At 38.0% G+C, this 57,671-nt stretch carries 58 protein-coding genes (2 of these 58 only partly in view); 47 read left to right on the forward strand and 11 right to left on the reverse strand.

Going from position 1 to position 57,671, the window contains the following annotated elements; all coding sequences use genetic code 11:
• The 3 genes in view from V7121_RS13875 to V7121_RS13885 are tightly spaced (at most 22 nt apart) and all read right to left on the reverse strand, a layout consistent with a single transcriptional unit that may run on beyond the window.
• Positions 1-1,168, reverse strand: partial view of a b(o/a)3-type cytochrome-c oxidase subunit 1 gene (locus V7121_RS13875; protein WP_335500413.1) — the 5' portion only. 500 nt of this gene lie to the left of the window's left edge; the window shows 1,168 of its 1,668 coding nt (coding positions 1-1,168); its start codon is at positions 1,166-1,168; its stop codon lies beyond the left edge, outside the window.
• Positions 1,168-1,644: a cytochrome c oxidase subunit II gene (locus tag V7121_RS13880; RefSeq protein WP_335500411.1), complete on the reverse strand. Its 477-nt coding sequence runs from the start codon at positions 1,642-1,644 to the stop codon at positions 1,168-1,170. The genes V7121_RS13875 and V7121_RS13880 overlap by 1 nt, the downstream gene beginning before the upstream one ends.
• A 22-nt stretch (positions 1,645-1,666) precedes the next feature.
• Positions 1,667-1,816 carry a cytochrome c oxidase subunit 2A gene (locus V7121_RS13885; protein WP_335500409.1) on the reverse strand — a complete coding sequence of 50 codons (150 nt, stop codon included), beginning with the start codon at positions 1,814-1,816 and terminating at the stop codon, positions 1,667-1,669.
• 688 nt (positions 1,817-2,504) lie between these two features.
• On the opposite strand from V7121_RS13885, the gene V7121_RS13890 reads away from it, so the two are divergent.
• The 9 genes from V7121_RS13890 to V7121_RS13930 all read left to right on the forward strand — a co-directional run bounded on the left by V7121_RS13890 (position 2,505) and on the right by V7121_RS13930 (position 13,892).
• On the forward strand, positions 2,505-3,593 hold the full coding sequence (locus V7121_RS13890; RefSeq protein WP_335546849.1) for a type III polyketide synthase: 1,089 nt from the start codon (positions 2,505-2,507) through the stop codon (positions 3,591-3,593).
• Positions 3,593-4,162 (forward strand): isoprenylcysteine carboxyl methyltransferase family protein, encoded by a 570-nt coding sequence (locus V7121_RS13895; RefSeq protein WP_335500405.1) that lies wholly within the window; start codon positions 3,593-3,595, stop codon positions 4,160-4,162. Before V7121_RS13890 ends, V7121_RS13895 begins: the two co-directional genes overlap by 1 nt.
• A 29-nt stretch (positions 4,163-4,191) precedes the next feature.
• Positions 4,192-4,350, forward strand: a complete 159-nt coding sequence (locus V7121_RS13900) for a hypothetical protein (protein ID WP_335546850.1) — start codon at positions 4,192-4,194, stop codon at positions 4,348-4,350.
• Positions 4,351-4,506: 156 nt separating this feature from the next.
• Positions 4,507-8,169, forward strand: coding sequence for a dynamin family protein (locus tag V7121_RS13905; protein WP_335546852.1), 3,663 nt, complete (start codon positions 4,507-4,509; stop codon positions 8,167-8,169).
• A 29-nt stretch (positions 8,170-8,198) separates the two neighbouring features.
• Entirely contained in the window at positions 8,199-9,026 is an 828-nt protein-coding gene (locus V7121_RS13910; protein ID WP_335500399.1) for a sulfurtransferase, read from the forward strand.
• 70 nt (positions 9,027-9,096) lie between these two features.
• On the forward strand, positions 9,097-9,990 hold the full coding sequence (locus V7121_RS13915; protein ID WP_335500397.1) for a 5'-3' exonuclease: 894 nt from the start codon (positions 9,097-9,099) through the stop codon (positions 9,988-9,990).
• Positions 9,991-10,028: 38 nt separating this feature from the next.
• Positions 10,029-10,856 carry a serine/threonine-protein kinase gene (locus tag V7121_RS13920; protein WP_335546854.1) on the forward strand — a complete coding sequence of 276 codons (828 nt, stop codon included), beginning with the start codon at positions 10,029-10,031 and terminating at the stop codon, positions 10,854-10,856.
• Positions 10,857-10,920: 64 nt separating this feature from the next.
• Positions 10,921-11,493, forward strand: a complete 573-nt coding sequence (locus V7121_RS13925) for an AarF/UbiB family protein (protein ID WP_335500393.1) — start codon at positions 10,921-10,923, stop codon at positions 11,491-11,493.
• Between the two features lie 89 nt (positions 11,494-11,582).
• Complete coding sequence (locus V7121_RS13930; protein WP_335546856.1) at positions 11,583-13,892, forward strand: YheC/YheD family endospore coat-associated protein; 2,310 nt, start codon at positions 11,583-11,585, stop codon at positions 13,890-13,892.
• Positions 13,893-13,932: 40 nt separating this feature from the next.
• On the opposite strand, the gene V7121_RS13935 is transcribed toward V7121_RS13930, so the two are convergent.
• Complete coding sequence (locus V7121_RS13935) at positions 13,933-15,099, reverse strand: glycosyltransferase family 4 protein (RefSeq protein ID WP_335546857.1); 1,167 nt, start codon at positions 15,097-15,099, stop codon at positions 13,933-13,935.
• A gap of 179 nt (positions 15,100-15,278) precedes the next feature.
• On the opposite strand from V7121_RS13935, the gene V7121_RS13940 reads away from it, so the two are divergent.
• Genes V7121_RS13940 through V7121_RS13950 form a run of 3 tightly spaced genes read left to right on the forward strand, consistent with a single transcriptional unit; the run spans position 15,279 to position 18,643 of the window.
• Complete coding sequence (locus V7121_RS13940) at positions 15,279-16,364, forward strand: YheC/YheD family endospore coat-associated protein (RefSeq protein ID WP_335500387.1); 1,086 nt, start codon at positions 15,279-15,281, stop codon at positions 16,362-16,364.
• Positions 16,365-16,389: 25 nt separating this feature from the next.
• A complete protein-coding gene (locus tag V7121_RS13945; RefSeq protein WP_335500385.1) occupies positions 16,390-17,613 on the forward strand; it encodes an ATP-grasp domain-containing protein in 1,224 nt (407 codons plus the stop codon).
• Between the two features lie 13 nt (positions 17,614-17,626).
• Positions 17,627-18,643: a YheC/YheD family protein gene (locus tag V7121_RS13950; protein WP_335500382.1), complete on the forward strand. Its 1,017-nt coding sequence runs from the start codon at positions 17,627-17,629 to the stop codon at positions 18,641-18,643.
• Between the two features lie 68 nt (positions 18,644-18,711).
• Here V7121_RS13950 and sspL read toward each other — a convergent pair whose 3' ends face one another.
• Positions 18,712-18,849 carry a small, acid-soluble spore protein L gene (sspL, locus tag V7121_RS13955; RefSeq protein WP_144547355.1) on the reverse strand — a complete coding sequence of 46 codons (138 nt, stop codon included), beginning with the start codon at positions 18,847-18,849 and terminating at the stop codon, positions 18,712-18,714.
• Between the two features lie 83 nt (positions 18,850-18,932).
• Here sspL and V7121_RS13960 point away from each other — a divergent pair, with 83 nt between their 5' ends.
• Both V7121_RS13960 and V7121_RS13965 read left to right on the forward strand, forming a co-directional pair.
• Entirely contained in the window at positions 18,933-19,424 is a 492-nt protein-coding gene (locus tag V7121_RS13960) for a divergent PAP2 family protein (RefSeq protein WP_335500379.1), read from the forward strand.
• A gap of 29 nt (positions 19,425-19,453) precedes the next feature.
• Complete coding sequence (locus V7121_RS13965) at positions 19,454-19,735, forward strand: DUF6123 family protein (protein ID WP_335546858.1); 282 nt, start codon at positions 19,454-19,456, stop codon at positions 19,733-19,735.
• Positions 19,736-19,770: 35 nt separating this feature from the next.
• Here the strand turns inward: V7121_RS13965 and V7121_RS13970 are convergent, their stop codons facing one another.
• The gene (locus V7121_RS13970) at positions 19,771-20,700 is read right to left on the reverse strand and encodes a DMT family transporter (RefSeq protein ID WP_335546860.1); all 930 of its coding nucleotides are present in this window, start codon (positions 20,698-20,700) and stop codon (positions 19,771-19,773) included.
• Positions 20,701-20,703: 3 nt separating this feature from the next.
• On the reverse strand, positions 20,704-21,111 hold the full coding sequence (locus V7121_RS13975) for a reverse transcriptase-like protein (protein ID WP_335500374.1): 408 nt from the start codon (positions 21,109-21,111) through the stop codon (positions 20,704-20,706).
• Between the two features lie 198 nt (positions 21,112-21,309).
• On the opposite strand from V7121_RS13975, the gene V7121_RS13980 reads away from it, so the two are divergent.
• On the forward strand, positions 21,310-21,966 hold the full coding sequence (locus tag V7121_RS13980) for a reverse transcriptase-like protein (RefSeq protein ID WP_335546863.1): 657 nt from the start codon (positions 21,310-21,312) through the stop codon (positions 21,964-21,966).
• Between the two features lie 20 nt (positions 21,967-21,986).
• The gene (locus V7121_RS13985; RefSeq protein WP_335546864.1) at positions 21,987-22,172 is read left to right on the forward strand and encodes a zinc-finger domain-containing protein; all 186 of its coding nucleotides are present in this window, start codon (positions 21,987-21,989) and stop codon (positions 22,170-22,172) included.
• Between the two features lie 69 nt (positions 22,173-22,241).
• Here V7121_RS13985 and cspD read toward each other — a convergent pair whose 3' ends face one another.
• On the reverse strand, positions 22,242-22,442 hold the full coding sequence (cspD, locus tag V7121_RS13990) for a cold-shock protein CspD (RefSeq protein WP_026563856.1): 201 nt from the start codon (positions 22,440-22,442) through the stop codon (positions 22,242-22,244).
• A 272-nt stretch (positions 22,443-22,714) separates the two neighbouring features.
• On the opposite strand from cspD, the gene V7121_RS13995 reads away from it, so the two are divergent.
• The 7 genes from V7121_RS13995 to mntR all read left to right on the forward strand — a co-directional run bounded on the left by V7121_RS13995 (position 22,715) and on the right by mntR (position 31,913).
• Positions 22,715-22,984, forward strand: coding sequence for a hypothetical protein (locus tag V7121_RS13995; protein ID WP_335500368.1), 270 nt, complete (start codon positions 22,715-22,717; stop codon positions 22,982-22,984).
• 267 nt (positions 22,985-23,251) lie between these two features.
• Positions 23,252-24,658, forward strand: a complete 1,407-nt coding sequence (locus tag V7121_RS14000) for a cytochrome ubiquinol oxidase subunit I (RefSeq protein ID WP_335546866.1) — start codon at positions 23,252-23,254, stop codon at positions 24,656-24,658.
• A 1-nt stretch (position 24,659) separates the two neighbouring features.
• A complete protein-coding gene (gene cydB, locus V7121_RS14005; RefSeq protein ID WP_335546867.1) occupies positions 24,660-25,673 on the forward strand; it encodes a cytochrome d ubiquinol oxidase subunit II in 1,014 nt (337 codons plus the stop codon).
• Positions 25,673-27,388: a thiol reductant ABC exporter subunit CydD gene (gene cydD / locus V7121_RS14010; protein WP_335546870.1), complete on the forward strand. Its 1,716-nt coding sequence runs from the start codon at positions 25,673-25,675 to the stop codon at positions 27,386-27,388. The genes cydB and cydD overlap by 1 nt, the downstream gene beginning before the upstream one ends.
• A complete protein-coding gene (gene cydC, locus V7121_RS14015; protein WP_335546871.1) occupies positions 27,388-29,121 on the forward strand; it encodes a thiol reductant ABC exporter subunit CydC in 1,734 nt (577 codons plus the stop codon). Before cydD ends, cydC begins: the two co-directional genes overlap by 1 nt.
• A gap of 106 nt (positions 29,122-29,227) precedes the next feature.
• A complete protein-coding gene (locus V7121_RS14020) occupies positions 29,228-31,396 on the forward strand; it encodes a DNA topoisomerase III (RefSeq protein ID WP_335500457.1) in 2,169 nt (722 codons plus the stop codon).
• A gap of 94 nt (positions 31,397-31,490) precedes the next feature.
• Positions 31,491-31,913 (forward strand): transcriptional regulator MntR, encoded by a 423-nt coding sequence (gene mntR / locus V7121_RS14025; protein WP_335500357.1) that lies wholly within the window; start codon positions 31,491-31,493, stop codon positions 31,911-31,913.
• 32 nt (positions 31,914-31,945) lie between these two features.
• Here mntR and V7121_RS14030 read toward each other — a convergent pair whose 3' ends face one another.
• Positions 31,946-32,158 carry a hypothetical protein gene (locus V7121_RS14030; protein WP_335500355.1) on the reverse strand — a complete coding sequence of 71 codons (213 nt, stop codon included), beginning with the start codon at positions 32,156-32,158 and terminating at the stop codon, positions 31,946-31,948.
• 112 nt (positions 32,159-32,270) lie between these two features.
• Positions 32,271-33,179: a homoserine O-acetyltransferase MetA gene (gene metA, locus V7121_RS14035; protein ID WP_335500354.1), complete on the reverse strand. Its 909-nt coding sequence runs from the start codon at positions 33,177-33,179 to the stop codon at positions 32,271-32,273.
• 227 nt (positions 33,180-33,406) lie between these two features.
• On the opposite strand from metA, the gene V7121_RS14040 reads away from it, so the two are divergent.
• The 20 genes from V7121_RS14040 (at position 33,407) to V7121_RS14135 (ending at position 53,869) form a co-directional block, all read left to right on the forward strand.
• On the forward strand, positions 33,407-35,110 hold the full coding sequence (locus V7121_RS14040; RefSeq protein ID WP_420490719.1) for a formate--tetrahydrofolate ligase: 1,704 nt from the start codon (positions 33,407-33,409) through the stop codon (positions 35,108-35,110).
• An 18-nt stretch (positions 35,111-35,128) separates the two neighbouring features.
• Entirely contained in the window at positions 35,129-35,656 is a 528-nt protein-coding gene (locus V7121_RS14045) for a hypothetical protein (protein WP_335500350.1), read from the forward strand.
• A gap of 128 nt (positions 35,657-35,784) precedes the next feature.
• Positions 35,785-36,633: a DegV family protein gene (locus V7121_RS14050; RefSeq protein WP_335500348.1), complete on the forward strand. Its 849-nt coding sequence runs from the start codon at positions 35,785-35,787 to the stop codon at positions 36,631-36,633.
• A 293-nt stretch (positions 36,634-36,926) separates the two neighbouring features.
• Entirely contained in the window at positions 36,927-37,574 is a 648-nt protein-coding gene (locus V7121_RS14055) for an HD domain-containing protein (RefSeq protein ID WP_335500346.1), read from the forward strand.
• A complete protein-coding gene (locus V7121_RS14060; RefSeq protein ID WP_335500344.1) occupies positions 37,571-39,463 on the forward strand; it encodes an ABC-F family ATP-binding cassette domain-containing protein in 1,893 nt (630 codons plus the stop codon). The genes V7121_RS14055 and V7121_RS14060 overlap by 4 nt, the downstream gene beginning before the upstream one ends.
• Positions 39,464-39,500: 37 nt before the next feature.
• Positions 39,501-40,634 (forward strand): conserved virulence factor C family protein, encoded by a 1,134-nt coding sequence (locus V7121_RS14065; RefSeq protein WP_335546873.1) that lies wholly within the window; start codon positions 39,501-39,503, stop codon positions 40,632-40,634.
• Between the two features lie 62 nt (positions 40,635-40,696).
• The gene (locus V7121_RS14070) at positions 40,697-41,131 is read left to right on the forward strand and encodes a BrxA/BrxB family bacilliredoxin (RefSeq protein WP_335500342.1); all 435 of its coding nucleotides are present in this window, start codon (positions 40,697-40,699) and stop codon (positions 41,129-41,131) included.
• Positions 41,132-41,275: 144 nt separating this feature from the next.
• A complete protein-coding gene (locus V7121_RS14075; RefSeq protein WP_335500340.1) occupies positions 41,276-41,869 on the forward strand; it encodes a YpjP family protein in 594 nt (197 codons plus the stop codon).
• Between the two features lie 103 nt (positions 41,870-41,972).
• A complete protein-coding gene (locus tag V7121_RS14080) occupies positions 41,973-42,554 on the forward strand; it encodes a TerD family protein (RefSeq protein WP_335500338.1) in 582 nt (193 codons plus the stop codon).
• A gap of 74 nt (positions 42,555-42,628) precedes the next feature.
• A complete protein-coding gene (locus V7121_RS14085) occupies positions 42,629-43,411 on the forward strand; it encodes a TerC family protein (protein ID WP_335500336.1) in 783 nt (260 codons plus the stop codon).
• Between the two features lie 75 nt (positions 43,412-43,486).
• Complete coding sequence (locus tag V7121_RS14090; RefSeq protein ID WP_335500334.1) at positions 43,487-44,674, forward strand: HpcH/HpaI aldolase/citrate lyase family protein; 1,188 nt, start codon at positions 43,487-43,489, stop codon at positions 44,672-44,674.
• Positions 44,625-46,001, forward strand: a complete 1,377-nt coding sequence (locus V7121_RS14095) for a phosphoribosyltransferase family protein (protein ID WP_335500332.1) — start codon at positions 44,625-44,627, stop codon at positions 45,999-46,001. Before V7121_RS14090 ends, V7121_RS14095 begins: the two co-directional genes overlap by 50 nt.
• Positions 45,982-47,103 carry a cysteine protease StiP family protein gene (locus V7121_RS14100; protein ID WP_335500330.1) on the forward strand — a complete coding sequence of 374 codons (1,122 nt, stop codon included), beginning with the start codon at positions 45,982-45,984 and terminating at the stop codon, positions 47,101-47,103. Before V7121_RS14095 ends, V7121_RS14100 begins: the two co-directional genes overlap by 20 nt.
• Positions 47,100-47,900, forward strand: coding sequence for a hypothetical protein (locus V7121_RS14105; protein ID WP_335500328.1), 801 nt, complete (start codon positions 47,100-47,102; stop codon positions 47,898-47,900). Before V7121_RS14100 ends, V7121_RS14105 begins: the two co-directional genes overlap by 4 nt.
• Before the next feature lie 461 nt (positions 47,901-48,361).
• Complete coding sequence (locus V7121_RS14110; RefSeq protein WP_335500327.1) at positions 48,362-49,999, forward strand: YceG family protein; 1,638 nt, start codon at positions 48,362-48,364, stop codon at positions 49,997-49,999.
• A gap of 3 nt (positions 50,000-50,002) precedes the next feature.
• Complete coding sequence (locus V7121_RS14115; protein ID WP_420490616.1) at positions 50,003-51,106, forward strand: toxic anion resistance protein; 1,104 nt, start codon at positions 50,003-50,005, stop codon at positions 51,104-51,106.
• 48 nt (positions 51,107-51,154) lie between these two features.
• Positions 51,155-51,763 carry a TerD family protein gene (locus V7121_RS14120; protein WP_335500325.1) on the forward strand — a complete coding sequence of 203 codons (609 nt, stop codon included), beginning with the start codon at positions 51,155-51,157 and terminating at the stop codon, positions 51,761-51,763.
• Between the two features lie 32 nt (positions 51,764-51,795).
• Positions 51,796-52,374 carry a TerD family protein gene (locus tag V7121_RS14125; RefSeq protein ID WP_335500324.1) on the forward strand — a complete coding sequence of 193 codons (579 nt, stop codon included), beginning with the start codon at positions 51,796-51,798 and terminating at the stop codon, positions 52,372-52,374.
• Positions 52,375-52,592: 218 nt separating this feature from the next.
• Positions 52,593-53,387: a thymidylate synthase gene (locus V7121_RS14130; protein ID WP_335500321.1), complete on the forward strand. Its 795-nt coding sequence runs from the start codon at positions 52,593-52,595 to the stop codon at positions 53,385-53,387.
• Complete coding sequence (locus tag V7121_RS14135) at positions 53,384-53,869, forward strand: dihydrofolate reductase (RefSeq protein WP_335500319.1); 486 nt, start codon at positions 53,384-53,386, stop codon at positions 53,867-53,869. Before V7121_RS14130 ends, V7121_RS14135 begins: the two co-directional genes overlap by 4 nt.
• 62 nt (positions 53,870-53,931) lie before the next feature.
• On the opposite strand, the gene V7121_RS14140 is transcribed toward V7121_RS14135, so the two are convergent.
• Positions 53,932-54,171: a hypothetical protein gene (locus V7121_RS14140; protein WP_335500318.1), complete on the reverse strand. Its 240-nt coding sequence runs from the start codon at positions 54,169-54,171 to the stop codon at positions 53,932-53,934.
• Positions 54,172-54,492: 321 nt separating this feature from the next.
• Between V7121_RS14140 and V7121_RS14145 the strand changes: the two genes are divergently transcribed.
• From V7121_RS14145 to V7121_RS14160, 4 genes are all read left to right on the forward strand, one after another.
• Positions 54,493-54,687 (forward strand): twin-arginine translocase TatA/TatE family subunit, encoded by a 195-nt coding sequence (locus V7121_RS14145; protein WP_066256906.1) that lies wholly within the window; start codon positions 54,493-54,495, stop codon positions 54,685-54,687.
• Between the two features lie 178 nt (positions 54,688-54,865).
• A complete protein-coding gene (gene tatC / locus V7121_RS14150; protein WP_335500316.1) occupies positions 54,866-55,609 on the forward strand; it encodes a twin-arginine translocase subunit TatC in 744 nt (247 codons plus the stop codon).
• 217 nt (positions 55,610-55,826) lie between these two features.
• Positions 55,827-56,900: a hydrogenase small subunit gene (locus V7121_RS14155; RefSeq protein ID WP_335500314.1), complete on the forward strand. Its 1,074-nt coding sequence runs from the start codon at positions 55,827-55,829 to the stop codon at positions 56,898-56,900.
• Positions 56,900-57,671, forward strand: partial view of a nickel-dependent hydrogenase large subunit gene (locus tag V7121_RS14160; RefSeq protein WP_335500312.1) — the beginning only. 950 nt of this gene lie beyond the right edge of the window; the window shows 772 of its 1,722 coding nt (coding positions 1-772); the start codon lies at positions 56,900-56,902; the stop codon falls past the right edge of the window. Before V7121_RS14155 ends, V7121_RS14160 begins: the two co-directional genes overlap by 1 nt.

Below are 57,671 nucleotides of genomic sequence, written 5' to 3' on the forward strand. Positions count from 1 at the left end.
ATGTTAACACAACTGATGTTGCGGCTGTTAAATGGAAGTGACCTGTAACCCAAATGGTATTATGTACCACTTGGTCCATTTGGTTGGATGCATTGATGATCCCGCCTGCTCCTGCAGGGATAAATGAAGCCATACCGATAAATGGAACAGTAAAGCGGGCATCACCCCATGGCAGTACTTTAAACCAGCCAAAAAGGCCAGTTGCTCCTTTTGATCGGCCATATCTCTCAAAGGTAGCGAATAGAGAGAAGGCAGTCATTAATGATGGAATAATAACCATAAATGTTAAGATAACTTGTAAGAACTTCCAAGCAGGGTCAATCCCTGGTTCTGTTAATTGGTGGTGAAAACCAACCGGAATTGAAAATAACAGGAATAAAATAAATGATAAACGAGCTAATGAATCTGAGAAGATTTTACCACCGATAATTTTCGGAATAATTGCATACCAACACATATAGGCTGGTAACAACCAGAAATAAACAAGTGGATGCCCAAAATACCAGAATAAAGTCCGACTTACTAAAACATCAACTGTATCAACTAACCCTAGTGACCAAGGGAGTAATTGGAATAATACGGTAGCAGCTACTCCAAGTGTAGCAATAATCCACATGACAGTATTAATTACGGCCATAAAGCTTAATAACGGACTAGGTTGGCCAGGATTATTTTTCCGCCATTTTGCATAAGTCATGATTTGAGCGGCACCATCAATCCAGCTTCCGACAATTACAAAGGTTAAACCTAAGTAAAAAATCCAATGAGCTTTAAGTGGTGCATAAAAAGTATAAAGGACCGATGCTTCCTTTAGTAAAACCATAGTTGCAGCCATTAAGGTTCCCACTAGCATAATCCAAAAGCCGATCCAGCCAGTCCGGCGGGCAGCATTTGAATGGCCTCCAGTTGTTCTGCTTACGGCAGCATACTGAAATCCCATAATAAAAAATGTGGTCAAAACTAATCCCATTAACACACCATGGACAGTTAAGATTTGGTAATAATCAATACCCCATGGCAGTTCCCATTTACCTGAACGGACTAGGGTTTGTAAGAGCCCCATTAAACCACCAAGTGCTAGAGCAGAGAAGGCAACAAAAAAGTGTGCCATTGAGAGCTTTGCATCACGTGGGTCAACTTTTACTTTTCCTGCTGTAGAGTTAGCCATTATTTTACCACCTCAATCTTCGAACTCATTAAATGGTGACCAGCACCACAATATTCATTACAAACAATTAAATATTCGCCTTCCTTGTCAAAGGTTGTCGTATATTCGCTTACATAGCCAGGCTCAAGCATCATATTAATATTTGTTCCAGCGACTTCAAAGCCGTGAACAACGTCTTTTGTCGTGGCTATAACTTTGACCTTCGCTCCAAGTGGAACTTCCACTTTTACTGGATTGTAGGAGAAAGCTGATGCAACATAGACTAATTCATAGTCCCAATCTTTACCTTCAACCTTATGTAATCCTGGCTTATCAAATGGTTTAGTTTGATCGACCTTATCGACATTAATGGTAGTTAAACAACTTGGCGGTTTGTTACCAAGGTAGAATGCGCTTACTCCCACAGTTGTTAAAAATACGACCAGAGCACCTATTCCGAAAGCCAGCCAAATCTTCTCAAACTTATGCATATGCATAATTTTTTACCCCCCTCAATCATTAAAAACGTTCAACGAATAGATAATAAACACTTACCCAAGTGACAACAATAAAAGCTCCTAATAAGAAAACGGATGCCAATGTCCCTTTAAGAGAAGAGCTGTCTTCTAATTCTGTTTTTTGATTTGTTTTAAGTTCCGCTTTTGCCATCCCCCTGCACTCCCTTTCGAGTAATGTAAAATAATTATTAGTTCTCTTTCATAATACAAAACAATTGTGAAGAAAAAATAACAAATTTCATAGTTCACAAATTGTTCATTCCTTAGATATCTACTATGTTAATATTATAAAATTGATGTAACAGTGATTTATATCACATGCGCACAGGGGTAATTGTGACTAAAATGTGAACTATCACACTTTCCCTGTGATAAAAGTAATTGAATAATACTTCACAAGAAATAAAGGCAACATTTTTGGGGAAGTGTCACACTTTTAGAGTCTGAAAAATATGATAGTAATAAATCGTATTTTCCTTCAGAAAAGAGTGTGTTTTTGTGGAAAAATATTATTGTGAACGGTGCCGTCTTCTGTATAACAATGTGGAAATTTGTAAAATCTGCGGAAATTTAGTTAGTAATAAAATAAAGATTGAAGTTCAAAAACAACCTGATAAAAAATAGTTCTGCAGTGCGTAATTGGAAATCATTAGTTAATGAACGAAATAAGTTTCCATTATATAATTTAAGAGCACAGCAACAACCTTCAAAACGTTTGCTTCCCTTATGAGAGACTCGGATTCTCTCAAAAAGGGGAGCTTTTTTTGTCTTCAGACATTCTTGAATAATTTCCATTTATATGTAAAAAATAACCTTACCTAGCTTGAAGGAGAAAAAACATGCCTACAATTATTTCAGTTGCCGAGGTAACGCCCCCATTTGAAGTGAACCAAAATCAAGCCATGGAGTTTGCACGTGAGATCTTTTCGAATTCATTCAAGGATATTGAAAGACTTTTACGTGCTTTCCAAAATGGACAAATTGAAAAAAGGCATTTCGTAAAAGATCTTGATTGGTTTAAAGAGGATAAAACCTTTGAAGAAAAAAATACGGCATATATTGAGTCAGCCGTGGAGCTTGGAAAAGAAGCAATCGTGAAGTGTTTACATAATAATGATTTTTTAACAAAAGATATTTCCTATCAAGAAATTGACTGTATTTTCTTCATTTCAACTACAGGACTCGCCACACCTAGTATCGAGGCGAGAATCATGAACTTACTTCCGTTTCAACCTCATACAAAGCGAGTGCCAATCTGGGGCCTTGGCTGTGCTGGAGGTGCAGTCGGTCTATCAAGGGCATATGAATATTGCCTTGCCTTTCCAAAAGCAAAGGTTCTGGTTCTTTCTGTAGAGCTTTGCAGTTTAACGTTTCAGCGCAATGATCTTTCGAAAAGCAATCTCATTGGTACCTCCCTGTTTGCTGATGGTATTGCTTGTGCATTGGTGTGTGGTGATGAATCAAATATAAATGATTACAGAAAAAAGAAAACTTCACCATCCATCATTGCAACCCAGTCAACTCTTATGCCGGACTCTTTAGATGTAATGGGGTGGGAAATAAAGATTAATGGCCTTTATGTGGTATTTTCTCGAGATATCCCGAACATAATCGAAAATTGGTTGAAGCCAAATGTAAGTGAGTTTTTAAAAGAAAATCATTTGGGTCTTGAGACAATTGATTATTTTATTGCCCATCCTGGTGGAAAAAAGGTAATTGATGCGTATGTAAAATCATTAGACATTTCTGTATCTATGACAGATATTTCCCTTGAGGTGTTAAGGCAGTTTGGCAATATGTCTTCAGCGACAATATTTTTTGTACTTAAGCGGTTTATGGAGAAAGATATTCCTCACGGTGCATTGGGGCTCGGAACCGCACTAGGACCGGGTTTTAGTTCAGAACTGCTTTTAATGAGGTGGATGTAATGAATGGATTTAGCCTTTTCCAAATAATTATCAGTTTAATTATTCTTCAAAGGCTCATTGAGCTTGGAATCGCAAACCGCAATGAGAAATGGATGAGGCAGCAGGGGGCTATCGAATTTGGAGTAAAACATTATCGTTTTATGGTGCTGTTACATGTATTGTTTTTTTTAAGTCTTCTTGCTGAAAAAGTTTATTGGAATAAAGGACTTTCACAAAACTGGCCTCTGCTCTTATCAGCGTTCCTATTGGCTCAGCTGATTAGGGTTTGGGTGATTTCAACTCTTGGCAGGTATTGGAACACAAAAATCATTGTCTTAAGAGATGCGCAGGTGATTAAAAAAGGTCCCTACCGCTATATTAAGCATCCGAATTATTTTGTAGTTGCTATTGAACTGCTTGTGATTCCATTATTGTTTAACTTATATATTACAGCTTGTTTATTTACCATCCTTAATGCAGTCATCTTGATGATCCGCATTCCGGAGGAAGAAAAAGCGCTTAAGGAACTTACTGAATATGAGTGTCGATTTCAGGATTGTAATCGTTTTCTTCCCAGACTTGTTAAATAAGTGTGACAATTAGTAAAGAGCTATTGAAAATGATTATCACCTATGCTAAACTTTGGTTATCGATGAAAATCATTCTCAGCGAGAGTTTGATAAGGAAGGTGTTACATTTGACTTTTGCTCTAGTTGGCGGAACGGTTATTATTTATGCATTTGTCATGAAGCACGTTTTAAAGAACGTTACACATTAAAAATTCTATAAACTTTTTGGGGCCAGGGTTGTTAACCTTGGCTTTTTTGTCGTTTTAGGAAAAAATTTGTTTTAGGCAAATGAGGTGTCAAGATAGGAAAAGTTTGAATTATCGTATAAAATAAAAAATATTACAAAGTTGTTAAGGGGAATATTGATGGTGAAAACAACGAGCCAAGAAAATGACATCCAGAAATTAAAAACGAAAATTGTTAGGTTATATGATTATTTAATTGACCAAGCGGATTTAGTTCATGCAAAGAAAATTAAACAATTAGCTAAAAAGCTGGATAACAGAGAATTTCTAATAGCCTTTTGCGGGCATTTTTCTGCCGGTAAATCGACGATGATTAACCAGCTTGTTGGTGAAAAATTACTTCCATCGAGCCCAATTCCGACCAGTGCAAACCTGGTGAAGGTTAAAACAGGTGAAGATTATGCTAAAGTATTTTTCAAAAATGATACACCTCGTATGTATTTAGCGCCTTACGATTATGAACTAGTAAAGAATTATTGTAAGGACGGGGACCAAATCGAAGAAATTGAAATAAGTCACAGTGATACGGGGCTGCCCGATCATACCGTCATAATGGATACTCCGGGGATTGACTCGGCTGATGATGCCCACAGGATTGCAACAGAATCAGCCATCCATCTTGCTGATTTGATTCTCTATGTTATGGATTATAACCATGTCCAAGCAGAGTTAAATTTTTTATTTACCAGGGAACTAACCGAAGCTGGGAAGGAAGTATACTTAGTCATTAACCAAATTGATAAACACAATGAGGAGGAGTTAAGTTTTCAGGAGTTTCAAAACAGCGTGCTCACCTCGTTTGCCTCATGGGGAGTTAAGCCAGCAAGGATTTTTTATACTTCATTGAAACATGAAACTCATCCCTTAAATGAATTTAACCTTCTTCAAGGGTTTATTACTGAAAAATTGGCCGCAAAGGACCAATTATTACTTCCATCTATTAATCATTCATTAGAGAAAATTACACTAGACCATATTAATCAAAGACGGAAGGCCGATCAGGAAGAGTTAGCTCCATTCTTTGCAATTCTAGATGAATTATCTGAGGAAGAGAGAAGTAATTTGGCCGATACTTCAAACGAGGTAGAACATAACCTCCTAACATTAAAAGAAGGCCCAGCTAGAACGGAAAAGGAATTTGAACATCAATTGACGCAGCTGCTTAAAAACGCTTACCTGATGCCATTTCAAACAAGGGAATTAGCTGAGCGTTATTTGGAAGCATGTCAGCCGGAATTCAAAATTGGATTTTTATTCTCTAAACAAAAAACTAGTGATGAGAAAAAGGCTAGGTTGGAACGATTTCAACTGGATATCCTTGATAAAACAAAGTCTCAGCTCGAATGGCATATTCGCGAACTGCTGCTTCTAACATTAAAAGAAACTGGACTGGACGTTGGTGAGCTACATGGCTTGGCTCAATCTTATTCCATCGAAGTACCGACGAGTCTATTAACGGAGACGGTAAAGTCTGGGGCACGGATCTCCGGAGAATATGTATTACATTATACCGAAGATGTTGCCAATGAAATAAAAAAAATCGCGAGACATGAACTAACTATTTTTAAAGAAGAGTTCTTAAAATCATTAAAGGAAAGAACAGCGAAATTAATTTCACAAAATGAACAAGAACTAAACCGAACTGATCGATATGTAAACGCCCTTTCCATCTTAAAAAAATACGAGGATAAAGCTAATCAGTTAGAAACTCGGATTGAAAAGCTTTTATCAACAGATGAACTATTGCCAGAAGATAGTTACCATCTCTTTGAACAGGAAGATGAAGAATATGTAGTTATCAAATCCCAGCCTAATCCAAGTCACAGACCTAATCCCAGCTTTAAATCAAAGCATAATAAGGGTGATGTACTTTACATGAAGGCGACCGAGGCAGCTTCTTCGAATGACCATTTAGTTCAAACTGTTGAACGACTATATCAAACTTCCAATTTAATTAAAGATATTCCTGGGTTCCAAAAGCTTTCAATGGAACTAGCAGAAAAAGCAGACAGACTGGGTAGCAAAGGGTTTACCGTAGCATTATTTGGAGCATTCAGTGCGGGCAAATCTTCCTTTGCAAATGCACTGATGGGTGAAAAGGTTCTTCCTGTATCACCAAATCCAACCACGGCGGCAATTAATAAAATTAAACCAGTAACGGCTGCTCATCCGCATGGTACTGTGCTGGTCAAATTTAAGGAAGCGTCAGCCATGCTCGAAGATGTGAATCGTTCATTGAAAGTATTTGAACGACAAGCTCATGATTTTGATGGGGCAACTAAGAAAATTGACCAAATCTTGCTTCAAGAAGAGCATGTAGGCGGGGTTTTAGAAAAGACTCATTTTGGTTTTTTGCAGGCATTCCAAAAAGGCTACCCGTCCTTTGGAAATTCACTAGGAACTGTTCTCAAAACGGATGTACATGAATTTAGCGAGTTTGTTGCAATGGAGGAAAAATCCTGCTACGTCGAATGGATTGAGCTTTACTATGATTGCGAATTAACTCGTAAAGGCATCACACTTGTTGATACTCCGGGAGCGGATTCTATTAATGCCCGACACACAGGTGTGGCATTTGATTATATTAAAAACTCAGATGCATGTTTTTTTGTTACTTATTACAACCATGCTTTTTCAAAAGCAGACCGAGAGTTTCTAATTCAGCTTGGGCGTGTCAAGGAATCCTTTCAAATGGATAAAATGTTCTTTATTATCAATGCGATTGACTTAGCTGAAAGTGAGGAAGAGAAGGAATCCGTAATTTATTACGTTCAGGAGCAGCTAAGTAAATATGGAATTAGAAATCCTCATCTATTTCCCGTATCAAGCTTGCTTGCTTTAATGGAAAAAAAGGATGCTCATCTAGAAACTGAATCAGGTATGAAGCAGTTTGAACAGGCATTCTATCAATTCATTACTAATGAATTAACCGAGATGACCATTTCGGCGGCAGAAAAGGAAATGAATCGTGTTCAAGAATTTATTGCGAATCTTATTCAGAGTTCTCAGGAAGACCAATCGGTAAAAGAAGCGAAACGTGAGAATATTGCCAACCAACAAGAATTAATCCGCACATTATTGAAAAAACAAACTGTTGAAAATTTACAAAGGCGTTTGCATCAAGAGGCGGATGAGCTTGTTTATTACATTAAGCAAAGGGTATTCTTGCGCTTCGGAGATTTCTTTAGGGAATCCTTTAACCCGAGTGCACTTAGGGATGACGGTCGTAATTTGAAAAAGGTTCTCCAAGGTGCTTTAGATGAATTTCTTGAAAGCCTCGGATTTGATTTTGCTCAAGAAATGAGAGCTACCACCGTACGGATTGAGCGCTTTACAGAAAAACAATTTGCTGATTTCCAAGCAGGTCTTATCCGTCATTTACAAGAAATCAATCCAGACCTCTCTTTTTCACCATTTGAAGTCGAGCATACCGATGCTATTGAATTTCCAATCGCCTTTAACGATGTAAATAAACAGTTATTTACTAAAGCGATGTCGTATTTTAAAAATCCAAAATCCTTCTTTGAAAAAAATGAAAAGAAATTCATGAGTGACGAACTTTATCAGGTACTTAATACCCCTGCAGATAAGTATTTAGCGCAAGAGGCCAAACGTTTAAACGCTCATTATAACGAAGAAATGGCAAAGGAATTCGATCGGCTCTTAGAACTTATGACCGAACAAGTTAGTGATTTTTATTTGAGTTACCTATCGGCTTTAGACGGTGGAATCTCGATTGAATTTCTAACGGATATTCAAAATAAGTTGTTCACATTACAATAATGAAATATTAAAATCGAGGAGGAAGCGGCGTGAAATATGTTAAAGATCAGAAATGGTTATTGGAATGCTTAAACGATCATCATGTCAGGATTGTTGATTGCCGATTCTCATTAAGTGAACCAGAAAAAGGGAACTTGGAATATTTACAAGGTCATCTTCCCGGAGCTGTTTTCTTTGATTTAGAAAAAGATCTATCGAGGCCGAAACAATTCCATGGCGGCCGGCATCCAATGCCGGTCCTAGAGGAATTCCTCGCTAAGCTTGGAAACGCAGGGATTGATGAAAAAACAGTAATCGTTGCTTATGACCATGGTGAAGGTGCTTTTGCTGCACGTTTTTGGTGGCTGTTGCAATACCTTGGTCATGAACATGTTTATGTACTTGATGGAGGATTTAAAGCTTGGTCAGAAGCAAATTACCCGATAACAGTGGAAGTTCCTACCTTTGAAAAAGCCGAATTCCATTATAATATTCAGTCAGAATTATTGGCTACGATCGATGATGTAAAAGGAGTGGCCGAAAATAGGCCAGGTGGCATAATTCTCATCGATTCACGGGAAGAAAAACGGTTTCTAGGGATAGAAGAACCAATCGATAGTAAAGCGGGGCATATTCCTGGGGCAATTAATAAGCCGTGGATGGAAGGATTAAAGGGAAACCGCTATAAGCCTGCTTCGGATCAAAAACAAAGATTTATTAATATTGAACCAGGAAAAGAAATTATTGTATATTGTGGATCAGGTGTTACTGCTGCTCCTAATTTCTTGGCTTTAAAAGAAGCTGGTTTTGAGAGGGTCAAGCTTTACGTCGGAAGCTTTAGTGATTGGATCTCCTATGAGGATAATAAAATAGAATAATGTTTGAGGGCAATTTATGTTATAATGGAAAACGTGTTGTTTTAATAACAACAACAAAGGAGGTCCAATAATGACAAATCAAAAGCCTTCACTTATGCTTGTTGATGGGATGGCCTTGCTATTCCGTGCTTTTTACGCTACCGCAGTTACAGGACAATTTATGATAAATTCAAAAGGAACACCCACCAATGGAATCCATGGCTTTGTTAAGCATTTATTCACAGCGGTAAATTCCTTCAAACCCTCTCATCTTGCCGTTTGTTGGGATATGGGAAGTAAAACCTTCCGAACAGAATTATTTTCTGATTATAAAGGGAATCGCGGCGAAGCACCGGTTGAGCTTATTCCGCAGTTCGATTTAGTTAAAGAGGTTGTCGCCTCTTTTGATATTCCCAATATTGGCTTAGCAGGTTATGAAGCAGATGATTGTATCGGAACAATTGCTAATCAATCAAAAGACTTTGCCCATGTCTCAATACTAACGGGTGATCAAGACATGCTGCAGTTACTTGATCAAAGTATTTCTGTTATATTGTTGAAAAAGGGCTATGGAAATTACCTGGTTCATACTCCAGAAACCTTTTTTGAAGAAAAAGGGATTACACCAAGGCAGATGATTGATTTAAAGGCCCTTATGGGGGACACGAGTGATAATTATCCTGGAGTGAAAGGAATCGGCGAAAAGACCGCTCTTAAGCTTTTGCAGGAGTTTGAACATGTTGAGGGGATTATTTCGAATCTAGATCGCTTGTCCAAATCAAATAAGACTAAAATTGAGCAGGATTTAGAAATGCTCCATTTATCAAGATTGCTTGCAGAAATAAAATGTGATGTTCCCGTTAGTTGTGCATTGGACGTGGCGGGACTTCGAATTGAGAAGGAAAAAGCATTGAATAAATTAATGGAATTAGAGCTCCGTGGATTGCAGCGCCTGTTGCCAATAAACGAAGCGTATGTTTCCTGAAAAAATGAGGTTGTCCATTCGAGACAACCTCATTTTTTATGGTTAAACATACAGGAATTCTTGTCTCATTAATAATAAGATATAAAAAACATGTCTTATCATTTCACTTGAAGGGGGGAACTACTTTAGAAAAGTATCGACTAGAGCAGCATCCATTAGGGAAAGGTGCAACAAGCCTTGTCTTTTTTGGTCTGAACGGAAAGAATGAGAGGGTTGTAATAAAGAAGGTCACCATGGGGAGTGAAGCAGAACAAGAGAACGAAATCTTAAAGAGCTTGCCTGTCCATAAGCATATTATTACTGGGTTAGATTTTTTTGTCGAGGAACAAACAGGGTATATTGTTTTAGAATACCATGAGGGATCGAGGCTTGGTTATTTTAAAAAAGGATCCATTCGTGAACAAAAATTAGCCGTTCAAATTACAATCAATATCCTCGAAGGATTAAAAGTAATCCACCAACATAATATTCTTCATTGCGATATCACACCTCATAACGTCTTAATTTGTAATGAACAACCTCAAACAGTTAAAATCATCGATTTTGGTTCCGCCGTTCAATTAAATGAATCAGGTGTATATATAGGGAGCCATAAAGGAGCAACAAGATATTACCGGCCGCCAGAGTTATGTAAAAAAAATAATTGCTTTACGGCAAACTTAGACACTAGCTCTGATCTATATAGTGTCGCATGTGTATGTTTGTACTTACTAACAGGAGAGGCTCCAGTTAATAAACATCAGGCTTGCGCAAAAGTAGCGCATCGAGGATTGCAGGAAGTTCTAATGAAAGCAACCAATAAAAGGAAATCAAAACGGTATCAATCTGCCCAAGAACTTATTGATGCCCTCTTACCATTTATATAATTGCTAATCTAAATGAATGTATCGACAGAATAGAGACTTAATCCTATAAAGGAGAATAAGAGTGGTGAATGATTTTACCCAAATTGAAGTGATAGCGGGAAAACCTGTTCAGGTTCGATCCAATCCAACTCCCTATCCGCTTATCGGAAAAGGATTACAAGGTGCAGTGTTCAAATTATCCGATGACCGCTGTGTAAAAATATATTCCAAAAAAATATATTGTCGTCGCGAAAACCTAGTTTTACAGGAATTTAGTCAAAAATCAGTGATCTTTCCCGAGGTTTATGAGTCAGGTGAAAAATATATTATCATGGAATATTTAAATGGCCCAACATTACAAGAATATCTTCAGGAATCAGAAACTCTTCCTGAAGATGTGGCAAAGGAAATATTTCATCTAATAACCGAACTAAAAAGATTACGATTTATGCGCATTGACTTTTCTTTGCGCCATACTATTTTTAATAAACATGGAAAGTTAAAAATCATTGACCATGTAAATTCGTTTAAAATTCAACGGTCGTACCCAAAAAGACTATTTAAGGATTTAAAACAATTAGGACTACTAACATCATTTTTAGAGATTGTAAACAAACTAGCCCCTGAAAGCTATGAACAATGGAAGAAACTGTGTTAAAGATGGACTAACCTCGCCGTGTCCACTATTGTTATAAGGTTTCATAGAATGCATTTTGAATCTAAAAATGATTGAAGGAGACATTATTTATGGATGAAACGTCTATTGGTATTATTTTACCAAAGAGGCAATGGAAAGAACTTGCACAAGAGCAGCTGGATGAAGATTACTCTTTTGTGTTTCAGTATGCCGAAACAGGCGAAAGATTAAATTTGGAGGTCTTATTTTTTAATATTGATGAGATACTTGTTACCGAGCGTAAGGGAGAAGCATTAATTATTCACGAAGGTGAGATAGTATTAAAAGGGTTCGTTACAATCCCTTCGATTGTTTATAATCCATTTATTTATCATCAAAAAAAACACAATCGAACCATCTTTGAATTAGCAAGACAAACAGATAGTACAATTATTAATGAACAGAATAATATTAAGAAAACACCCTTCCTCGATTTGATGGAATCATATCCTAAGATAAAAGATCAAGTGAAAATTGCCGATTCAAACCAACCATTATTTAGTCTTTACGTTTTAGGACAAAAGGATTGCCATCATCAATGGACTACCCCTCTAGCCTATGCCAAGATTCATAACGCAATCTATAGCTTAGAGGAAGCCTGTCAACTTGTTACAAAGAGTCAGCAAGTAGAAGAGGGAATAATTGATGAGCTATATGAAATCAGCCATCAAATTTTAGAAATCCTTCATTACTATTATCCTGCCATTTATGAAATCGGTCTTGAATTTGCGATGACGGAAACTACCCAAATAAAAATTCATTCGACTTGTCCGGTCATTAACATGATTAGAGACATAAGTTCTCGTAATCAAAATTTAGCTAAAACTATCCTTGAGTGGCCAATCAAGCTTGGAAAAGATATCAGCAGGATAAAAAATATGGAAATACCGGAATCAAGCATACCCCCACAAGAGGAAAACGACTACCTCGATGATACTGTAGCCGGTTTTATCGGACAATTAAGCCTATTGGATGAGAATGTTTGGGTGAAATTTAAAGTTTTTCACGATCCTGAACTAAAAATGAAATTACCTAACCGGATTACTGAACGATGGAGAGACCAACCTGAAGCTGTGTTATTCGGGGTCATTGAACAGCCATGCCACTTCGATATTTACGAAGACGCTATTCCACTTAGACATAATTCTTACAACAATCCTGTCGATTTGTTTGTTTCCGATTCTTTAGTGGATAAGATGCATCTTCCACTTGACCTTGTTTATCAAATCCAATTTACAGACAGGAAGGCGATAATCGGTCCCACGATTGGTTTGTTATTAGGTGAAAAAAACCAAGTTACTACTCTAAAATATATGGAAAAATTCAAGGATCGTTTTGGTGAATATCATCGCTTTGGAGGTGTCACCATCGCCTTTTCTGCCCGCTCGGTAGATTGGGAAGAGAAGATTGTCTATGGTATGATCTATGACCATGATAAAAAACACTGGCGCTATCAATCCACACCTATCCCTGCTGCCATTTATCGTCGGAACTTCCATCAGAAGAAAGAAAGTATAAAAAAATTAAAGGAATTGACAAATAATAATTTATTTAATTCCTACCACTTTAAAAAATCCGATCTTTATTTATTAAAAGATAATCCAGAACTCAAAAACAACCTGCCAGAAACGTTTCTATTAAAAAATATAGCGGAATTAATTGATTTTTTACAAGTAAATAAGAAGATTATCTTAAAGCCTGTAAGCTCATCGAGAGGGCGAGGTATATTCATCTTAGAAGTAAATAGTGAGCATGAAGGGTTTTGTTTATATGATTATCGAAATAATACTAAGATTACCCACAGAATTAAGGATATCAACGAGTTGGAAACATTATTGGTGGAAGAGGGGATATTTAACCAGGAATATTTATATCAAACCTACATTCCGTTATTAAAGGTAGGTAACCGATCTCTTGATGTCAGGGTAGTTATGCAAAAATACAACAAAATGAAGTGGCAATGTACGGGGATTGAATGCAGGGTAGCTCAAGAAGATGTAGATCTAACCAATATAGCCCGCGGCGGAGATGCCATGACGTTGGAAGCAGTTATTAAAAATGCCAAAGGAAGTCTTAACTATTCTCAGGTGTATCGAAACATATTGAACATTTGTCAAATATTTTGCCGGATTATGGATCAAAAGAATGAGCACTTCGCAGAATTTGGCATCGACATAGCCTTAGATGATGAGGGCTTCCCGTGGATTTTGGAAGCAAATATTTATCCAAGCTTCAAAGGATTTAAAACTTTAGACTATGAAACGTACTTGAAAATTCGTAATCAACCGCTGTTTTATGCCGTGCAAATTCAAGGGTTTCAGATTCTTGACGAAGAGGCATTTGGTCAACCCCTATACTTCGGAAGAAGAGCATATTTATAGTTAGAAACGTCCCTTTTTCTTGTGTGAAAGGGACGTTTTCTTATTTTTCCATTATTGCTTCGTTATACCAATGGTAAACGCGGCTTGCACTTTTCTCCCATGTGAAATTTTCATTGACTCTATTTACAGAGTTTAGACCTAACTCTTTAATCTTTTCCGGGTGGTTTAAGAGTTCAATAACATATTGGGCAAGTTCTTTTTCGATATTTTGTGTATTAATTAAATAGCCTGTTTTACCATGTACGATCACTTCTGGCATACCCCCAATATTTGTTGCGATAACCGGGACTCCACAGGCCATTGCTTCCACATTAACTAATCCAAACGCTTCATTTCCAGTTGATGGAACTAAGACAAGATCTGCTGCCTCAAACCACACGTGAATTTCTGAATGCGGAATAAAGGATAGAAAGCTGACATGATTTGAAAATTTCTTAGCTAACCTATACAAATCATTCACATAGTTTGTTTTTCTGTCTGACCCATAATAAGCACTTCCAGCAATAACCAATAGGGTGTCAGGTACCGCTTGGATAATCGCTGGCATGGCTTGCAATATTTTGTGCACGCCCTTTATTTTTCTTAACCGGCCGACAAATAAGATTATCTTCTTTCCTTCGATGTTTAATTGCGTTTTAACCTGCTCATTCCTATTAAGTCGATTGGTGGACCATTTAGAAACAAACTGATCCGTGTTCACTCCTAAATGATTAACAACGACTTTAGCAGCTTCACAACCTGTTTGTTCAACTAAAAAGTTTTTAAGGAAGTGGCTATTGACTATAACCTTGTCAACTAGATGTAAACAATAAACTAACTCGTCCCTTGCAATATGTGAAGCGGAAATAAACTTAGTTGAATGGAGTGACAGCCATACTGGGGTTTTATTGAATTTTTGTTTGACAAGAGGAATGTATTTTGGGCGATTTTCAATCTGAATAATCTGGGGTTGAAGTTTAGATAGTACTGAAACGACCTTCAATAAATACCCTTGCCAATTTCGATAGATAAACCGGATATAAGAAATATTTCCTAGCTTTTCGGTTCGCAGCAATCCCTTAGTCTTTTTCCCGAATATTGTAAACTCTACTTCGTTTTGTAGAGTATTTGTTAGCCTTTCTACGACTGTTTCAACCGAACTAGAGCGTGAAGAAGGAATGGGGAACGAACCAGGGGTAATGATTGCTACCTTTGGCTTGGCTCTCATTTTCAATACACCTCTTACATAATGGTAAGTTAGTGTATTCATGTAATAATTTAATGTTTCAAGAAAAACTGGGTGTTTGTCTTTCCAAATATTAAATTAGTGCATTTTATAATAAAGAAAGCAAGTAATTAATTATGCGGTTGGAAGGTGAACCCTTTTAATAAGGTGGGGAAAATAATTTGGTACCACAATATATTGGAATTTTATTAAGCTCGCAATTATATCGAGAACTTAGCGATGGAAAGAAGCCTAAGATATTAACTTTTTACGAGGATGCAGGCAAAATTAATGACATCATTCCCATATATCTGCAATTGGAGGATTTACAACCTGGAAATTCTCAGACAAAAGGTTATATTATCGATTCTGAAGGTAATTATAACAAAACGATAATTCCGAAACCTCTGGTCATTCATAATCGTGGGTATCAATGTTCGAGGACTGTGAAGAAGCAAATTAAAAGATTACAAGCGGAAGGTTTACTATTTTTTAATGAGTGGAACCACTATGGGAAATTTAAGATTCATAATCTACTAGTGGAAAGTGAAGAATTAAGAAAGCATCTCCCAGAAACGGTTCATATGGATCCAAATAATCTCATTGACATGATGGATAAACATAGCGAATTAATCATCAAACCGAGCAGTGGTACATTTGGTAAACGAAACATGAAAGCTGCACGGATTACCGATTCAGAATGGTTGTTATCCTATCCTTTAGGTGATAGGTGGAAGGAGGAAAGGGTTCCTGTAGAGCAGATGTCAATGAAGATTAAGACTTTGGCGGAAAAAGGAAAGTATATCATCCAGGAAAGAATTGCACTGGCCCATTATTATAACAATCCATTTGATCTTCGTGTATCCGTCCAGCGAAATGGGAATGGAGAATGGCAAGTAACTGGAATGGTTGGTAAGGTGGCGAAAGATGGAAATTTTGTGACAAATGTGGCAAGAGGCGGGACATGTGTTACTTTTGAAGAAATTCTTAGAAACTTACCTGAACTTGATGAAAAACAAGTAGCAGCAGATGTAAAACATTTATCGCTGATAGTTGCACAACAATTAGAACATCAGATTCCTAACCTGGCAGATATCGGCCTCGATGTGGGGATTACTGCAAATGGTTTTCCTATGTTTATTGAATGTAATGCGCGTGATCTTAGATTATCCTTTCGTGAAGCTGGATTGTTTGACACGTGGCGAGATACTTATATAACCCCAATTAGTTTCGGGAAATATTTGTTAACCGTGAGAAATAGTCAATAAAAACAAACAAAGGAAGGAGGTTGCTATGCAAACTATTGTCTTTATCGGAAGTAACAAATCAGGAACCAGCCGTGATGCTCTCAACATTTCAACAACAATGGGCTATTATACAGTACTACTAACAAATCGAAGTGAATTTATAAAACAAGAAGAAGAATTTCCAGAAGTCGCGCGGATGCTATATGTTGAAAATTTACTTGATGAAGAGAATATTTTAAAAATTATTAAGGGGCTCGAGGCAGAAAATAATCAAATTTGCGCCGTTATTAGTTTCATTGATCCGTTTGTATCTTACGCTGCTAGAATCTCAGCAGCGATAGGACTTTATCCATTGTCCACGGAGGCATTGGCAATCATAGAGCAGAAATCTCAGTTTCGAGAGTGTCTTAAAGCGCTTCCTGTTTCTCCTAAGTTTACACTTTTTAATAGGAAACAATCCATTCCACAATGTGTAGAGGAATATCAACAGCATTTACCACTCATCTTAAAGTCATCTGTTTCTAATGGATCAAAGGATGTTTTATTAGTTAAAACTGCCTTGGAATTTATAGAAGGCTTAGACTTTTTATCCAAAAAATTCCCTTCCATTCCAATTTTAATCGAAGAGTACCTAATTGGAATCCAATATTTAATTGAAGTTATCGTTAAGGAGGGGCAAATCTCGCTGGTAGCAATTATTGAACAAGAGATATTATCAGGTGAACGGTTTATTATTACGGGGTATAGTTTACCAGCTATTATGGAAGAAGTGACCATGCGAGAATTGCAAATTGCGGTTACAAGTATTATTCAAGCCTTAAGATTAGTGAATGGAACTTGCCATCTAGAAATGCGGCTCGTTGATGGAGAGTGGAAGTTAATTGAAATTAATCCAAGAATGTCAGGCGGAGCGATGAATCGAATTATCCAGGAAGGTACTGGAATCAATTTAGTAAAGGAAACACTTAAACTTTTTCTAGGAGACGAACCGAATTTAGCAGCAACAAAAAGGAATTATGTTTATGCAAAATTTCTAACCATTAATGCGCGCGGCAGACTCATGAAGGTGATCGGAAAGAATCGTGCTGCTGCTTACGAAGGAGTAAAGGAAGTTTTTGTGAAACCAAGAAGAGGTGCAATATTGACTAAGCCATACTCCTTGGGTGATCGCTATGCCTATGTGATTGCCATAGCAGATACCCCAGAACAGGCAAAAGAGATTGCATTGACTGCATCAAAAGAAATCAAGTTTTATTTAGAGCCACTATAAGGATGTGAGGATTTTGAAGTCAATTGGAATGCTTCACTATCAGAAAAATCCAACGGAGGTTAAGAAAGCGTACCCCTATGCAGCGGTCGCAAAAATGGAAGGAATCCCTTTTTATTATTTTACATTCAACAATATTGATTTTACTACGATGAAAGTAACTGGTTGGGAATACAATCATGGTGAATGGGCCCAAACAGTAGCGGATCTTCCAACAGTTATCATCAATAGTTGCAATCCTAAAACCAAAAAACAAAAATCGATTTTAAAGAAGTTAAAGGATTCCGCGATTATTACCAGTTATCCTGTTGGAAATAAACTTAAAGTATATAAAAAAGTACTTAAAGCAAAAGAATTCTCCAGTTACCTTATTCCTTCTATCGAATTAAAAAATCCCCTAGAATGTATCCCTTTTTTGGAGGTCCATTCACGCGCTGTAGTCAAACCAGCAGCTGGAAATCAAGGTAAAAAAGTCTTATTTATTGAAAAACTAAATGAACATCAGAGTTACAAATTAACTGATGGTTCAAAGATTACCACACTCCATCAAAATGAATTAGAAAGTTTACTTACTAACATAATTCTTGAACAAAGATATTTGCTGCAGCCTTTTATTGATTGCAAAACCAAATCCGGATTAACCTATGATTTTCGTTTGCACGTTCAAAAAAATGGCAGTGGGGTTTGGGAAATCAACCTAATTTATCCTCGGATCAACGGGAACGGCAAATTAATTAGTAATATAAGCAGCGGCGGATATCGCGGTGACTTAGAACCCTTTCTTTTCCAAGAATTTGGGGATGATTCCAATCGAATTAAGGCAGTTCTCGAGGATTTTGGCCTATCATTTTCAGCCCATTTTGACACATTATATGAACATTCCTTTGATGAACTTGGTATTGATGTTGGAATAGATCAGCAGAAAAGGCTTTGGATCTTTGAAGTCAACTGGAGACCAGGGTGTAAACTTAGGGAATTTGAAGTGGCTCGGAGATTGATTCCCTATTGTATCTTTTTAGGAAAAAGTATTTAAAACTTTCCTATTATAAGGAGAACAGGCTGTCTCGGTAAAGGACAGCCATTTTGGTTATTATGGAGGGATCATTTAGTGTTCTTTTTCTTAGCTGCATTTTCTAATTTACTTTTTGGCTCTTCAGCAAACTCTGCATCTTGACCATATCCTTGTGGATTAACTCCTGGCGCTTTCACGCCGCGGTTCACTTGTCCATTTTTACTCATCTACGTCACCTCCCACTTTTTTAGTATTCCCAGATGGAATAATAAAACTCAAGTTCTCGAACAATATTGAGAGGGGTGATTTAATGAACAAGGGTGTTTATTTAGCGCTTTTCAGCATGGGACTAGCACAAGGAATGAAAATTCCAATTCACTATTATAAAAAGAAGGAATGGCGACCAGAGTTATTTTTTGGTACTGGCGGAATGCCGAGCTCACATTCAGCCGGAGTTTCTACATTAACAACCTATATTGCGATGCAGCGAGGCCTGCCCACTTTTGATTTTGCCCTATCCCTTATCTATGGTTTAATCGTCATGTACGATGCGCAAGGGGTTAGAAGGCAGACAGGAGAGCTTACTTTAAAAGTAAATTCCATGAATGAGTTAATAGAAAAAATTCACAAAGAAGAAAGCGTTGAATTTAAACAGGACTCCCCAAAAAAGTTAAAAGAAATGTTAGGTCATCAACCAGAAGAAGTTGTCGGAGGGGCCATTTTAGGTGTTTTAGTGGGAGTCATTGGCCACTTATGTACAAAAAGGAATAGAAAATTTTCAAAATTTAAGTTAAGATTTTAAAGGGATGTTAAGAGTTTGTTGGGAGAGGGATGGCAAAGTCAGTGGGTACAGTCGAAGATTATTTGCACCACTTAGAAGGAAAGGGTTTTCAATTCCAAGAGGATGCAATTGGTTTTATTTTCTTTGGGAAACACTATACGAATGCTTCTGATGAAATGATTAATACAGCCATTGAATTGACTTTAAAAGCTCAAAAAAGTTTTGATGGCAGTTTTTATGTATCATTATTGGAAACATTAATTTCAAACAAAATCAGCTCAAGGAAAGATGCAATTCGATTCATTAAAGAAAAGGACCTAATAGTGATATAAATCATGAAAAAACTCCCTTCAAAAAGGGAGTTTTTTCATGAGACTTTATCTTTTATCGTTCTATTTAGTTTACCTACTGCCATTTTTTTCGACGGGAGCTCAGCAAAAATCATTCCAGCAAAGATGAGAATGCAGCCAACTAAAGCACTATAGGATAGGCGTTCATTTGCCCAATAAAAGCCAGTAATAGCAGCAAACACGGGCTCCATTGCAAAAATTAAAGCAACACGAGTAGCGGAGGTATATTTTTGAAAATTTGTTTGAACCAAAAATGCCAGCGCTGTTGCAAAAACGCTTGTGATGATTAATGCGATGATTACGTCTTTTGTTAATAGGATATCTGGATTAAATGACTGCTTCCAATCTTCAAAAATAAAGGAAGAGATAATGGATAAAATAGCAACTGTAGATATTTGGACGACTGTTAAAAGCATGGTTGGATATTTACTGCTAAATTTACCAGTATAAATAATCTGGAGGGCAAAACTAATGGCACATATGAATACTAAACCATCTCCTTTATTTAGTCCAGTCACATCAGTCATTGTCAATAGGAATAAGCCAATGGTCGCAGTTAAAACACCTAATACCGCATTCCTTGATGGAAACTGTTTTAATAACATCATGGAAAACAATGGAACAAGGACGACATTTAATCCTGTTATAAATCCAGCCTTTGATGATGTTGTGTATAACAGCCCAATTGTTTGTGTAGCATAACCTAAAAAAAGCCAAAATCCGATGAAGACGCCCGATAGCAACAGTTTACGATCTAATTGTTTTAATTGTCTTTTTTCAAATAAGACAAGAAGGAGAATTAATAAAATAGCTGCAGTAAGAAATCGAATTGCATTGAAGGAAAATGGTTCAAGAAAATCAATTGCATTTTGAACTAATACAAAAGTTGTACCCCAGATGATAGTTACCAGGAGCAAACTTATATCCGCAACTAAAGGTTTTTTCATGTTTTATTGCTCCTCGGGAATATTTTTTCGGATCGCCGTCCGTGCTAGTTCATCAGCAGCCTTATTTTCAGCACTGGGGATCCATTTCATAAAGAATAATGGTATTTGTTTGGATAATTGTAAGGCATGATCAAGCAATGGAGTGTATAGCTTATTCTTGACAAACTCCTTTTCAACCGCTTGATTTACTAATTGTGAATCAGTTCGGAAGGACAAAACGGAATCTTGAAGACCTTTTTCTATACAAATTTCCAATGCCTTAATAAATGCATGATATTCCGCTTCATGATTTGACATGTTTCCTAACGGAATTGAATATTTTTCTGTTAGACCGTTTCCTTTAATAAAAATCCCTGCGCCGCTCGGTCCAGGATTTCCCTTACTTGCTCCGTCAATATAAACCTCAATCAATTTTGGTTCCTCCATTATTGTATTATAGAAAGTTTATCATATTTCTTTTTAGGCAGAAAATATTTATTCTTATAACTACTGTGAAGAAGTGGGCATGATAAGATTATATGAGAAAAGGTTAGGATAAAGTGGTAGAAATGGCTAGAGTGAATATGTTTATTATAGCCACTTGAATTCTAATAAGAGAGGTTGAAGACATTGAAATATCGGTTAGAGTGGATATATAAAACGAAAAGTAATGAAAAAGTTCAGTTTTCCTCTGAATCGGTATCAGGTGAAACGGCCATCCAAATTGGCGAAGAGCTTGAAGCAACCGGAAAAGTGTCTGAGCTGTTTTTTTATGACGAAAAAGAAACATCATGGATTTTAAAAGAATTGAAAAAGTTGATGACTGAGATAGAAGATGACCCACATGATATAACAGTTTACTTTGATGGGGGATATCAAAAAGAAACAAATCAAGCAGGTTTAGGAGCAGTTATCTTTTTTAAACAAGGGAAAAAGAAATACCGAATCAGAGCTAATGAACGAATTAATGAACTCGAGAATAACAATGAAGCAGAGTACGCTGCTTTTTATTATGCGTTGAATATTTTAGAGGATTTAGGTGTTCATCATTTATCCTGTGAATTTAAAGGAGATTCGCAGGTCGTGTTAAAACAGTTGGAAGGTGAGTGGCCATGCTATGAGGATAATCTTAACAATTGGCTGGACAGAATTGAGGGAAAAATTAAAGCACTAGGGTTAATACCTAAATATACGTCTATAACTAGAAAAGAAAACAAAGAAGCAGATAAATTAGCGACACAGGCATTAGAAGGAAAAGAAATTTTCGCAAAAACATTAATTCTCTAGGAAATGGGTGTGAGACTTTTGTGAAGGAAGGAAACAGAAGGGAATTATTGAGTCATGTTGAAACTTTAATGGTGCAATATTGTGATGGCTGTTTTTTGCATCAGCATTTGAAGAAAGAATGCGGGCGAAGGTCTGCACACCGATTCTGCATTTCCCAGTGTACTGTCGGAGAACAGCTCCAGGAATATGGGAAAAAATTGAGCTGATACCCCATATTTAATGACTCATATAAAAAGGCTGACGAAAATCGTCAGCCCTTAATTGGTTAGTTTAGATTATAGTTTTACAACGTTAGCTGCTTGTGGTCCACGGTTTCCTTCAACGATTTCAAAAGAAACTTCTTGGCCTTCTTCTAAAGATTTGAAGCCTTCGCCAGTGATAGCGCTGAAGTGTACGAATACATCGTCGCCGCCTTCTACTTCAATAAAACCAAAACCTTTTTCATTGTTAAACCATTTAACTTTACCGTTTTGCATTTACTTCTTCCTCCTAAGCCTTTCAAGCCACCCATATGGTGCCAAAGATAAATATTATCATGTAGCTTTATGCAAGTATTACCATGCATACAGTAGTTACATGATGCTTTAAATATACAATATTGAAAATTTGCAGTCAAGAAAGGACTGAAGTTTTTGGCGAATTTATCATGGAATCTATGAAAATATATGTATGACTCTTAGTCTCTATCATAAAACGATTATTGTATCATATGTATAATTAATCAATATACATGTAGAGGCGGGATACCATGTATCGATTTTCCATTGATGGTACTGATTGGATACTAAGATTTTCACCGCAAGTTTTTATTGAAACTGATGAAAAACAGACAATTTTGTCAGAATTGCTTACTATCAAAGGGGATTTAGTAAAGTATTCACACGGGTGTGCCTTTATCATCTTTACTCAAAAAATTGGTGCGATCGTTTTCGATGTTGAGCGAATTCCGTCATTGATATTAACAGTATCGAATATTATCTCAGAAGAGTCTTGGTATAACCGCAATCTTCTTCAATAAGTCCCCAAAAAATACGACAAATGCAGGGTGGTCATATAAATGGCTACCCTTATTTTTATTCAGTGGTATTTGTCACAAAACAGACAAATAATTAAGGAGATTTCGTGACATTGTTTGCTATTATAGTAGTAAGATCTTTGAGAGTAATTCTAAGAAAATAATTATTATCAAATTTGCGTGTTGCTTAGAGATTGGTAAAAAGGAATTTTTTTTGTTAAGTTTGTGAATTACTGAACATGTTATTAAAAAAGTAGGAGGTTGTCAATTATGGATCCAGTGTTTTTGGCAAGATTTCAATTTGCTGCAACAACAATTTTTCACTTTTTCTTCGTCCCGCTTTCCATTGGTCTAGTTTTTACGGTGGCATTAATGGAAACACTTTACGTTGTGAAGAAGAATGATATTTACAAAAAAATGGCAAAATTTTGGGGGCATTTGTTTTTAATAAACTTTGCCGTTGGTGTCGTGACTGGAATTATCCAGGAATTTCAATTTGGGATGAACTGGTCTGATTATTCCCGATTTGTGGGCGATGTTTTTGGGGCTCCATTGGCCATCGAAGCCTTATTAGCCTTTTTCATGGAGTCCACCTTTATCGGGTTATGGATTTTTGGTTGGGACCGCCTGCCGAAAAAAGTTCATCTAGCCTGTATTTGGCTTGTTTCTTTTGGCACTATTCTTTCAGGTTTTTGGATTCTAATGGCTAATTCATTCATGCAAGTCCCTGTTGGATTTGAGATCAACAATGGTCGTGCAGAAATGAATGACTTTCTTGCATTAGTAACAAACGGGCAATTGTGGGTAGAATTCCCTCATGTTATTACGGGAGCATTATGCACGGGCGCGTTTTTCATTGCGGGGGTAAGTGCTGTTAATCTACTAAAGAAGAAGTCGGTTGATTTTTATCTAAAATCTATGAAAATTGCCATCATTATTGGTTTGATTGGCAGCATTGGTACAGCGTTAAGCGGGCATACACAAGCACAATATCTTGTGAAAACACAACCAATGAAAATGGCAGCTGCTGAAGGAATTTGGAAAGATACAGCTGATCCTGCACCATGGTCTGCTTTTGCGATAATCGATACAAACAAAAAAGAAAATAAATTTGAAGTCAATATTCCTTATGCGATGAGCTTTTTGGCCTATTCAAAATTTGAAGGCAGCTTAAAGGGAATGGAAACATTGCAAAAAGAATATACGAAAAAATATGATTCAGTGGTCGGGGAAGGGACAAATTATATTCCACCAGTTAAAACCACCTATTGGAGCTTTAGACTAATGATTGGTTTTGGCGTGGGGATGATTTTGTTATCGCTCTTTGGTGTATATCTATGGAAAAAAGCTAGATTAGCAGAAAGCCGTTTGTTCTTAAAGTTCCTTTTACCAGCAATTTCATTTCCGTTCTTAGCTAATACATTTGGCTGGGTAATGACAGAAGCGGGCCGTCAGCCGTGGACAGTTTTTGGTCTAATGACCACTGCTGATTCGATTTCGCCAAATGTTTCCGGAGGAACGATTCTTTTTTCTATTATTATGTACCTGCTGCTATTTACAATTCTTGCCGGCGTCATGATTTACTTGATGGTTCATGAAATTAAAAAGGGTCCCGACAGTCTCCATGGTATTGATTCTAAGGTATCAACGGATCCATTTAGTAAGGTAGGTGCTTAAGATGGAATTAAGTGAATTATGGTTTGTGCTAATTGCAGTCCTCTTTATTGGTTTCTTTTTCTTAGAAGGGTTTGATTTTGGTGTAGGCATGTCAACAAGGTTGCTCGCCCGTTCTCAAAAGGAACGAACAATAATGGTCAATACCATTGGTCCTTTCTGGGATGCTAATGAAGTATGGCTTCTTACGGGTGGAGGCGCTATATTTGCCGCCTTCCCTCATTGGTATGCGACAATGTTTAGCGGCTATTACCTGCCGTTGTTAGCTGTATTACTCTGCCTAATTGGACGCGGTGTGTCATTTGAATTCCGTCGCAAAGTAGATAATCCAAGGTGGACAAATACGTGGGATTGGGTCATCTTCTTTGGAAGCCTATTACCACCTTTCCTGCTTGGTGTCTTGTTTACAAGCATGCTAAGGGGCATGCCAATTAAAGCTGATATGAATATGAATGCGAGTTTTACAGATTTTATTAATATCTATTCTCTTTGGGGAGGTTTAACAGTCACTTTATTATGCTTCTTGCATGGTCTGAACTTCCTTACCTTAAAAACAGTGGGGGAGATTAGACAACGTGCAGCAGCTTTGGCAAAGAAGGTCGTTTTAGCGGTACTTGGTTCTTTAGTCGTCTTCGTTGCCCTATCTTGGGGGATGACAGACATTTTTAAAGTCCGTCTTGTGACTGAGTTAGTACTTGTTGTTTTAATAGTGCTTGCTTATGGAGTATCATCCGTTTCCATTATCAAAAAACAAGAAGGTTTAGCCTTTACCATGTCAGGGCTTGGTTTGGCATTTACAGTGTTAGCCATTTTTGCTGGGCTATTCCCGCGGGTAATGGTTAGCTCGATAAATAAAGCGTTTGATCTAACAGTTTACAATGCATCGAGCGGACCGTATTCCTTGAAAATAATGACGATTGTTGCTTTAACGATTCTTCCATTTGTACTTGGGTATACTATATGGAGTTATTATGTTTTCCGGAAACGGGTGACGGATAAGGAGCATTTAACATACTGATGGATAAAGCTTTGTTCTTGTACAAGGGAGTCAAACCACTTCTTAGCAAACTAGTAATTTTAACGGCTATTCAAGGAGTAATGATTATTATCCAAGCTTATTATTTGGCAGACGCAATCTCCTCGCTTTTTGGGGGAGATTCGTTTCTTATGGTTAGGAAAAAGTTGGCGTTTTTTTTACTGGCACTCACCATTCGTCAATTGCTGACGGTTTGGAAAAAAACGCTCAGTTTCCAGTTTTCTGCACACACAAGTAAACAACTTCGAGAAGAATTGTTGAAAAAGCTTTTTCAACTTGGTCCCCGTTTTGTAAGCGAAGAGGGATCAGGGCAGACGGTTACGCTGGTCATGGAAGGAGTGTTAAGATTTCGGCGGTACCTCGAAATTATCTTCATTAAATTTATTAACATGGCCATCATCCCTGCGGCGGTCTGTTTGTTTATCTCAACAGAAAATCTCCGTTCTGCTGTCATTCTAGTTATTGCTCTGCCAATCCTAATTATTTTTATGATATTGCTCGGCTTGGCGGCAAAAGCAAAAGCAGACCAACAATACGAATCCTATCAAATCCTTTCCAATCATTTTGTAGATTCCTTAAGAGGAATAGAAACACTCAAATATTTAGGATTAAGCAAAAAGCACATCGACAATATTGTTCGTGTCAGCGAGAAATATCGCCGTGCAACAATTGGTACATTGAAGGTAGCTTTTTTATCATCATTTGCCCTTGACTTTATAACAATGCTTTCAATTGCTACAGTTGCAGTATTTCTGGGAATGGGGTTAATTAATGGAACAATGGAATTACAGCCTGCTTTAACTATTTTGATTTTGGCACCAGAATATTTTCTACCAATTAGAGAATTAGGTGCCGACTACCATGCCACACTTGATGGGAAAAATGCAGGTAAGAAGACTGAAGAAATACTGCAGCGAGACTCTGGTCCTCAATCCGAGGTGACCGTTCCCAACTGGGACGAGACAAAGGATTTCTCCGTAATTGGCTTAAGTGTTCGGTTTGAGGACAATAACCAGGCTGGGTTGCATGACATGAATCTTTCAGTATCAGGAGCAAAAAAGATTGGTATTATAGGGGCAAGCGGTGCCGGAAAATCAACCTTTATCGATGTTTTGAGTGGGTTTTTAACTCCGTCTTCAGGTGAATTTTGCCTTAGTAACAAACGGATTCCTTCACTTGTCTATACAGCGTGGCAAAGTCAAGTAACCTATATTCCGCAGCATCCTTATATATTCAACGATACAATTCTAAATAATATTCGCTTTTATCATCCTGAGGCTAGTGAGGAGGAGGTAGAGATTGCTGCTAACAGAGCGGGTTTACTGGAAGTCATTCAGGGACTTCCTCATGGGTTAGCAACTGTTATCGGTGAAGGCGGACGTAACCTAAGTGGTGGCCAGGAACAGAGGATTGCAATTGCTCGTGCATTTTTAGGAAATCGTTCCGTAATTATGCTCGATGAACCAACTGCTCATTTGGATATAGAGACGGAAATTGAAATGAAAGAGACGCTGCTCGAATTATTCGCTGGCAAACTTGTTTTTTTTGCCACCCATCGTTTACATTGGATGCTGGACATGGATGAGATCATTGTCCTTGACCAAGGCAGGATTGTCGAAACCGGTACACATCAACAATTAATGGAACGAAAGTCAGTATACTATTACCTGATCAGCGATCAACAGGAGGGATTCTAATGGGCAAGGAAAAGTGGATCTATCCTTATTTACATCGGTATCGTTGGCAGTTTTTTTTAGCTGGTTTACTTGGGACAATGACGATTCTCTTTGGGGCGGGGTTAATGTTTACCTCAGGATATCTAATCTCCAAAGCCTCAACCCAACCTGAAACGATATTAATGGTGTATGTTCCAATAGTCGGGGTACGGGCATTTGGGATTGGCCGAGCCATCCTAAGTTATGTGGATAGGCTGACCGGCCACTCATTGGTATTAAACATTTTGTCAAAAATGCGTGTACGGTTATATAAAATCATCGAGCCGCAGGCTCTATTCCTTCGATCACGGTTTCGAACTGGTGACATCCTTAGTGTCCTTACAGATGATATTGAACAGTTACAGGATTTTTATTTAAAAACTCTGTTTCCCTCCATTGTCTCCCTTATCATTTATGTAATTATTATTATTTGTGCAGGGATGTTTTCACTTCCATTTGCCATCGTCCTTGCAGTCCAGATTGGGTTTATCCTAGTTGTTTGTCCGCTCGCTTCATTCTTCTACACTAAAGCACAAAACGAAAAATTAAAAATGGGAAGACATAAACAATACTACCAATTAACAGATGCAGTCTTCGGAATTGGCGATTGGATCTTTAGTGGTCACCATCATCGCTTTATCCGCCAAATTAAAAAACAAGAACAGCAAATGTTATCGCTAGAAACCAAAAAACACTCATTTGTAAACTGGAGAGATACGATTAATCAAATCATCCTTGGCACCATTGTAATCGTCACAATTGCTTGGTCAAATGGATTGACCATCAACGGCGAAATGTCGCCCACATTAATCGCTGCATTTGCACTTGTCACATTTTCCTTGGTGGAGTCGTTTTTGCCGATTGCGGGCGCTGTAAGCGAAACAACAACCTATAATGATTCATTAAAGCGCCTCAATAAGATGGAAATGAATGATGATCAAGAGAAAAAAGCATCCGTGTTATTTGATGATAAACGACCTACAGCACCCGTTTCACTAGAAATTAATAGGTTATTCTTTGGATACCTACCGAATGAATCACTTATACAAGACATTACATTAACAGTAGAACAAGGAGAAAAAGTTGCCATTATTGGAAGAAGCGGTTCAGGTAAATCAACCCTTTTGAATTTGATTCAAGGTGCACTATTACCGACAAGTGGTGAGGTACGAATAAATGGCAGATTGGCGACTGAGCTGGAGGGGTCTCTCCCAACAATCATGTCCGTATTGAATCAAAAGGCATACCTATTTAATACATCGGTCCTTAATAATATTCGCCTCGGGAGACCAGATGCAAGCGATGAAGAGGTATATCAAGTGGCTGAGCTGGTTCAATTAGACCAGTTAATTAAAGCTTTACCAGATGGTTATAAAACAAATATGCAGGAAACAGGACAGCGTTTCTCTGGAGGTGAACGGCAGAGAATTGCACTGGCAAGGATATTATTGCAAAATACTCCAGTAGTCATCTTGGACGAACCTACTGTCGGTTTGGATTCAATTACAGAAATAAAACTATTGAAAACAATCTTTGAAACACTTCAAGATAAAACAATTATCTGGGTGACACACCATTTGACCGGAGTGGAGAAGATGAATCGGATTATTTTTCTCGACCATGGGAAGATTGCCATGGAAGGTACGCATCAGCAATTAATGAACAGTGAAGAACGGTACCGCCGATTATACCAACTGGACCGTCCACTTTCATAATTTTGTGCAGGTATATACAATTACCGCGTTTATTTTGTCTTTACGAATAATGGTTTTAATGGGTAAAATGGATTCCGGGATGCTTGTAAAAAAGGGAGCAATCATAATGAAATTAATTATTGCCGAAAAGCCGGATCAAGGTTCGACCTTAGCATCAATCTTTAAACATAAAAAACAAAATGGCTTTATTGAAGTTTTTCCGAATGAGGTTTTTCCAGAGGGTGCTTATGTAACCTGGGCAATTGGTCATGTTTGCCAATTAGTTTCCCCTGAAAAATACCAGCAAGGGTGGAAAAAATGGTCATTAGATAATTTACCAATCATTCCTGAACAGTTTGAATATGAGGTAACGAAGGATAAAGCTAAACAATTTGCAGTGATAAAAAAGTTGGTATCTGATTCTAAGGTAACTGAGATTATTCATGCGGGTGATGCGGGGCGTGAAGGTGAGCTGATAATCCGCAATGTCCTCAGGTTGACTAAATGTCATAAACCGATGAAAAGGCTCTGGATATCTTCATTAACCGCTAATAGCATCAGAGAGGGATTTAAAAAACTTCTAGACGAACAAGAAACGCGAAGCTTATTTTTTGAGGCCTACACAAGGGCTTGCGCCGACTGGGTGGTGGGTATGAATGCATCACGTCTATACAGCCTTCTTTTACAAAAACAAGGATTCTCTGATGTTTTTTCAGTTGGCAGAGTACAAACTCCGACCTTAGCCCTTATTGTTAAAAGAGAACTAGAAATTGAGAACTTTAAGTCAGAGCCCTTTTGGGAGGTTCTAGCGCATTTTAATATAGATGGAAAAAAGTATTCAGGTAAATGGCAGAATGATGGGGAAACTAGAGTAAACACAAAAGAGTTAGCTGAAAAAGTTGCGGCTTTTTGCAAAGATAAACCCGCTGAGGTCAGTGAGGTGCAATCAGAAAGAAAAGAATTTCTTCCACCACTCTTGTACAATCTGTCTGCACTACAAGCTGAGGCGAATAAGCGATTTAAGTTCTCGCCGAAAAAAACGTTAGATGTGATGCAAAAACTCTATCAAAAAGGAAATGTCTCTTATCCTCGTTCAGATTCGCGGTACGTAACAAAAGAAGAAGCCAATACATTTCCAGAGATATTAAACAAATTAAGTCATATAAAAGATTATCAAAGCTTCTTTCCCTTACCATTTGCTTCGATTTCAGATAATAAACGCTATGTTAATGAAAAGAAGGTCACAGATCACTATGCAATTATTCCTACGGAGCAAATCCCGAATATTGATCGGCTTACACCAGATGAAAAGAAAATCTATGATTTAGTCGTTACTAGTTTAATTGCTGCACACTACAATAAAGCAATTGCTGAATATACGACTGTCACAACACTGGTGGAGGGCAGGGCGTCGTTTATCTCAAAAGGGAAGGTACAAATTGAAGAAGGCTGGCGAAAAGTCCTTAATCCAAAAGAAAGTGAAGATGTGCCTGCATTGCCCAAATTAGCTGAAGGTGAGCAGGGACTGACAGAAAAAGTGGAAGTGAAAGAAAGCAAAACCCAGCCGCCTAAACGTTATACAGAAGGTCAATTAATCACGTTAATGAAAACGGCTGGAAAGCATATAGATGATAAAGAACTTGAAAGAATTTTGACAAAGACTGAGGGCCTTGGAACAGAAGCAACAAGAGCAGGGATTATAACCATGCTAAAGGACCGCCTATACATTGGAGTGAACAAAAATTTAGTTTATGCTACAGCAAAAGCTAAAATACTGATCGAGGCAATCGGTAAAGAAATCTTAGCTTCCCCTGAAATGACGGCAAAATGGGAACAGAAGTTAAAGGAAATATCACAAGGGTCAGCGGCACCTAAACATTTTATGGAGCAAACGAAAAAGATGGTCATTCACTTAATTGCGTCAAGTCTTGGCCAAGCAGAAAGTTGGACATTTTCAGATGAAATGCGCGAAAATTTTTCACCAGGGAAGCAAAAGGGAAGAAAGCAGTCCTATACCAAACTGGGGCCATGTAAAAAATGTGAGGGGTCAGTTGTTGACAAGGGCAGCTTTTACGGTTGTTCCAATTACCAGAAAAATCATTGTGATTTTACCATATCCAAGAAAATATTAGGGAAAAACATAACCCAAAAGAATTTGAAACTGCTCCTGACAGAAGGGAAAACTGAGCTGATTGAAGGATTTGTAAATAAAGAAAAAACCTTTAATGCACGCCTCTTTATAGATGAAACAGATAAAAAGGTTAAATTTTTATTTACAGAAACTGCTTTAAATTAATGAAGTTGCCATTTAGATAAGTGATAAAGTGCCTTGTCACTTATTTTCTTCTATAGTAAACTTTTAGTTGAGTAATTTTTTTGGAGGGTATGGGATGCCAACACCTAGTATGGAAGATTATATTGAACAAATATATATATTGATTGAAGAAAAAGGATACGCTCGGGTCTCGGATATTGCCGAAGCGCTGTCTGTACATCCCTCCTCAGTAACCAAAATGGTGCAAAAGCTTGATAAAGATGAATACCTAGTTTATGAAAAATATAGAGGCCTTGTTTTAACAACAAAGGGTAAGAAGATTGGGAAACGACTCGTCTTTAGACACGATTTGCTCGAACAGTTCCTCAAAATCATCGGTGTGAAAAATGAAAATATATATAACGATGTCGAAGGAATTGAGCACCATTTAAGTTGGGATTCTATCGATCGAATTGGTGATCTAGTTCAATTTTTTGAAGAAGACCAAAGGCGGATTGATGCCTTAAATGAAATACAAAAACAAAATGAAAGTGAATAAAAATGAAGCACCTGGCAGAATTGCTAGGTGCTTTAATATAAATTTGGGAATTGATCAAAGGAGTCGTTGCCCTCTGGAAGTAAAGACAGTCCCTCATGTTCTACAGGAATAGCCTGAACTCCTTGAAGCAGTCCACGTTCCGCCTCTTGCACTGCCTTTCGATAGGAGATAATCCGTCCCTCAGAGGTAACAAAATTGATAATTTCTCCAAAGTAATTCCGGTGAAGTCCGACAATCGATTCCATGAAGATTCTCCTCTCTTATATGTAATAAATAAATTCCTTACATTTCCTATATTCTATCTATTTTATAAAATAATAAACAAAAAAGCATCGGGATCTTACCCGATGCTCTGTTTTACCCCCAAAAAAAAGGAGTCTCTTGGTAGACATAGTAATTCAACCAGTTTGAAAAGAATAAGTGACCGTGGGAGCGCCAGCGATTTATTGGCGGCTGGGTGGGGTCATTATTTGGAAAGTAGTTCTCAGGTATATGGATCTCAAGACCCTTATTCACATCCCTTTCGTATTCCTGTGCGAGGGAATCTGATTCATATTCTAAATGACCGGTTATCATCACATGCTTTCTATCCTGTGAAGCAATTAATAAGGCCCCTGCCTCCTCAGAAGCAGCCAATAATTTTAATGCTGGATTCTTTTTAATAGCTTCAATGGATACATCAGTATATCGGGAATGGGGAGCATAAAACTGATCGTCAAAACCACGCAGCAAGATATCATTTTGTTCGAAAACCTGATGGGCATAAATGCCGGAGCATTTTCTTTGCAATTCAAATTTTCCAATCCCGTAATGATAATAAAGTGCAGCCTGTGATCCCCAGCAAATATGTAGTGTTGAAGTGACATTTTCATTGGCCCAATCCATAATTTCTGTCAACTCCGACCAATATTTCACCTGTTCGAATTCTAACAGTTCAACAGGAGCACCAGTAATGATCATTCCGTCAAACTTCAAGTTTTTCACTTGTGAAAAAGTAGTGTAAAACTGTTCAAGATGCTGTTTACTTGTATGAGTCGATTCATAAGAATTGGTTTTTAAAAAATTTACATTCACTTGAAGTGGGGAGTTCCCCAATAATCGTAAAAGCTGCGTTTCTGCTTTCTCTTTTTCAGGCATTAAATTTAAAATAAGGATATTCAGAGGTCTAATATCCTGGGCCGTCGCACGTTCATTGTCCATAATGAAAATATTCTCTGTTTCAAGAATTTCCCTTGCTGGAAGGAGTTTTGGAATATTAATTGGCAAGTGACCATCCCCTTTATTAGGTTAAATTAGGCAATATTTAAATAATACATTCCATCCATTATTACAACTACTTACTATGTTAAGTCAATGAATATTTAAAATATTTATAATTATATTATAAACATTATAGGTAATTCAGCAAAGGTATTAATTTGTTTAAAATTAGTTATCGGAATGAAAACGCTTATTTGGTACAATAGATTTGTAGGTCAAAATCTATTTGCTGAATGCGGGGGATAAAGGTGGTATTGAAAACAACAGTGAAATCAGACATTGAAATTGCTCAAGAATCAAAGATGAAGCCAATTGTTGAAATCGCCGAAAAAATTGGTTTGGAAGAGGATGAATTGGAGCTCTTTGGTAAATACAAAGCGAAAATCTCCAATGAAGCTCTGGCTAAGCTTAAAACGAAGGATAATGGAAAAATTATCCTTGTCACTTCTATAAATCCAACACCAGCAGGTGAAGGAAAATCGACTGTAACTGTAGGGCTGGCAGATGCTTTCAATCGAATTGGTAAAAAAACAATGATTGCCATAAGGGAGCCATCTTTAGGACCAACTATGGGAATTAAAGGCGGCGCGACTGGCGGCGGGTATTCCCAAGTCCTGCCAATGGAGGATATAAACCTTCACTTTACTGGAGATATTCATGCGATTACTACTGCAAATAATGCCCTCGCAGCATTAATCGATAATCATCTACAACAAGGTAACGAACTAAATATTGATCAACGGAGAATTGTCTGGAAAAGAGCATTAGATTTAAATGACCGAGCCTTAAGAAAAGTGATTATCGGTCTTGGCGGTCCACTTCAGGGGGTACCAAGAGAAGATGGTTTTGATATCACAGTAGCATCGGAAATTATGGCGGTGCTCTGCTTAGCAACGGACTTAAAAGATTTAAAATTACGATTATCACGGATGGTCGTTGCTTATAATATTAATAAAGAACCAGTAACAGTTGGTGACTTAGGTGTTGAAGGTGCTTTGACGCTTTTACTAAAGGATGCGGTAAAACCGAATCTTGTCCAAACCATTGAACATACACCAGCACTAATCCATGGCGGTCCGTTCGCCAATATCGCACATGGCTGTAATAGCGTGATTGCGACAACAACAGCAGCTAAATTAGCTGATTATGTGATTACTGAAGCTGGCTTTGGTGCCGATTTGGGGGCCGAGAAATTTTTACATATTAAATCAAGAAGCGCAGGTATTAAACCAGAGGCGGTTGTCATTGTGGCGACCATTCGGGCTCTGAAAATGCATGGCGGAGTAGCGAAAAGTGAGTTAGCCAAGGAAAATATTCCATCACTAACCCTGGGTTTTGCCAATCTAAAAAAACATATTGAGACCATCCAAAGCTTTGGTTTACCTGTGGTGGTGGCAATTAATAAATTTATCACCGATACTGATCTTGAAGTAAAAACATTACTTGACTGGTGTCAAAGAGAAAATGTTCCAGTTGCCCTAACCGAAGTATGGGAAAAAGGTGGAGCAGGCGGTATTGAGTTAGCTAATACACTATTAGCTGTAATTGACAAGGATGAGAACCATTTTAAGCCTTTATATGACTTATCTGATTCGATTGAGAAGAAGGTTAAGACGATTGTTCAAAAGGTTTATGGTGGAAACGATGTAGAATTCTCATCGAAAGCCAAAAAACAATTAATTGATTTTGAAAAATTTGGTTGGTCCAATTTAGCGGTTTGTATGGCGAAGTCGCAGTATTCTCTGTCTGATGACCCGTCTAAGTTAGGCAGGCCTTTAGGTTTCACAGTGACAGTTAGGGAATTTAAACCTTCAATTGGTGCCGGCTTCCTGGTTGCTTTAACAGGAGATGTCATGACAATGCCAGGACTTCCGAAAAAACCGGCAGCCTTAAATATGGATGTCGATGAAACCGGAAATGCCGTTGGGCTATTCTAAGAGGAGCGTAGAACATACATGTTTGATCCAACAGCCTTCGACAATATGAAAGTAGTAGTGGAAGGCGCTTTATATGATCTGGATTTAAGTGGAGAGATTGTCATTAAGGATCGAAATGATTCTATTAACTTGGCTAAGATGTCGCGGAGATTTGATATTTCGTTCCATTTATCTGAAAAAAAGCAGGTTTCTGCAAAAGTTGAACTGAAATCAAGTCTTGCCAATTTAGCGGCGGAGCTTTTACCTGCCGTTCAATCTGAGCAGAAAACAGGATGTGAGCTGAGTCTGCAATATCTAATTGACAGTCAAGAATTAGATCCGGACTATACCGCAATAAATACGATGCTAATGGATATTTGGGGGCCGAATAGAAAAATAACTCAAAGTGTACTCTATGATCCCCTTAAAGTGGATCCAACGCATACTCTTACCATAAGGGTGGAATTTGATCGTTTGATTCGAGAAGACCAAATGGATGATTTAGTAGAAATGATAGAGTTTATCATCACTACACTTCAAAAGCTAACTAAGACTTTTAGTAAGTAAAGAATCAAAACCAGCTCTTTAAAAAGTGAGGGCTGGTTTTGTTACCTGTTTTAAAATATTTACAATATTCAATTTTTTATGTACGATTACACTACATACTTGTTCAAATTAAAAAAGGGGAGATGAAGTTGATCAAAACGGCATGGGTCACAGATAGTACGGCCTATTTAGACGAAGAATTAAGGAATCATCCAGATCTATATTCCATTCCTCTAACAATTTTACTGGATGGGGAAGAATACTCTGATGGGATTGACTTAACCTCAGCGCAATTATTCGAAAGATTAAAGCAACTAAAAAATCCTCCAAAAACATCACAGCCTTCGATCGGTGCATTTCAGCTTTTATATGAACAGCTGGCAAAAGATTATGATCAGATTGTTGCAGTGCTTTTATCCGGAAAGTTAAGTGGCACGGTATCCTCTAGCGAGCAGGCAGCAAAATTTGTTGATATTCCGGTAACCACGTTTGATTCTAATATCCTTACTTATCCGATGACGGCATTGCTTAAAGAGGGAATGGCCTTACTAGAAGGCGGTGCTAGTCTTGAATCAGTAATCGACCAAATGGAAACGCTTAAGAAAACAAACGAGACGTATGTGCTTGTCGGTAGCTTAGAGCAGCTCCACCGAAGCGGCAGAATGTCAGGTTTAAAATTCTTTCTCGGCAGCATGCTTAATGTTAAACCGATTATTTCTATCATAGACGGGGCCTTGAGAGTAAAAGAGAAAGCCAGAAGTGAGAAAAAGGCGAAAGAAAAAATATTGGACTATTTACGCTTATCCTACGAGCAGCATCACTTTAAAGAAGTATATATTTTATATGGTTTACATGAGGAAACTGCTGCAAATTGGAAGGATGAATTAAGAAATGAATTTCCGCATTTAGAAATTATTTGTTGTCCTTTGGGAGCGGTAATCGGAGTCCATGCCGGTGAAAACACACTCGGCATTAGCTGGCATAATGGCTTAAAATAACTTTTGCCGAATGGAGCATACTAAAATTGCATGTGAATTTTAACTGAAAGGGTGATGCACTATTAGTAAGCAAGGTAGACAAAACGCAAATCAAACGAGAGAGCAAATTGAAAAACAAGACAAAAGAAACGATATCGAACTCGGCAGCGAGTTTCAAATTGGTAATAGCAAGTCGCAAAGTCAGAAAAAAAGTGGACGTCAAGCCAACAAAAAATAATCCCGAGTGCTCGGGGTTATTTTTTGTTGTTTTTTCATGTTAAAATAGCAAGGGTGAAAGTGGGTGTTGAACAGAAATGAAAAAACATATAATTGAACAAACAGAAGTGTTTGTCCGTAACGAATTAGGGGAAGATGCCACCGGTCATGATTGGTTTCATGTTGATCGAGTCAGAAGAAATGCCCTACATATTTGCAAGGAAGAAAAGGCAGGAGATCCGTTTATTATTGAAATGGCCGCTCTTCTCCATGACATATCAGATGAAAAGCTTAACGAAAGCAGTGAAAAAGGGGAAGAAAAACTAGAAAACTTTTTACGAACCATTCCGCTTACTGATGAGGATAAAAAACATATAAAGCAAATTATCGCAACGATTTCCTTTAAGGGTGGCCAAAATACCATACTATTAACAATTGAAGCAGAAATTGTTCAGGATGCTGACCGCCTAGATGCGATTGGTGCCATTGGAATAGCGAGGGCTTTCGCCTATGGAGGGAAAAAGGGGCAATCCATCTACGATCCAAGCATCGCGGTAAGACAGGAAATGACTGTTGAGGAGTATCGGAAGGGTAAATCAACAAGCATTCATCATTTTTATGAAAAACTGTTGAAACTAAAAGACCTGCTAAACACAGAAACTGCTCAAAAAATGGCTGAAAACCGTCAGCAAATGATGGTAACCTTTTTAGAACAATTTTATCAAGAATGGGATGGACAAGTATGAAAATGCTCACGATTGAAAATCTTTCAAAAACATATGGGGAAAAACAGCTTTTTAACTCTATTTCTTTTACTATTGGTGAAAAAGAACGTGTAGGGTTAATTGGAATTAATGGGACTGGGAAATCGTCCTTATTAAAAATCATTGCCGGTCTGGACACCCCAGATGAAGGGAAAATCATCACTAGCAAAGACTATTCCATCAGTTTTTTAAACCAGCAGCCTGAATTAGATGGGGACAAAACAGTCCTTGAACAAGTCTTTCATGGTGATGCACCAATATTAAAATTAATGCGTGCCTATGAGAAAACTCTATTAGAACTTAATGTTTCCCCAAATGATACAAAGGTCCAGGATGACCTTTTTCGACTGCAAAAAGAAATGGATGCACTAAATGCTTGGGATGCAAGTACAAATGCAAAGTCAATCTTAATGAAATTGGGTATCGAAGATTTTACTAAAAAAATCGGTGAGATGTCGGGTGGGCAGAAAAAGCGAGTAGCTTTAGCCCAAGTTTTGATTGCCGAGCCTGATTTACTAATTTTAGACGAACCAACCAACCATCTCGACTTTGATTCTGTCAAGTGGCTGGAAGATTATTTAAGTAGATATAGCGGTTCCATTTTGCTTGTCACTCATGACCGTTACTTTCTCGATCGCGTGGCCAATCGAATGTTTGAACTAGATGGGGGGCAGATATACAGCTATAAAGGAAATTATGCCGCCTTCTTAGAAGCAAAAGCAATTCGGGAGGAAAATGAAGCTGCAACCTTTGAAAAAAGAAAAAATCTTTTCAGGAGAGAGCTTGAGTGGATTAGACGCGGTGCAAAAGCAAGAACAACCAAACAAAAGGCAAGGATTCAACGCTTTGAAGAACTCGATGATAAGGTTACAAGTGGCAAATCCTCCTCAGAAAAGCTTGATATCACTTTAAATGGCAGCCGGCTTGGTAAACAGGTTTTCGAACTGAAGGATGCTTCCAAGCGATTCGGATCAAAAACCATCCTGGATCACTTTGACCTGCTAGTGAAGCCTGGCGATCGAATTGGAATTATCGGGAAAAATGGGACAGGGAAATCAACTTTGTTAAACATCCTCGCCAAACAAATCCCGCTTGATGAGGGTGATTTCATCATGGGGCAAACTGTGAAGATCGCTTATTATACTCAGGAGAGCGAAGATATGGATGAAAATAAGCGGATGATTGAATACATTAAAGAGACGGCGGAGGTTGTTGAAACATCTGACGGTAAAACAATCTCTGCAGCACAAATGCTTGAACGGTTCCTATTTCCGCCATTTACACACGGGACACCAATTCGTAAGCTGTCAGGCGGTGAAAAGCGCCGTTTATACTTATTGAAAATTTTAATGACTGCACCGAATGTTCTATTGTTAGATGAACCCACTAATGATCTTGATACACAGACACTGACCGTTCTTGAAGATTATTTAGAGGAGTTTCCAGGAGTGGTGATTACGGTATCCCATGACCGCTACTTTTTAGATAAAGTGGCTGAGGTACTTCTTGTGCTAGAAGGAGAAGGTTCCATAGATTCTTTCTATGGTAATTATACTGAGTTTCTTGAAAAACAGTCGGCTATTGAGGCTCAAAGGGCTGCTGTTACTATAACGATAAAGCCAAGTAAACCAATTGAAAAAGAAAAAAAGAAAAGAATGACCTATGCTGAGAAAAAAGAATGGGAATCAATTGATGCAGATATTGAGACGACTGAAACCCGTCTCGAAGAAATAGGTTCCGAAATGGCGAAAACAGGTAGTGATTTTACTTTGGCGCAGGATTTAATGAAGCAGGAAACGGAATTAAATGAAAGACTGGAGTATTTAATCGAGCGCTGGTCCTATCTAGCAGAGCTTGCTGAAAAGGAATAAGAGAAGCGTCAAATACCAATAGAATTAGGTGATACCGTTGAGAATTAAGGCAATCGAACCAACGCCAAGTCCAAATACAATGAAAATAAACTTAGATGAAGAACTTCCGATGGGGAAAAGCCATAATTATAAAAAAGATACAGCTGTCGATGCACCCACAATTATTCAAGCGATACTCCAAATAGAAGGAATCAAAGGTGTTTACCATGTGGCTGATTTTCTTGCTGTCGAACGAAATGTGAAATACGATTGGAAGGAATTATTGCCGCGAGTGCGCCAAGCCTTTGGCGAACATTCTGAAGAAGTCTCCCAAACTAGGAAAATGGATGAACATTTTGGAGAAATCAAGGTTGAAGTTCAGATATTTAAGGAGATTCCTCTCCAAGTAAAGCTGACCGATGGCACTTCTGAAAAACGGTTTGGAATGCCAGATTACTTTCTAAAGGCACGCGAAAGAGCACAACTACCTAATGATCACTATCTCTTACTTAGAAAATGGCAAAATCAAGGTGTCCGTTATGGGGATTTAGAGCAGATTGGACAGGAGGTAGTCGATGAGTTAATTGCCGCCTATCCTCAGGAACGATTAGAAGAATTGGTCGCAAAAGCACAAACATCAGAAACAGCACCTGAACAAAAAATAAATCGGCCACGTCAAAAAGTGTCGATTGCGGATTTACAAAATTCAGACTGGCAAATTCGCTATCAAATGCTTGAACAAATGGATGACCCTGAACTAGTGGATCTTCCTGTACTCGAAAAAGCACTATCAGATGAAAAAGCTTCGATACGAAGACTTGCTACCGTATACCTCGGCATGATAAAGGAGAAGGATGTGCTTCCGCTTCTATATAAGGCGCTGAAGGATAACACGGTGACCGTTCGCAGGACAGCAGGGGATTGCCTGTCAGATCTGGGATTTCCAGAAGCTGCAGATGAAATGATGCTGGCCTTGCAGGATAAAAGCAAATTAGTTCGCTGGCGGGCAGCCATGTTTTTATATGAGTCAGGCGATAAAAAGGCACTTCCAGCGTTAAGAGTTGCCGAAAATGATTCGGAATTTGAAGTAAGTTTGCAGGTGAAAATGGCCATTGAAAGAATAGAAGGCGGCGAGGAAGCCAAAGGTTCTGTTTGGAAACAAATGACTGAATCAAGAAAAACAAGCGATTAGAATTGCAAATGGCTATTATTATGGGTATCCTAAAATGGAAGAATCGAAACGGAGTGATTTAAATGTCAAATGCCTATGAAGAATATATGAAACAAATGGTTTTACCGATGCGTGAAGAATTAACTAGGGCAGGTTTTGAGGAACTCTCGACTGCACAAGAAGTAGAACAATTTATAGGAAATGTAAGTGGAACAACCCTTGTTGTTGTAAATTCTGTCTGTGGATGTGCTGCTGGATTAGCACGCCCTGCTGCAACTCAAGCTGTACTAAATAGTGAGAAAAAGCCTAACCATTTAGTAACTGTTTTTGCTGGACAGGATAAAGAGGCAACTGCAAAAATGCGTGAGTATTTTGAAGGAATTGAACCATCATCACCATCGATGGCATTGTTAAAAGATAAAAAGGTGGTTCATTTCATTCCTAGACATGATATTGAAGGAATGCCAATGGAAACTGTTATGCATAATTTATTGGGTGCATTTGAAGCCCATTGCTAAAAAGGATGTCAGTCGACATCCTTTTTTTGCATGCTGAAGAAAAACGGAAAGTTTTCCATTTATTCGAAAAAGGAAGTATAATATTTTCTATACTAGGTAATTTCAGAAAATAATAGAAAATAGCTTAAGAATAGGTGACCTAAAATGAACCAATGGTTTCGTAAAACGTTATTTGTACTAGTTTCTGTTTTAACTTTTGGTCTTGTAACCCCCACACAGCTAATTGATCAGGTAAACGGGGAAAATCTGACCGACCGAGATGTGTTTGAAGCGCCATCGCCACAAATTGCCTTCAGACAATCGAACACGACTAATGAAGAAAATGATTTTAATAAAGAAAAGTTTTTGGAAGATCTAAAAAAACAAGCAGAGCTGCAGTCCTACCAGAAATTCGGTGCAAAAATAAAACCAGTCATTGAGAATGAGTTCAGGGAAATAATTTTGCCAAATATTGAGAAAGCCCTTGAAGAAATTACTGTCCAATTTCCTGATGAAGATTTGAAAAATCTTATGATTACAGAACAGCCTGGCGCCGGTCATTCCGAAAAAATTTTTAATATAAACAATCAGTTACTCGGAAGAGATGTCCTTCGTTTTCATGTAAGAAGAGATAACCCGCCGCAAGCAGGCTATTGGTTTAATTTTCATTATCACACCTATCATGATGATTTCCAAAGCCATCATGATTTAGGGGCGATATATTGGGCCAAAAACACGCCGCCCAAATGGATGAGTTAGGGATATTTGCTAATGGGTACAAAAAAATTTTATTATAATAAATGAAACCTTTTTATGACAAACTCGTAAATAGACTATTACCTAAAATGGAGGAATGAAAAAAATGGCAATCAGTTTATCAAAAGGTCAAAAAGTGGATTTAACAAAAACCAATCCAGGGTTAACCAATGTTGTGGTCGGACTTGGATGGGACACAAACAAATATGATGGTGGAAATGACTTTGATTTAGATTCATCTGTTTTCTTACTAGGCGACAATGGTAAAGTAACGAGTGAAACAGACTTTATTTTCTATAATAATCCTCAAGGAGCTAATGGAGCTGTTGTACATACTGGAGACAATCGCACTGGTGCAGGTGATGGTGATGATGAAGGCGTAAAGGTTAATCTTTCTACGGTTCCATCAACTATTCAGCGAATTGCGTTTACTATTACAATTCATGAAGCAGATAGCAGAAATCAAAACTTTGGCCAGGTTTCCAATGCTTATGTCCGAATTTACAATGAAGCGAATGGTGAAGAATTAATTCGTTATGATTTAGGTGAGGACTTCTCAATTGAAACGGCAGTAGTTGTGGGTGAACTATATCGCCATAATGGTGAATGGAAGTTTAGTGCCATCGGCAGCGGTTATCAAGGCGGATTAGCTGCACTTGCGACTGACTTTGGTTTACAAGTTGGATAATTCAAAAATTTGAAGATCCAGCCACTCGCTGGGTCTTTTTACAAAAACTTGTTATGATGGGGGAATTATTTTAAATGTCTGTTATTAATCACATCTTAGACACATATGCACAATTTTTTGATTTGAATATGTGGGGTAAGATATTAGTCGATCCAGTCAGCTGGGGACTTATTGGGACCTTGATTATTTTAGAGGGTCTGCTTTCTGCGGATAATGCACTTGTCTTAGCTGTAATGGTCAAACATCTGCCGCCTCAAAAGCGGAAAAAAGCGCTGTTCTATGGTTTGTTAGGGGCATACATTTTCCGATTTATCGCGATTGGAATCGGGGTTTACTTAATTGATTTTTGGTTTATTAAAGCCCTTGGGGCCGGGTATCTGGCATGGCTTGCAATTAAATATTTCATTGATAAGCGTAAAGGCAACGGTAGTCATGATGAGGAGGAAGCGGAAGGAATTAACCAGGGCGGCCTGCTAATTCGCTTATTTGGCACCTTCTGGGGTACGGTAGCTGCCGTTGAATTAATGGATATTGCTTTCTCAGTCGATAGCGTTCTAGCTGCATTTGGGGTAAGTAATCAGGTATGGATTTTATTTGTTGGTGGAATCCTGGGTGTGTTAATGATGCGAGGTGTTGCCGGAGTATTCCTTACATTAATTGACAGAGTTCCAGAACTTGAGACAACTGCCTATATCTTAATCCTTATTATTGCGATTAAGATGGCCCTTACTCTCCCATTAATTAATATTCATATTGAATCCTTACATTTCTTTATCATTCTAGCAGTAACATTTGGAGCAACCTTTATTGTTCACTTCATGAATAAGAAAAAGGAAACCAGTAAAGAAAACCAATAATATATGTTGTCTAAAAAGGGGAGCTGACGAGAGTCCGTCTCCTCTATTTTTTAGCTTTATAAGAGGAGAACTGGTATGAAGTTTTTTACCTATTTTTACGAAGATGAAATTAAACGCTTCTTTTTTCAAAAGCCGCAACCTTTTACTAAATATTCAAACCGTGACCTTTTGTCATATGGTTTAGGCGCTACACTATATATGCCAGCGACACGTCCGTATATCCATCAAGAAATCCTCTCCAAAAAGCATGAAGGGTTAACCTCACTCGTGATTGATTTAGAAGATGCCGTAGGAGATAAAGAGGTATTGGATGCGGAGGAAATGCTCGTTAATGAGTTATTAAAGTTGAATGGTGAATTGAATAAAGGCTTTTTAGACTATATGGACCTGCCGCTCATGTTTATCCGAATTCGAAACCTGGAGCAGTTAAAACGAGTTACAGAAGAATTAGGAAATGCCATGAAATTACTGACCGGTGTCGTCCTTCCGAAATTCAGTTCTGAAACTGGTGAGGAATATTTAATGGAAGTGAGAAGAATACATACTGAACAGCATCCGTTTTATGCCATGCCTATCTTGGAGTCAGCAAAGGTCATTCAAAAAGAAACTCGAATGGAAGAATTAATGGGCATAAAAGAACTTCTCGACCGCTACAAAGATAATATCCTAAATGTCAGGATTGGGGCAACCGATTTTTGTGGATTATATGGAATTCGCCGCAGTGCAGATACCACAGTCTATGATATCGCTGTGTTGAGAGATTGTATTTCTGATATTATCAATGTCTTTCAACGCTTTGAAAGTGGGTATGTCGTTTCAGGGCCGGTTTGGGAGTATTTTTCTTCGAAGAAAAGAATGCTAAAGCCACAGCTTAGACAAACACCTTTCCGTGAGCGTTACGGTGAAGAAGGGCTGAAATGGCGCACTACATTAATTAATGAACATATGGATGGGTTAATCCAAGAAATAATAATGGATATCGCAAACGGGTTAACGGGAAAAACGATTATTCATCCCTCACATATTAAAGTAGTTCAAGCCCTCAATGTAGTGTCCTATGAGGAATTTATTGATGCAAGTAATATCATAAAAGCAGCTACAGGGGAAATCGGCGTTATGAAAAGTAATTTTGCAAATAAAATGAACGAGATCAAACCTCATTATTATTGGGCCAAAAAAACCATCTTAAAATCACAGTTGTACGGGGTGCTGCATGAAGAATTTACAACCATCGACCTTATTAAAAAAGAAGTATATGTATAATATCCTAGACTCAATTGAAACTGAGATAGAGGTGACAGAAAATCCGTATAATTTACAGATTGAAGAGTTGTTCGTTATGGCAGCTAGAATTAATAAGAAACGCTCTTTCTTATTCGTAAGTAAGGTGCTTGGAAAACACATACCCATTAACCCTAATAAGGGGCTGTTAACTGCTGCCCTCATTGGTGTAAGGTACCTTGAAATGGTGAAAGGGATGAAAAGTTTAGTAACTGAGAGTCTATTAACCTCGTTTAGAAAAAATGAATCCTACCATTGCTTGCCCTTTATTCCTGAACATATTCATCCTGTAGTGATTGGCTTTGCTGAAACGGCCACTGCGCTTGGGCATGCTTTCTTTGATTGCTTCCATTCTGCGGAATACTTTCACACCACGAGGGAAGAGCTCTTCCAAGTAAAGCCTGAAATCACCTTTGAAGAAGAGCATTCCCATGCGACTTCCCACCGCTGTTATATTCCGTTGGAAATGATCCAAAATAAGCGAGAAATTGTCCTTGTGGATGATGAATTAACCTCTGGAAAAACGGCCTTAAATATAATTCAGTCCATTCAGAACAGGTTCCCGAGACGTAATTATACCATTGTTTCCATTTTGGATTGGCGTTCGAAAGAGGATAAAAATCGATTTAACCAGCTAGAACAACAACTTGGTATCAAAATCAATGTAGTAAGTCTGTTATCTGGGAATATAAAGGTTAATCAGGTTCGTGAAATTGAGGAACGGCCCACAATCGCTGAAAGGATTGTGAGCGTTGATTCATTTGTAGAATGGATTGACCTTTCCCCTATCTTTTCAATTACTCCTTATATAGCAATTAACCCTAATAATAAGACCGCTTATATTAAAGAAACAGGTAGATTCGGCCTTACTAGCGGAGAGAACAACTATCTACATCAGAAAGCTTCTGCAGCGGCGAATATTTTGAATCAAAAAAGAACAGGAAAAAGAACGCTTTGCCTAGGAACGGGAGAGTTTATGTACCTGCCAATGAAACTTGCTTCAAAAATGGGTAGTGATGTTTATTATCAATCAACCACTCGCAGCCCCATCTTTATTGAAAACAAGTTTGGATACGGGGCTAAATTCGGTGTGTCTTTTTCCAATCCGGAAGACCTATCGATTACTCACTATGTATACAACATTCCGTCAGGCTATTATGATGAAATATTTATTTTCATAGAAAGAAAAGTAGACTTAGAGAATCTTCAGCCATTGCTGAATAAACTAGCAAAATTACAAATAAAGATGATTAGGCTCGTCTTTTTTTCGGAAGGTCGGGGTGAATTAGTTGAAAACCACTATCAATAAGCCTGCCAATATCGGAAGCTATCAAGCGGAAGATGTTCAATTTCTATTAAAGGATTTAAGTGAAATTTCCTTAGAGGATACGATAGAAAATCGTGAAATAAAGGTCCAATCAGGAGTTCATTATAGTGAATCATTGCCAATTGAATACCAACCACCAAAAGCCTATGTTGATTTATTCTGGTCAACCTTACAGGAAAACAAACAAAAAGTGGCTTTATGCGTTGGGGTCGTTGCCGAACAAATTTATCAGGCTAAAGGTGATAAAACCGTCCTAGTATCTCTGGCTCGTGCCGGAACACCTGTCGGAATCTTGATTAAAAGATATCTTTATATGAACTATGATGTTCTATTGCCTCATTACAGTGTATCTATTATCCGGGACCGGGGAATTGATGAAAATGCACTCCAATATATTTTAATGAATCACCCTGACGCACACATTCAGTTTGTCGATGGCTGGACCGGAAAAGGGGCAATATCGCTTGAATTAACCAAAGCATGTCAGGATTATCAAAAAAAATATGGGGTACATCTTGATGATACCTTAGCAGTGATTGCTGATCCTGGCTACTGCACTACACTGTTTGGGACGAGGGAAGATTTCTTAATCCCAAGTGCTTGTCTTAATTCAACCGTATCCGGATTAGTGAGCAGAACGGTTTTAAATGCCAAATATATCGGAAAGGATGATTTCCATGGAGCGAAGTTTTATCAGGAATTGATTCCAATCGATGTTTCCAATCAATATATAGATTTAATTAGTAAAGAATTTGCTAACATATCAAAGGATGCAATCAGTGCGGCTCGGAAGAAGGGTCAGGAGAAAATTGATACTGGATTCTTAGGAATGGAAGACGTAAAGCGAATTCAATCGGAATTTGGAATTGAGAGTACCCATTACATTAAACCGGGTGTTGGCGAAACGACGAGAGTGTTGCTCCGCAGGGACCCTTGGAAGATCCTTATGCGGGATCCAACAAGCCCTTATGTCAAGCATATCCTTATGCTGGCTGAGGAAAAAGGAGTTGAAGTCGTACCGTATCCGAATTTAAAGTATTTATGCTGCGGCTTAATTAAAGCGGTCAAGGAGAGTAAAGCATGATTTTTGCATCTGACCTTGACCGTACACTTGTTTATTCGAAACGGGCAATCGATGAACTGGGGAACGAGAATCAGCTTGTCCTGAAACCGGTTGAAAAAAGAGATAATCACTGGGTTTCATATATGACAACAGCCTCCTACAACAAATTAAAAGAGTTATCGCTAACAAGTTTATTTATTCCCGTTACCACCAGGACAACGGATCAATTTAACCGTTTTCATATTTTTAAGGAAGACATTCCATTAACATATGCGATTACTTCCAATGGAGCTAACATTATTTATCACGGTAAATTAATAGAAGAGTGGGCTGCCCATATTAAATCTCGTATAAGCGAAGAATCAGTTACCCAAGCGGAGCTGCTTACCAACTTAAAAAAGGCAGGATTTCAATTTGATGGGCAAATAAAGCAGGCGGAGAATTTATTTTTTTATTTTATCTTAAACAGTCTTCCACCTGCTACTGATCGCAAAGCGATTAATGATGTGGCTCTTTCTAATGGTTGGAGAATTTCGATTCAAGGGAGAAAGCTTTACTTTATCCCACGAGCGATAAGCAAAGGGGATGCACTTGACTTTATCTCAAAACGAGAAGGATTAGAAGTAATCGCGGGTGCGGGGGACTCCGTGCTAGATTGGGATTTCCTGAAAAACTGCCACACTCGTTACGTTCCTGCCCATGGTGAGCTTGCAAGGGTGTCAGGTACCAGTAATTATTCTCTTACTAAGAATTATGGTATCGGTGCAGGAGAGGAGATTCTCAAGAAATTTCTAGATTTACTTCATCTTAAAATTTAATCTTGTTTCGTTTTGGGGGAAAAAACAAAATAGTAAATACACGAAAATAAACAATAACTTCCCAAAAAAAATACGATTGAAAAGGTTAGTGAATGCAGCACAGGGGATAGTAGTAACGTAAAGATTAAACTGAATATAATTAAATCTAAATAGATAAACAGATTTGAAACCATGACATCCATCACCGTATTTAATTCCTCATCTATGTGATCCATCCGAGGGCGCTTATATAAGAACCTCATTCAATTCACCTACTTTAGTGTCAGTACTCAAATAGTATGTAGGGACAAGAAAGAAGGTGAAAAATGGGGAAAATGCTGATTATATGAAACATTTTTGTATCAGTTTCGTATAAACAAATGAACCAATTAAATAACTGTGATATGATGATATGGAAACCTTACATAATTTGCTAAACGTTATAAAAAGAAGCTTTCGCTTTTAGAGGGAAGGGATTATGAATGAATCCATCATTTAATCAGTTAGACGCCCGACCTGTATCCCTTTCATATGAAAATTGGCAGTCTGTCCTGAAAAAAGCGCTGCCGGAACGGCCAAATTATTCATTAGAAAATGGAGTCATTCATATCGGGCAAGTAATTGGGAAATTTCTTGGGATACCAATCGATCAAGACCATTATTATAACCAGCTGTTTGATTATGTTAATAATTCGGAATGGAACCTTCAATTATTAAGTGAGGATTCGCTTGATAAACGGATAAACAACCATCACTTTCAATCCATTCAAAAAATAATCAATATTAATCGTGAACAAAAGCTGTCCATCAATCGGTTTACAGCTTTTCTTGACGGAGAACAGCTATTGTTGAAATCAAAGGTGCCCGTTATCCATCGTAAGCTCCGCGAAGCCATGATTAAAACACTGGAGTTGTTTGCCAATAAGGAAAAAGATGGGCTGGGAAATCATGACCTAAGGCGGGTCCTTGTTGACATTGTTAAGTGGACTATCAATCATTTAGAGCCATTGCTAGAGCATACAGATCCACAAAAAGAGATGCCAAAATTTTTATGGTACGGAGATTTTAAGAAAAGTCACCAATATTTTTTATTTTATTTATTGAAGCTTGGATGTGACATCGTCATTTTCCATCCGGAAGGTAAAGATATTTTAGACGGGATGTTTGATGAACCTGTATTCTTGCATGAATTTCCTAATCGAATGAAAGCAGAACCATTTCCTCAGGCGTTGCGGTCACGTAAAGCAACGGTTGCTTACCGAGCTTCAAAAGAAATCGAAACCATTCTAAACCAAGAAGGTTCTGGCCTATACAAACCTTGGCAATTGAGGGAATACACTCCGTCCTCCATCACTTTAAAGACAACCTATGACGAACTTTTTATCCTTGGGAAAGAGATGGCGATGATTCGGCCTGATTTTGAGGTTGGGAACGGGGAAGTCAAAATCCCTTCAATCTTTGCAAAAGTTTCAGGCGTCAGTAAAAATCGCAAAGAATATTGGGACCGTCTGCAAGCCCTCAGTGAATTAGAACATAGTTTACTGATTCGCCGTTTGCCATTTACGATGTCAAGTACAAGTGATTTTCGCTTTCATTACCGAAATGCAATAGGGAAAGACGGGTTGATTAACCCAGAAATCATGATGAAGTCACATTACTGGCCCTATTCTTTTTTAGCATCAGGGTTACAAAAAGGTATTGCTCATGCGGTAAGAAGAATATGTGAAAAACCTGGGTTAAAGACGTTGATGAAGGAAAGTATCGAGGATGTAAGACTGTATTTATTTACTCAAGCCTTGTTTATGCCAAAACCAATCATACAATTGCTGGAGAGGTTTGACTACTCCCAGCATGTGCCGAAATTAATCATTTTCAATAATGAGATCGCTGGTATGATTTCGAGGTCGGATGCAGCCCTGCTTTTATTACTGAATCAATTTGGGATTGATATCATTCTCTATAATCCACCTGGACATAATGATATTGAAAACTTTCTTGATGAACGTTTATTTGATAAGCACTGGCTTGAAGACGTCGTTTTCGATTTAGAATTTAAAGAACCCTCTATTTTTAAAAAAGGACTTTTTCAAGGAATCTTAAAAAATTTAAGGGGAGATTAATAAGTGACTCTTACACCCAATCCATCAAGTAGCTTAACGCATGCAGGTGCAGACGATACCCTGACAGAAACAAAAATCTCTGATATTAAACTAGCGCTTCGAAAAGAACCAGAGATTCAAAATTTAGCCCGCTCAATCGATGAGCGAGATCAAATCCAAGTTTTAGAATATGGTAAGGAACCTGCGGTACATATTTCCCGCTTTTCAGACCAAATCTTAAATAATATGCGTACCACAAAAGTGGAGGATTCAGGTGAACTATTAAAACAACTGGGGCGCATTATGGATAAATTCGATGCGAAGGACTTTCAAAAGACCTCAGGCGGGATTCTCGGTAAACTTTTTAAAAAGGGCGAAAAGATGGTTGAAAAGCTGTTTGGCAAATACCAAACGATGGGCGCCGAAATCGACAAGGTATACATAGAAATATCAAAATATCAGCATGAAATGGTTGATTCGACCAATATGCTTGAACAAATGTATGAGCAAAACTATCAATATTATTTAACACTTGAAAAATATATTGTAGCGGGAGAATTGAAAGTTGAGGATTTGAAAAATAATCAACTTCCAAAGCTGGAAGCTCGGAGTGCCGCTGGGGACCAACTGGCTTCCATGCAATTGGATACACTGAAAAATGCGATTGAATTATTGGAGACTCGGATTTATGACTTAGAAATGGCGAAGATGGTCTCCCTTCAGACTGCACCACAAATTCGTCTTTTGCAAAGAGGAAATACGAAATTGATTGGCAAAATCAATTCTGCCTTTGTGACGACCATTCCAATTTTTAAAAATGGATTAATTCAAGCGATGGCCGCCAAAAGGCAAAAGTTAGTTGCTGATTCAATGAGTGAACTAGACCGCAGAACAAACGAAATGCTTCTAAAGAATGCCCAAAACATCTCGCAGCAAAGCACTGACATTGCCAGACTGGCAGGCGGTCCGAGTATTAAAATTGAGACCATTGAAGAATCCTGGAACATTATTATCAAAGGCATGCAGGAAACAAAGTCTATTGAAGAAGAAAATAAACGGCTCCGGATGGAAGGTACTAAACGTCTGGAACAACTGCAGGATAACTTTAAAAAACTGAAACAATCGTAGGAAAAATAATTATTGGTATACAAAATTTCAAACTGGGGTGTGAATCAAATGGCGATTAATTTACAAAAAGGTCAACGAGTTGATTTAACGAAAGGTAATCCTGGCTTATCAAAAATCATGGTAGGATTAGGCTGGGATCCTGTTCAAAGTAGTGGCGGCGGTTTATTCGGTGGTTTATTTGGCGGCGGCGGTGGTGCAAATATTGACTGTGATGCCTCTGTTATCATGCTTGGTGCAAACGACAAGCTTCAAAACAACAAGGATGTTGTTTACTTTGGAAACTTAAGAAGTAATGACGGCAGTATACAGCACTCTGGAGATAATCTAACAGGTGATGGTGACGGTGATGACGAACAGGTGATGGTAGATTTGAATCGTGTTCCCGCACATATCCAAAAGCTTGTATTCGTAGTTAATATCTATGATTGTGTGAAGAGAAAGCAGCATTTTGGTATGATTAAAAATGCGTTTATCAGGATTGTTAATCCTGGAAATAACCAAGAATTACTTCACTATAACCTATCAGACAACTACAGCGGGCAAACATGCCTTGTAACAGGAGAAATTTATCGTCACGGGAATGAATGGAAGTTTGCGGCGATTGGCAGCGGTACAAATGCGGCCAGCCTTAGTGAAGTAGTTCGTTCATTTAGTTAGGTAGAATTTTAGCTTATATAGAGGTGATCCACTTGGGTATTAACTTAGCAAAGGGTCAAAGAATTGATTTAACCAAAACAAACCCAGGGTTAACAAAAGTAATTGTTGGTCTCGGTTGGGATACGAATCATTATCATGGCGGAAACGACTTCGACCTAGATGCATCAGCTTTTTTAGCTGACGCAAATGGCAGAGTCATTAATGATTTAGATTTTATTTTTTACAATAATCTAGTTGACCCCTCCGGTTCTGTTGAACATACAGGCGATAATCGAACGGGTGAAGGTGACGGAGACGATGAGCAAATCAAGATTGATTTCAGTAAAGTTCCTGCCCATATTCATCGAATTGCGATTACAGTAACTATACATGAAGCTGAAGCAAGATATCAGAATTTCGGTCAAGTCTCGAATGCCTTTGTTCGTCTAGTTAACGAGGAAACGGATAATGAGATTTTACGCTTTGATCTTGGTGAGGACTTTTCAGTAGAAACCGCGGTTGTGTTTTGTGAACTTTATCGCCACAATGGCGATTGGAAATTTAACGCAATCGGCAGCGGATTTGCAGGGGGATTAGCAGCTCTGTGCCGTAACTATGGTTTAGAAGTTTAAATGTATTGAAAAGCTGTCGTTTTCAAAACGGCAGCTTTTCCTCTTTATTACCAACTATTCAATTATAAACTCTGGTTGAAGCATATTCTTTTCGTCTATTAATCTATGAAATGATAAGTGGAATAGACGATGCGTAAATTAGTTGACAGCTAACACTTCCTTAAAGGGTCTTTGATTGTTAAAATAGATAAATATGTGCAGATAAGGGAGTGTCCACGGTGAAACAATACTTAGAATTATGTAAACATGTACTTGAAAATGGGAACGTAAAGGGTGACCGGACGGGTACTGGAACAATCAGCACCTTCGGGTATCAAATGAGGTTTAATTTGGCGGAAGGATTTCCACTCATGACGACAAAAAAGCTCCATTTGAAATCAATTATCTATGAACTGCTCTGGTTTTTAAACGGTGATACCAATGTCCGTTATTTACAGGAAAATGGTGTTCGCATTTGGAATGAATGGGCCGACGAAAATGGAGAATTAGGTCCTGTATATGGTCACCAATGGCGTTCTTGGACAGGTGCCGACGGTAAAACTGTTGATCAGATTACCGAGCTTATCCACCAGATTAATACAAATCCAAATTCAAGACGGCTGCTTGTAAATGCATGGAACGTGGCGGAAATTGACAATATGGCTCTGCCTCCTTGCCACTGCATGTTTCAATTTTATGTGGCAGACAATAAACTGTCCTGTCAACTTTATCAGCGCTCGGCCGATGTATTTCTTGGTGTTCCGTTTAACATCGCATCCTACGCGCTCTTGACTATGATGATTGCTCAGGTTTGTGACCTTGAACCCGGTGAATTTATTCATACATTTGGTGATGTGCATATTTATCGAAACCATCTAGAGCAAGTAAACTTGCAAATGGGGAGAGAACCTCGTCCCTTACCGACCCTCAAAATTAATCCACATGTCAAAGATATCTACTCGTTTGAGTATGAAGACTTTACATTGGAAGGATATGACCCACATCCACATATAAAAGGAGCGGTCAGTATATGATTTCCTTTATTGTCGCAATGGACAAAAATAGAGTAATCGGGAAAGATAATCAACTCCCATGGCATTTACCGGAGGATTTAAAATTTTTTAAAAGGGTAACAATGGGCCACCCAATTGCGATGGGAAGAAAAACGCATGAATCGATTGGACGTGTGCTGCCTGGTAGAGAGAATATTGTTATTACTCGACAGCCTGATTACCTGAGTGAGGATTGTACAGTTTTTTACACTGTTGAGGATTTTGTAAACTATAGCCAAGAGCAAAGTGATGAAATCTTTGTGATTGGTGGTGCGGAAATTTTCAAAGAGACATTTCCGCATGCGGACCGGCTTTACATAACACTAATTCATGACGAATTTGCAGGAGACACATTCTTTCCGGAATTTGATCCTAGCGAATGGAAATTAGTTTCTAATGAAAAAGGAATACAGGATGATAAAAATCCGTATGATTATGAATTTAGGCTATATGAAAAAAAATAATATGAGGTCCGCACATAAAAAGAAGCATCAGCGAATCGCTGGTGCTTCTTTCTAGTTTAGGATTAGAAATAGGATCCATTTAATTCGTACTCAGATAATTTTGTCAGCATCCCCCTGAACTCCTGGGGATGGCAAAATTCATCCTCATTGAAATGGGCTCTTATCCAGGCAATAAGTTCAAGCGGGTTATTAAAATATTCACCACTCCGGTCGCTTTTGCGAATAGTGTATCTTCCGTTATCGTCATCAATTGTGACCTCTACAGGAAGAGCTCCATCAAAACTGCAAAGTGAAAATTCCATTATCATCACATCCTAACGTTATTGTCTTTCATATGCAAAAATATATGTTACTAATGATCAAATTATATTCAAATTCTAACTAGTTGTCAAAATATTTTAAAAATTCCACAAATATTTTATTCATTGACTTAAATAGTAGTAATTGTTAAATTGGCAATAGTCCTTTATAATGTGATAAGAAATGCTAAATATCACTATTATGTATTTTTTACTAGATATTGTGAAATTACTATGAATTATTAAGCATACAATTCCTAAAATAGGTTTTTGGTAATATAATCATAGTAGCAATAAAACAACAATTAAAGGGGATGTAAATCCATGTTTTCTAATATTGGAGTTCCAGGATTGATTTTGATTTTAACACTTGCATTAATCATTTTTGGACCAAAGAAACTTCCAGAAATCGGCCGTGCCTTTGGACAAACATTAAAGGAATTTAAAAAATCTACACGTGAACTCACAGATGATGTTATGAAAGACATTGATGAGGAAAAGAAAAACTTGACTAAATAAGGTGTGAGATCTAGTGTCTTACACCTTTTCTTCTTCAGGTTTAACCTATTAGAACACGTGAAAACATGTTCAACTTGATTACCTAATAGCATTTCTTTTAGAGTTAAAAGGAATTTATTTTTTGAGGGCGACATACACGTGCTCATCTTAAACCTTTTGAAATTGGCAGGGGAAGTACATGAATGATAAAGAATTAAATTTAGTGGATCATTTAGAGGAACTACGTAAACGGATTATTATTTCTGCACTTGCATTTGTAGTTTTTTTTATTGTTGGTTTTATTTACGTCGATGATATCTATAAATGGTTTGTTGGAAATACCAAACTACTGGTTCTTGGACCAAGTGATATTATGTGGATTTATTTTATGCTGGCCACAGTGGTTGCCGTTGCAGGAACGATACCGGTTCTCGCATTACAAATTTGGCTGTTTGTCAGACCGGCCTTGAGACCGGTTGAAAGAAAAATTACTCTTTCATATGTTCCAGCCTTATTTTTCTTATTTATTATTGGTCTTGCTTTTGGATATTTTATTATTTTCCCGATGGTGTTAGACTTCTTAGTCAACATCGGTAAAGATATGTTTGTCACAAACTTTACAGCTGAAAGATATTTTAGCTTTATCTTAAACATGACCCTGCCATTCGGGGTATTGTTTGAACTCCCAGTTGTAGTCATGTTTTTAACGTCTCTAGGAATTATCAATCCGTTTGTCCTATCAAAAATTCGTAAATATGCTTATTTCGTTTTAATTATTATTGCGGTTGTAATCACACCTCCAGATTTTATGTCTGATTTTGTCGTAACCGTCCCACTCTTACTTCTGTACGAAATTAGTATTAATTTATCGAAATTTGTTTACCGCAAACGCTTGAAAAAGCAGCAGGACGAAGACAAGGAAGAAGAGATAATGGAAGCCTAAATTAGCCACAAAGATCTTAAGAGTTAATCTCTTGAGGTCTTTTTTTGCGTTGGTTATTAATATTTTCAACTTAAAAATTAATTTTATTGTAAAAATGTAGTTAAGGATAGTTTGTGTACTTTTTTGAATATTCATGACGAAATACCTATCACTAGACTACAATTTTCATGTAATAACATTATTTTCTTATTTTCATGATATGTGGAGGGGAAAGCGGATGAAGAGACAGAAAACAGTATATGAAGCCGCGATCGATCATGGATTTAGCCGGCGTGACTTCCTGAAAATGTGTACTGCCTTAGCAGCCACTCTCGGGCTAGAGTTCACCCAGTCAGATCAAGTTGTAAAAGCGATGGAAACAAAAACAAGGGTTCCTGTGGTATGGCTTCAATTTCAAGATTGTACAGGATGCTCGGAATCATTTATTCGATCCTCGCAGCCAAAAACTGAAAGCGTTTTACTAGAAATGATTTCACTCGAGTATTCAGAAGTATTGGCGGCGGCATCTGGGCATCAGGTGGAAGCTTCCATGAAGCAAGTATTAAAGGATTATAAAGGTGAATATGTCCTTGCAGTGGAAGGAAGTATTCCGGAAGATGATTCGTTCCTATCAGTTGCAGGGCAATCGGCGAAAGAAACCTTCTTGGAAATGGCTGCAGGTGCCAAAGCGATAATTGCTTATGGATCCTGCTCATCATGGGGTGGTATTGCCGCAGCACATCCAAATCCAACGGGAGCAAAGCCGATAACCAGTTTTGTAAAAGATACACCAACCATCCTAGTTCCAGGGTGTCCGCCTATTTCGGAAGTAATGACAGGCGTCATCGCTCACATTATTACTTTTGGGAAATTACCTGAACTAGATCAATTTGGCCGTCCGAAGGCTTTTTACCGCCACCGAATACATGATAAATGCAATCGTCGTGCCTATTTTGATGCAGGACTTTTTGTGGAATCTTTTGATGATGAAGGTGCCAAACAAGGCTATTGTTTATATAAAGTCGGCTGTAAAGGTCCGACAACCTACAATTCTTGTGCAGAGATGCGCTGGAATGGCGGGGTGAGTTACCCGATTCAATCTGGAAATCCATGCATTGGCTGTTCAGAAAAAGACTTCTGGGACAATGGTCCGCTCTATACAAGAAGAGCCAAAATTCCTGGAACACAAACCACCATCAATCCAGATGCTGTTGGCTTAGCTGCCATTGGCTTGACATCTGCTGGTATTGCCGTTCATGCAGCAGGGACGGTTATCAAGAGAAAGATAGACGACAAACGGGGTGAAGAATAATGAGTGAACGCATAGTTGTAGATCCAATCACGAGAATTGAAGGTCACCTTCGGGTAGAAGTAGATATAGATGAAAAAGGCGTCATTAAAGATGCGTTTAGTTCAGGGACTGCCGTCCGTGGACTTGAATTAATCGTAAGAGACCGTGACCCGCGTGATGTTTGGGCTTATGTACAAAGGATTTGCGGCGTCTGTACCACGGTCCATGCGCTTGCATCGATCCGTTCGGTTGAAGATGCATTAAAGATAAAAATACCACGAAATGCCCATTTAATTCGTGACATTATGAACGAAGCCCTGTTTGTTCATGATCATATCGTCCATTTCTATCATCTGCATGCTTTAGACTGGGTCGATGTCGTTAGTGCGATTAGTGCCAATCCAGCAGAAACATCTCGGATTGCCCAATCTATTTCAAGCTGGCCAAAATCATCGCCTGGTTACTTCACGGATGTACAAAACAAAGTGAAGAAATTAGTGCAAAGTGGGCAGCTAGGCATTTTTGCAAATGGCTATTGGGGTCATAAAGCCTATAAGCTGCCACCTGAAGTAAATTTATTAGCCGTTGCACATTACCTAGAAGCATTAGATTGGCAAAAGGAAATTGTTAAAATCCACACTATTTTTGGAGGCAAAAACCCTCATCCGCATTATGTGGTTGGCGGAATGGCCACACCATTAGATATTGACAGTGATAACGGTATCCATGCCGAACGGTTAATGCATGTATCACAGCTCATCGATCAAGCGAAAGAGTTTGTTAATCAGGTTT

Source organism: Neobacillus drentensis (assembly GCF_036962125.1).
Lineage (GTDB): Bacteria > Bacillota > Bacilli > Bacillales > Cytobacillaceae > Neobacillus > Neobacillus drentensis_B.

Bases quoted from the DNA above. Each gene is read 5' to 3' on its own strand.
- V7121_RS13880 (WP_335500411.1), bottom strand. From the start codon at position 1,644: ATGCATATGCATAAGTTTGAGAAGATTTGGCTGGCTTTCGGAATAGGT.
- V7121_RS13885 (WP_335500409.1), bottom strand. From the start codon at position 1,816: ATGGCAAAAGCGGAACTTAAAACAAATCAAAAAACAGAATTAGAAGAC.
- V7121_RS13890 (WP_335546849.1), top strand. From the start codon at position 2,505: ATGCCTACAATTATTTCAGTTGCCGAGGTAACGCCCCCATTTGAAGTG.
- V7121_RS13895 (WP_335500405.1), top strand. From the start codon at position 3,593: ATGAATGGATTTAGCCTTTTCCAAATAATTATCAGTTTAATTATTCTT.
- V7121_RS13900 (WP_335546850.1), top strand. From the start codon at position 4,192: ATGATTATCACCTATGCTAAACTTTGGTTATCGATGAAAATCATTCTC.
- V7121_RS13905 (WP_335546852.1), top strand. From the start codon at position 4,507: ATGGTGAAAACAACGAGCCAAGAAAATGACATCCAGAAATTAAAAACG.
- V7121_RS13915 (WP_335500397.1), top strand. From the start codon at position 9,097: ATGACAAATCAAAAGCCTTCACTTATGCTTGTTGATGGGATGGCCTTG.
- V7121_RS13920 (WP_335546854.1), top strand. From the start codon at position 10,029: ATGGTTAAACATACAGGAATTCTTGTCTCATTAATAATAAGATATAAA.
- V7121_RS13930 (WP_335546856.1), top strand. From the start codon at position 11,583: ATGGATGAAACGTCTATTGGTATTATTTTACCAAAGAGGCAATGGAAA.
- V7121_RS13935 (WP_335546857.1), bottom strand. From the start codon at position 15,099: ATGAGAGCCAAGCCAAAGGTAGCAATCATTACCCCTGGTTCGTTCCCC.
- V7121_RS13945 (WP_335500385.1), top strand. From the start codon at position 16,390: ATGCAAACTATTGTCTTTATCGGAAGTAACAAATCAGGAACCAGCCGT.
- sspL (WP_144547355.1), bottom strand. From the start codon at position 18,849: ATGAGTAAAAATGGACAAGTGAACCGCGGCGTGAAAGCGCCAGGAGTT.
- V7121_RS13960 (WP_335500379.1), top strand. From the start codon at position 18,933: ATGAACAAGGGTGTTTATTTAGCGCTTTTCAGCATGGGACTAGCACAA.
- V7121_RS13965 (WP_335546858.1), top strand. From the start codon at position 19,454: ATGGCAAAGTCAGTGGGTACAGTCGAAGATTATTTGCACCACTTAGAA.
- V7121_RS13970 (WP_335546860.1), bottom strand. From the start codon at position 20,700: ATGAAAAAACCTTTAGTTGCGGATATAAGTTTGCTCCTGGTAACTATC.
- cspD (WP_026563856.1), bottom strand. From the start codon at position 22,442: ATGCAAAACGGTAAAGTTAAATGGTTTAACAATGAAAAAGGTTTTGGT.
- V7121_RS13995 (WP_335500368.1), top strand. From the start codon at position 22,715: ATGTATCGATTTTCCATTGATGGTACTGATTGGATACTAAGATTTTCA.
- V7121_RS14000 (WP_335546866.1), top strand. From the start codon at position 23,252: ATGGATCCAGTGTTTTTGGCAAGATTTCAATTTGCTGCAACAACAATT.
- cydB (WP_335546867.1), top strand. From the start codon at position 24,660: ATGGAATTAAGTGAATTATGGTTTGTGCTAATTGCAGTCCTCTTTATT.
- cydD (WP_335546870.1), top strand. From the start codon at position 25,673: ATGGATAAAGCTTTGTTCTTGTACAAGGGAGTCAAACCACTTCTTAGC.
- cydC (WP_335546871.1), top strand. From the start codon at position 27,388: ATGGGCAAGGAAAAGTGGATCTATCCTTATTTACATCGGTATCGTTGG.
- V7121_RS14020 (WP_335500457.1), top strand. From the start codon at position 29,228: ATGAAATTAATTATTGCCGAAAAGCCGGATCAAGGTTCGACCTTAGCA.
- mntR (WP_335500357.1), top strand. From the start codon at position 31,491: ATGCCAACACCTAGTATGGAAGATTATATTGAACAAATATATATATTG.
- V7121_RS14030 (WP_335500355.1), bottom strand. From the start codon at position 32,158: ATGGAATCGATTGTCGGACTTCACCGGAATTACTTTGGAGAAATTATC.
- V7121_RS14040 (WP_420490719.1), top strand. From the start codon at position 33,407: ATGCGGGGGATAAAGGTGGTATTGAAAACAACAGTGAAATCAGACATT.
- V7121_RS14045 (WP_335500350.1), top strand. From the start codon at position 35,129: ATGTTTGATCCAACAGCCTTCGACAATATGAAAGTAGTAGTGGAAGGC.
- V7121_RS14055 (WP_335500346.1), top strand. From the start codon at position 36,927: ATGAAAAAACATATAATTGAACAAACAGAAGTGTTTGTCCGTAACGAA.
- V7121_RS14060 (WP_335500344.1), top strand. From the start codon at position 37,571: ATGAAAATGCTCACGATTGAAAATCTTTCAAAAACATATGGGGAAAAA.
- V7121_RS14070 (WP_335500342.1), top strand. From the start codon at position 40,697: ATGTCAAATGCCTATGAAGAATATATGAAACAAATGGTTTTACCGATG.
- V7121_RS14075 (WP_335500340.1), top strand. From the start codon at position 41,276: ATGAACCAATGGTTTCGTAAAACGTTATTTGTACTAGTTTCTGTTTTA.
- V7121_RS14080 (WP_335500338.1), top strand. From the start codon at position 41,973: ATGGCAATCAGTTTATCAAAAGGTCAAAAAGTGGATTTAACAAAAACC.
- V7121_RS14085 (WP_335500336.1), top strand. From the start codon at position 42,629: ATGTCTGTTATTAATCACATCTTAGACACATATGCACAATTTTTTGAT.
- V7121_RS14090 (WP_335500334.1), top strand. From the start codon at position 43,487: ATGAAGTTTTTTACCTATTTTTACGAAGATGAAATTAAACGCTTCTTT.
- V7121_RS14095 (WP_335500332.1), top strand. From the start codon at position 44,625: ATGAAGAATTTACAACCATCGACCTTATTAAAAAAGAAGTATATGTAT.
- V7121_RS14105 (WP_335500328.1), top strand. From the start codon at position 47,100: ATGATTTTTGCATCTGACCTTGACCGTACACTTGTTTATTCGAAACGG.
- V7121_RS14110 (WP_335500327.1), top strand. From the start codon at position 48,362: ATGAATCCATCATTTAATCAGTTAGACGCCCGACCTGTATCCCTTTCA.
- V7121_RS14120 (WP_335500325.1), top strand. From the start codon at position 51,155: ATGGCGATTAATTTACAAAAAGGTCAACGAGTTGATTTAACGAAAGGT.
- V7121_RS14135 (WP_335500319.1), top strand. From the start codon at position 53,384: ATGATTTCCTTTATTGTCGCAATGGACAAAAATAGAGTAATCGGGAAA.
- V7121_RS14140 (WP_335500318.1), bottom strand. From the start codon at position 54,171: ATGGAATTTTCACTTTGCAGTTTTGATGGAGCTCTTCCTGTAGAGGTC.
- V7121_RS14145 (WP_066256906.1), top strand. From the start codon at position 54,493: ATGTTTTCTAATATTGGAGTTCCAGGATTGATTTTGATTTTAACACTT.
- tatC (WP_335500316.1), top strand. From the start codon at position 54,866: ATGAATGATAAAGAATTAAATTTAGTGGATCATTTAGAGGAACTACGT.
- V7121_RS14155 (WP_335500314.1), top strand. From the start codon at position 55,827: ATGAAGAGACAGAAAACAGTATATGAAGCCGCGATCGATCATGGATTT.